Annotated in this window: 47 protein-coding genes (2 of these 47 only partly in view); 21 read left to right on the forward strand and 26 right to left on the reverse strand. The window is 66.8% G+C overall.

Features of this window, described 5'->3' with window-relative positions; genetic code table 11:
- Both AC5Y2L_RS11280 and nadA read right to left on the reverse strand, forming a co-directional pair.
- A protein-coding gene (locus AC5Y2L_RS11280) for an L-aspartate oxidase (RefSeq protein WP_499938730.1) crosses the window boundary here: on the reverse strand, positions 1–1,251 show its 5' portion. Its footprint begins 333 nt before the window's first position; 1,251 of the gene's 1,584 nt are visible here — the first part of the coding sequence; its start codon is at positions 1,249–1,251; its stop codon lies beyond the left edge, outside the window.
- The gene (nadA, locus tag AC5Y2L_RS11285) at positions 1,251–2,300 is read right to left on the reverse strand and encodes a quinolinate synthase NadA (RefSeq protein WP_499938728.1); all 1,050 of its coding nucleotides are present in this window, start codon (positions 2,298–2,300) and stop codon (positions 1,251–1,253) included. The genes AC5Y2L_RS11280 and nadA overlap by 1 nt, the downstream gene beginning before the upstream one ends.
- A gap of 48 nt (positions 2,301–2,348) precedes the next feature.
- On the opposite strand from nadA, the gene AC5Y2L_RS11290 reads away from it, so the two are divergent.
- Positions 2,349–3,071: an NUDIX hydrolase gene (locus tag AC5Y2L_RS11290; RefSeq protein ID WP_499938727.1), complete on the forward strand. Its 723-nt coding sequence runs from the start codon at positions 2,349–2,351 to the stop codon at positions 3,069–3,071.
- A gap of 140 nt (positions 3,072–3,211) precedes the next feature.
- Positions 3,212–4,552 carry a lipase family protein gene (locus AC5Y2L_RS11295; protein WP_499938725.1) on the forward strand — a complete coding sequence of 447 codons (1,341 nt, stop codon included), beginning with the start codon at positions 3,212–3,214 and terminating at the stop codon, positions 4,550–4,552.
- Here AC5Y2L_RS11295 and AC5Y2L_RS11300 read toward each other — a convergent pair.
- The 3 genes from AC5Y2L_RS11300 to bioB are packed head-to-tail and all read right to left on the reverse strand — an operon-like array spanning position 4,547 to position 6,490.
- Positions 4,547–5,215: a DUF2567 domain-containing protein gene (locus AC5Y2L_RS11300; RefSeq protein WP_499938723.1), complete on the reverse strand. Its 669-nt coding sequence runs from the start codon at positions 5,213–5,215 to the stop codon at positions 4,547–4,549. The two genes, AC5Y2L_RS11295 and AC5Y2L_RS11300, sit on opposite strands and share 6 nt — an antisense overlap.
- Entirely contained in the window at positions 5,212–5,439 is a 228-nt protein-coding gene (gene bsaP, locus AC5Y2L_RS11305; protein ID WP_499938721.1) for a biotin synthase auxiliary protein BsaP, read from the reverse strand. The genes AC5Y2L_RS11300 and bsaP overlap by 4 nt, the downstream gene beginning before the upstream one ends.
- A gap of 13 nt (positions 5,440–5,452) precedes the next feature.
- On the reverse strand, positions 5,453–6,490 hold the full coding sequence (gene bioB / locus AC5Y2L_RS11310; protein ID WP_499938720.1) for a biotin synthase BioB: 1,038 nt from the start codon (positions 6,488–6,490) through the stop codon (positions 5,453–5,455).
- Between the two features lie 140 nt (positions 6,491–6,630).
- Here bioB and AC5Y2L_RS11315 point away from each other — a divergent pair, with 140 nt between their 5' ends.
- The 6 genes from AC5Y2L_RS11315 (at position 6,631) to AC5Y2L_RS11340 (ending at position 14,170) form a co-directional block, all read left to right on the forward strand.
- Positions 6,631–6,804, forward strand: coding sequence for a hypothetical protein (locus tag AC5Y2L_RS11315; RefSeq protein ID WP_499938719.1), 174 nt, complete (start codon positions 6,631–6,633; stop codon positions 6,802–6,804).
- A gap of 94 nt (positions 6,805–6,898) precedes the next feature.
- Positions 6,899–8,737 carry a hypothetical protein gene (locus AC5Y2L_RS11320; protein ID WP_499943883.1) on the forward strand — a complete coding sequence of 613 codons (1,839 nt, stop codon included), beginning with the start codon at positions 6,899–6,901 and terminating at the stop codon, positions 8,735–8,737.
- On the forward strand, positions 8,737–9,129 hold the full coding sequence (locus tag AC5Y2L_RS11325) for a hypothetical protein (protein ID WP_499938716.1): 393 nt from the start codon (positions 8,737–8,739) through the stop codon (positions 9,127–9,129). Before AC5Y2L_RS11320 ends, AC5Y2L_RS11325 begins: the two co-directional genes overlap by 1 nt.
- Positions 9,126–10,487 (forward strand): hypothetical protein, encoded by a 1,362-nt coding sequence (locus tag AC5Y2L_RS11330; RefSeq protein ID WP_499938714.1) that lies wholly within the window; start codon positions 9,126–9,128, stop codon positions 10,485–10,487. The genes AC5Y2L_RS11325 and AC5Y2L_RS11330 overlap by 4 nt, the downstream gene beginning before the upstream one ends.
- Before the next feature lie 114 nt (positions 10,488–10,601).
- Positions 10,602–12,770, forward strand: a complete 2,169-nt coding sequence (locus AC5Y2L_RS11335; protein WP_499938712.1) for an adenylate/guanylate cyclase domain-containing protein — start codon at positions 10,602–10,604, stop codon at positions 12,768–12,770.
- A gap of 5 nt (positions 12,771–12,775) precedes the next feature.
- On the forward strand, positions 12,776–14,170 hold the full coding sequence (locus tag AC5Y2L_RS11340) for a mechanosensitive ion channel domain-containing protein (protein WP_499938773.1): 1,395 nt from the start codon (positions 12,776–12,778) through the stop codon (positions 14,168–14,170).
- A gap of 3 nt (positions 14,171–14,173) precedes the next feature.
- On the opposite strand, the gene AC5Y2L_RS11345 is transcribed toward AC5Y2L_RS11340, so the two are convergent.
- The 4 genes from AC5Y2L_RS11345 to AC5Y2L_RS11360 are packed head-to-tail and all read right to left on the reverse strand — an operon-like array spanning position 14,174 to position 17,819.
- On the reverse strand, positions 14,174–14,683 hold the full coding sequence (locus AC5Y2L_RS11345; RefSeq protein ID WP_499938710.1) for a 2'-5' RNA ligase family protein: 510 nt from the start codon (positions 14,681–14,683) through the stop codon (positions 14,174–14,176).
- Complete coding sequence (bioD, locus tag AC5Y2L_RS11350) at positions 14,683–15,363, reverse strand: dethiobiotin synthase (protein WP_499938708.1); 681 nt, start codon at positions 15,361–15,363, stop codon at positions 14,683–14,685. Before bioD ends, AC5Y2L_RS11345 begins: the two co-directional genes overlap by 1 nt.
- Positions 15,360–16,508, reverse strand: coding sequence for an 8-amino-7-oxononanoate synthase (locus AC5Y2L_RS11355; RefSeq protein ID WP_499938706.1), 1,149 nt, complete (start codon positions 16,506–16,508; stop codon positions 15,360–15,362). Before AC5Y2L_RS11355 ends, bioD begins: the two co-directional genes overlap by 4 nt.
- A 6-nt stretch (positions 16,509–16,514) precedes the next feature.
- A complete protein-coding gene (locus AC5Y2L_RS11360; protein WP_499938704.1) occupies positions 16,515–17,819 on the reverse strand; it encodes an adenosylmethionine--8-amino-7-oxononanoate transaminase in 1,305 nt (434 codons plus the stop codon).
- Between the two features lie 96 nt (positions 17,820–17,915).
- Between AC5Y2L_RS11360 and AC5Y2L_RS11365 the strand changes: the two genes are divergently transcribed.
- The 6 genes from AC5Y2L_RS11365 (at position 17,916) to treZ (ending at position 27,804) form a co-directional block, all read left to right on the forward strand.
- Positions 17,916–18,323, forward strand: a complete 408-nt coding sequence (locus AC5Y2L_RS11365; RefSeq protein ID WP_499938702.1) for a hypothetical protein — start codon at positions 17,916–17,918, stop codon at positions 18,321–18,323.
- A 198-nt stretch (positions 18,324–18,521) separates the two neighbouring features.
- Entirely contained in the window at positions 18,522–19,298 is a 777-nt protein-coding gene (gene ripD, locus AC5Y2L_RS11370; protein WP_499938772.1) for an NlpC/P60 family peptidoglycan-binding protein RipD, read from the forward strand.
- Positions 19,299–19,395: 97 nt separating this feature from the next.
- Positions 19,396–21,576, forward strand: coding sequence for an acetyltransferase SucT (gene sucT / locus AC5Y2L_RS11375; protein ID WP_499938701.1), 2,181 nt, complete (start codon positions 19,396–19,398; stop codon positions 21,574–21,576).
- 35 nt (positions 21,577–21,611) lie between these two features.
- Entirely contained in the window at positions 21,612–23,789 is a 2,178-nt protein-coding gene (gene glgX, locus AC5Y2L_RS11380) for a glycogen debranching protein GlgX (RefSeq protein WP_499938699.1), read from the forward strand.
- A gap of 3 nt (positions 23,790–23,792) precedes the next feature.
- Positions 23,793–26,090, forward strand: coding sequence for a malto-oligosyltrehalose synthase (gene treY, locus AC5Y2L_RS11385; protein WP_499938697.1), 2,298 nt, complete (start codon positions 23,793–23,795; stop codon positions 26,088–26,090).
- Positions 26,083–27,804: a malto-oligosyltrehalose trehalohydrolase gene (gene treZ / locus AC5Y2L_RS11390; protein WP_499938695.1), complete on the forward strand. Its 1,722-nt coding sequence runs from the start codon at positions 26,083–26,085 to the stop codon at positions 27,802–27,804. The genes treY and treZ overlap by 8 nt, the downstream gene beginning before the upstream one ends.
- A gap of 86 nt (positions 27,805–27,890) precedes the next feature.
- On the opposite strand, the gene AC5Y2L_RS11395 is transcribed toward treZ, so the two are convergent.
- On the reverse strand, positions 27,891–29,219 hold the full coding sequence (locus AC5Y2L_RS11395) for an aminotransferase class I/II-fold pyridoxal phosphate-dependent enzyme (RefSeq protein ID WP_499938693.1): 1,329 nt from the start codon (positions 29,217–29,219) through the stop codon (positions 27,891–27,893).
- Between the two features lie 39 nt (positions 29,220–29,258).
- On the opposite strand from AC5Y2L_RS11395, the gene AC5Y2L_RS11400 reads away from it, so the two are divergent.
- The gene (locus AC5Y2L_RS11400; protein ID WP_499938692.1) at positions 29,259–29,918 is read left to right on the forward strand and encodes a pyridoxamine 5'-phosphate oxidase family protein; all 660 of its coding nucleotides are present in this window, start codon (positions 29,259–29,261) and stop codon (positions 29,916–29,918) included.
- Positions 29,919–29,997: 79 nt separating this feature from the next.
- On the opposite strand, the gene ilvA is transcribed toward AC5Y2L_RS11400, so the two are convergent.
- Both ilvA and AC5Y2L_RS11410 read right to left on the reverse strand, forming a co-directional pair.
- The gene (ilvA, locus tag AC5Y2L_RS11405; RefSeq protein ID WP_499938690.1) at positions 29,998–31,290 is read right to left on the reverse strand and encodes a threonine ammonia-lyase; all 1,293 of its coding nucleotides are present in this window, start codon (positions 31,288–31,290) and stop codon (positions 29,998–30,000) included.
- A gap of 33 nt (positions 31,291–31,323) precedes the next feature.
- Positions 31,324–31,761 (reverse strand): nitroreductase family deazaflavin-dependent oxidoreductase, encoded by a 438-nt coding sequence (locus tag AC5Y2L_RS11410; protein ID WP_499938688.1) that lies wholly within the window; start codon positions 31,759–31,761, stop codon positions 31,324–31,326.
- 61 nt (positions 31,762–31,822) lie between these two features.
- Here AC5Y2L_RS11410 and AC5Y2L_RS11415 point away from each other — a divergent pair, with 61 nt between their 5' ends.
- Entirely contained in the window at positions 31,823–33,178 is a 1,356-nt protein-coding gene (locus AC5Y2L_RS11415; RefSeq protein ID WP_499938686.1) for an adenylate/guanylate cyclase domain-containing protein, read from the forward strand.
- Between the two features lie 22 nt (positions 33,179–33,200).
- Here AC5Y2L_RS11415 and AC5Y2L_RS11420 read toward each other — a convergent pair whose 3' ends face one another.
- Both AC5Y2L_RS11420 and fadD11 read right to left on the reverse strand, forming a co-directional pair.
- A complete protein-coding gene (locus tag AC5Y2L_RS11420) occupies positions 33,201–35,138 on the reverse strand; it encodes a lysophospholipid acyltransferase (RefSeq protein WP_499938684.1) in 1,938 nt (645 codons plus the stop codon).
- Complete coding sequence (gene fadD11 / locus AC5Y2L_RS11425) at positions 35,135–36,958, reverse strand: fatty acid--CoA ligase FadD11 (RefSeq protein WP_499938683.1); 1,824 nt, start codon at positions 36,956–36,958, stop codon at positions 35,135–35,137. The genes AC5Y2L_RS11420 and fadD11 overlap by 4 nt, the downstream gene beginning before the upstream one ends.
- A 66-nt stretch (positions 36,959–37,024) precedes the next feature.
- On the opposite strand from fadD11, the gene AC5Y2L_RS11430 reads away from it, so the two are divergent.
- On the forward strand, positions 37,025–37,906 hold the full coding sequence (locus AC5Y2L_RS11430; RefSeq protein WP_499938681.1) for a class I SAM-dependent methyltransferase: 882 nt from the start codon (positions 37,025–37,027) through the stop codon (positions 37,904–37,906).
- A gap of 133 nt (positions 37,907–38,039) precedes the next feature.
- Here the strand turns inward: AC5Y2L_RS11430 and dnaE are convergent, their stop codons facing one another.
- The 5 genes from dnaE to AC5Y2L_RS11455 form a co-directional block, all read right to left on the reverse strand.
- Complete coding sequence (gene dnaE, locus AC5Y2L_RS11435) at positions 38,040–41,594, reverse strand: DNA polymerase III subunit alpha (RefSeq protein ID WP_499938679.1); 3,555 nt, start codon at positions 41,592–41,594, stop codon at positions 38,040–38,042.
- Positions 41,595–41,682: 88 nt separating this feature from the next.
- Complete coding sequence (locus AC5Y2L_RS11440) at positions 41,683–42,114, reverse strand: type II toxin-antitoxin system Rv0910 family toxin (RefSeq protein ID WP_499938677.1); 432 nt, start codon at positions 42,112–42,114, stop codon at positions 41,683–41,685.
- 63 nt (positions 42,115–42,177) lie between these two features.
- Positions 42,178–44,424 (reverse strand): MMPL family transporter, encoded by a 2,247-nt coding sequence (locus AC5Y2L_RS11445; protein WP_499938675.1) that lies wholly within the window; start codon positions 44,422–44,424, stop codon positions 42,178–42,180.
- Between the two features lie 64 nt (positions 44,425–44,488).
- On the reverse strand, positions 44,489–45,292 hold the full coding sequence (locus AC5Y2L_RS11450) for an SDR family NAD(P)-dependent oxidoreductase (RefSeq protein ID WP_499938673.1): 804 nt from the start codon (positions 45,290–45,292) through the stop codon (positions 44,489–44,491).
- A 4-nt stretch (positions 45,293–45,296) separates the two neighbouring features.
- Entirely contained in the window at positions 45,297–46,313 is a 1,017-nt protein-coding gene (locus AC5Y2L_RS11455) for an SDR family NAD(P)-dependent oxidoreductase (RefSeq protein ID WP_499938672.1), read from the reverse strand.
- A 237-nt stretch (positions 46,314–46,550) separates the two neighbouring features.
- Here AC5Y2L_RS11455 and AC5Y2L_RS11460 point away from each other — a divergent pair, with 237 nt between their 5' ends.
- From AC5Y2L_RS11460 to AC5Y2L_RS11470, 3 genes are all read left to right on the forward strand, one after another.
- Positions 46,551–46,955, forward strand: a complete 405-nt coding sequence (locus tag AC5Y2L_RS11460; RefSeq protein WP_499938670.1) for a group I truncated hemoglobin — start codon at positions 46,551–46,553, stop codon at positions 46,953–46,955.
- A gap of 118 nt (positions 46,956–47,073) precedes the next feature.
- Positions 47,074–48,012: an Ldh family oxidoreductase gene (locus AC5Y2L_RS11465; protein ID WP_499938669.1), complete on the forward strand. Its 939-nt coding sequence runs from the start codon at positions 47,074–47,076 to the stop codon at positions 48,010–48,012.
- A gap of 37 nt (positions 48,013–48,049) precedes the next feature.
- Positions 48,050–48,808: a class I SAM-dependent methyltransferase gene (locus tag AC5Y2L_RS11470; RefSeq protein ID WP_499938667.1), complete on the forward strand. Its 759-nt coding sequence runs from the start codon at positions 48,050–48,052 to the stop codon at positions 48,806–48,808.
- Between the two features lie 7 nt (positions 48,809–48,815).
- On the opposite strand, the gene AC5Y2L_RS11475 is transcribed toward AC5Y2L_RS11470, so the two are convergent.
- From AC5Y2L_RS11475 to AC5Y2L_RS11490, 4 genes are all read right to left on the reverse strand, one after another.
- A complete protein-coding gene (locus AC5Y2L_RS11475; RefSeq protein ID WP_499938666.1) occupies positions 48,816–49,742 on the reverse strand; it encodes an RluA family pseudouridine synthase in 927 nt (308 codons plus the stop codon).
- Positions 49,739–50,317: a signal peptidase II gene (lspA, locus tag AC5Y2L_RS11480; RefSeq protein WP_499938665.1), complete on the reverse strand. Its 579-nt coding sequence runs from the start codon at positions 50,315–50,317 to the stop codon at positions 49,739–49,741. The genes AC5Y2L_RS11475 and lspA overlap by 4 nt, the downstream gene beginning before the upstream one ends.
- Before the next feature lie 274 nt (positions 50,318–50,591).
- Entirely contained in the window at positions 50,592–50,927 is a 336-nt protein-coding gene (locus tag AC5Y2L_RS11485) for a hypothetical protein (protein ID WP_499938663.1), read from the reverse strand.
- A 221-nt stretch (positions 50,928–51,148) separates the two neighbouring features.
- Positions 51,149–52,561, reverse strand: a complete 1,413-nt coding sequence (locus AC5Y2L_RS11490; protein WP_499938662.1) for a DNA polymerase IV — start codon at positions 52,559–52,561, stop codon at positions 51,149–51,151.
- A 34-nt stretch (positions 52,562–52,595) separates the two neighbouring features.
- On the opposite strand from AC5Y2L_RS11490, the gene AC5Y2L_RS11495 reads away from it, so the two are divergent.
- Positions 52,596–53,162: a class I SAM-dependent methyltransferase gene (locus tag AC5Y2L_RS11495; RefSeq protein WP_499938660.1), complete on the forward strand. Its 567-nt coding sequence runs from the start codon at positions 52,596–52,598 to the stop codon at positions 53,160–53,162.
- On the opposite strand, the gene AC5Y2L_RS11500 is transcribed toward AC5Y2L_RS11495, so the two are convergent.
- The 3 genes from AC5Y2L_RS11500 to AC5Y2L_RS11510 all read right to left on the reverse strand — a co-directional run.
- Positions 53,159–54,091 carry a type IV toxin-antitoxin system AbiEi family antitoxin gene (locus AC5Y2L_RS11500; protein WP_499938659.1) on the reverse strand — a complete coding sequence of 311 codons (933 nt, stop codon included), beginning with the start codon at positions 54,089–54,091 and terminating at the stop codon, positions 53,159–53,161. The genes AC5Y2L_RS11495 and AC5Y2L_RS11500 overlap by 4 nt on opposite strands.
- 103 nt (positions 54,092–54,194) lie before the next feature.
- Positions 54,195–57,326 carry an isoleucine--tRNA ligase gene (gene ileS, locus AC5Y2L_RS11505; protein ID WP_499938658.1) on the reverse strand — a complete coding sequence of 1,044 codons (3,132 nt, stop codon included), beginning with the start codon at positions 57,324–57,326 and terminating at the stop codon, positions 54,195–54,197.
- Between the two features lie 308 nt (positions 57,327–57,634).
- On the reverse strand, positions 57,635–57,671 hold the end of the coding sequence (locus AC5Y2L_RS11510) for an Rv1535 family protein (protein WP_499938656.1). 194 nt of this gene lie beyond the right edge of the window; only the last 37 of its 231 coding nucleotides appear in the window; its start codon lies beyond the right edge, outside the window — the gene reads right to left on this strand; it ends in the stop codon at positions 57,635–57,637.

Raw genomic sequence — 57,671 nt, forward strand, 5'->3', positions numbered from 1 at the left:
GACCGGCTCCGGCAGGCTCGCGAGCGGACCTCCGGTTGCCAGCGCATGCGCGGCAGCGGCCTTGCCCGCCCGGTTACCGACCACCAGGCCCTCGAGCAAGCTGTTGGACGCCAACCGGTTTGCGCCGTGCATCCCGGTCCGGGCCACCTCGCCCGCGGCGAACAGCCCGGGCAGCTCGGTCCGGCCGCATACGTCGGTCACCACGCCGCCACAGCTGTAATGAGCGCCGGGAACCACCGGAATCGGTTGCCGCGCAGGGTCGATGCCGGCCGACCGGCACACAGCGGTAACCGTCGGGAACCTCGACTCGAAGCCGTCGATGCCGCGCGCGTCGAGGTAGGCACACGGATCACCGGTGGCCCGCAGGCGTGCGTCGATGGCACCCGCGACGACGTCACGGGGCGCCAGGTCACCCATCGGATGGACCCCGGCCATGATCGAATCACCTTGCCTGTCAACCAGAGTCGCGCCCTCCCCGCGGACGGCTTCGGTGATCAGTGGCCGTCGGCCCCCGGCGTGGTCGTGGTAAAGCATCGTCGGATGGAACTGGATGAATTCGAGATCGCTGACCGCGACCCCGGCCCACAATCCCAGGGCGACGCCGTCGCCGGTGGAACCGTTGGGATTCGTGGTTGCGCTGTAGAGGTGTCCGAGTCCACCGCTGGCCAGGATGACCGACGGCGCACTGATGATGCCGCAGCCGTGGCGATTGAGCACTAATACGCCGGTCACCACGCCGTCGTCCTGCAGTACTCGCAGCGCGACATGGCCGGTGCGGATATCCAGGGCGGCCGCAGCGTGGTCGAGGGCGCGCTGGACCTCGGCGCCGGTGGCGTCCCCGCCGGCATGCACGATACGGCGCCGAGAGTGCCCGCCTTCCCGGGTGAGCGCCCAGCGGCCCGGCTCGGATTCGTCGAATCGCGCTCCGTCGCAAACCAATTCGGTTACCGCACGATAACCGTCGGCAACAATCGAATACACCGCGTCGGGATCGCACATGCCCGCGCCCGCAGCCAATGTGTCGGCGACGTGGGCTTCGATCGAGTCAGCGTTATCTGGATTGTCGGGCAGCACCACCGCGATGCCGCCCTGCGCGTAGTGCGTCGCGGTGACCCCGCGTGTCTGGTCGGCTTTGCTCAACACGACGACGCTGCGACCGGAGCGGTGCGCCGCCAGGGCAGCGGCCAACCCCGCCACCCCGGTGCCGATGACGACGACGTCAGCGGTGTCCCGCCACGCGGGTCCGGCCATCATTCGCCGCCGCCCGGCTGCCCGATTTCGATCATGCGCTGCACACTGCGCCGGGCCGCCGCGGCGGTTTGCGGGTCGACCTGCACCTCGTCGACTCCCTCGACCAGGCAGCGCAACAGGGCAGCCGGGGTGATCATCTTCATGTATTTGCACGAGGCCCGGTCATTGACCGCGCGGAAGTCGACCTGCGGCGCGGCCCGGCGCAATTGATGCAGCATGCCGACCTCGGTGGCGACCAGCACCTGGCGGGCACGCGTCTGATGCGCGGCGTCGAGCATGCCCCCGGTGGACAGGATCCGCACCCGGTCGGACGGAAAAGCGCCCTCGCCGGCCAGGTACAAAGCCGAAGTGGCACACCCACATTCGGGGTGCACGTACAGTTCGGCCTCCGGGTTGGAGCGGGCCTGCTCGGCGAGCTCGTCGCCGTTGATCCCGGCATGCACATGACATTCGCCGGCCCATATGTGCAAATTCTTGCGGCCGGTCACCCGGCGGACGTGAGCGCCCAGGAACTGATCCGGGCAGAACAGCACCTCGCGGTCGGGGTCGATGGAGGCCACCACGTCGACCGCGTTCGAAGAGGTGCAGCAGATGTCGGTGAGCGCCTTGACCGCCGCAGTGGTGTTGACGTACGAGACGACGACCGCGTCGGGGTGCTCGTCCTTCCAGGCACGCAGCTCGTCGGGGCTGATCGAATCGGCCAGTGAGCAGCCGGCGCGCTGATCGGGAATCAGCACCGTCTTGCCGGGGCTCAGAATCTTGGCCGTCTCGGCCATGAAGTGCACGCCACAGAACACGATGGTGTCCTCGGCGGCTTCGGCGGCGATCCGCGACAGGGCCAGCGAATCCCCCACGTGGTCGGCGACGTCCTGGATCGCCGGCAGCTGGTAGTTGTGCGCCAGCACGGTGGCGTTGCGCGCCTGCGCGAGCCGACGGATTTCGGCGGCCCACCGCGCGTCGCCGTCGACCCCGGCATACCCGGTTGGGGAGTCGCTGATGCCGGTCGGCAGGTCATCCGCGAGCGGCTCCGTTGGGTTCAGGACCGTCATTGGTCCGCTCCTTTCGCGACAGGAGGTTTTCGACTTACAATCGAAAACATGCCCAATGGTAGCACCTCGCACGAAGTGCTGGCGGTCGTGTTCCAGGTTCGTCATGTCCCGGGCGCGAAAAGCACCGAGAAACCGCAGCTGAACGTGCTGTTATGGCAACGCGCCCGGGATCCGCAACGCGGCGCTTGGTCGCTGCCCGGCGGGCGGCTGCGCAACGACGAGGACATGACCACTTCTGTCCGCCGCCAATTGGCTGAAAAGGTCGACCTGCGAGAGGTGGCTCACCTCGAGCAGCTCGCGGTGTTCTCGGATCCGAAACGGGTGCCGGGCACCCGGATGATCGCGTCGACCTTCCTGGGTCTGGTGCCCTCCCCCGCCACCCCGGAGCTGCCCCCGGACACCCGATGGCATCCGGTCAGCGCGCTGCCGCCGATGGCCTTCGACCACGGCCCGATGGTCACTCACGCGCGGGCCAGGCTGGTCGCCAAGCTGTCCTACACCAACATCGGATTCGCTTTGGCGCCAAAGGAATTCGCCCTCTCGACGCTTCGCGACATCTATTGCGCCGCACTGGACTATCAGGTCGACGCGACCAATCTGCAACGGGTGCTGGCCCGTCGCGGGGTCATCACCGCCACCGGGACTGTGGCCGCGTCCGGCCGCAGCGGCGGACGCCCGGCCGCCCTCTATCAGTTCACCGACTCCCAGCTGCGCGTCACCGACGAGTTTGCCGCGCTGCGGCCGCCGGGGCTTTCCGGGCTCACCGGTTAGCGGCGGCCTCCCGTACGGTGCTGTGACGGGCCACACGGCGATTCGTGCGTTTAAGTTTGCGTCAGCACCGGTACATTTAGTAAGAAATTGCTAAGAGACGGGCGCCGAGGACCTGCGGCTGGCCCACGAAGGGAGCCTTGATGGTCGAGTTCGGCAACCTGGCAAGTGCAACGGGCGCGGAGTGGATAGGCCGCCCGCCACATGAAGAGTTGCAGCGCAAGGTACGCCCGCTCCTCCCGTCCGACGACCCGTTCTACCTGCCCCCACCGGGCTTTCAGCACGCCGAACCGGGGACGGTGCTGCGTTCGCGTGACGTGGAACTGGCCTTTCTGGGGCTGATCCCACAGCGCGTCACCGCCACGCAGCTGCTGTACCGGACGATGGACCTGAACGGCCGCCCGGAGGCCACGGTGACCACGGTGGTCGTGCCGGCCGAACGTGCTCCCGGTCAGGTCTGCCCGCTGCTGTCCTACCAATGCGCGATCGACGCGGTTTCCTCACGCTGCTTCCCGTCGTATGCACTGCGGCGCAGGGCCAAGGCCCTCGGCTCGATCAGCCAGTTGGAGCTCTTGCTCATCACCGCCGCCGTCGCCGAGGGGTGGGCGGTGTCGGTGCCCGACCACGAGGGTGTGCACGGCATGTGGGGTGTGCCGTACGAACCGGGCTACCGGGTGCTCGACGGCATCCGCGCCGCGCTGAGTTCCGAACGCCTCACGCTGTCCCCCGAGGCGCCGGTCGGGCTCTGGGGTTACTCGGGCGGCGGCCTGGCCAGCGCATGGGCTGCCGAAGTCTGCGGCGAATACGCACCGGACTTGGACGTCGTCGGCGCGGTGCTGGGATCGCCGGTCGGCGACCTGGGCAATACCTTCCGCCGGCTCAACGGCACTTTCCTGGCCGGTCTGCCCGCGCTGGTAGTCGCCGCGCTGCAGCACGCCTACCCCGACCTGGACCGGGTGATCAACGAGCACACCAACGACGAGGGTCGCGAGCTGCTCGAGCAGCTGAAGAAGATGACGACGGCGGAAGCGGTCATCCGGATGGCCGGCAAGAACATGGGCGACTACCTCGACGAGCCGCTGGAAGACACCCTGTCCCGACCGGAGATTGCGCACGTTTTCGAGGCCATCAGGCTGGGCAGCACGGTGCCCACACCGCCGGTGCTGATCGTGCAGGCCGTGCACGACTACCTCATCGACGTCGACGACATCGACGCGCTGGCCGACGCCTATTCCGGCGGCGGCGCCGACGTCACCTACCACCGCGACGCGTTCAACGAACACATGATGCTGCACCCGTTGTCGGCGCCGATGACGCTGCGCTGGCTCACCGACCGGTTTGCGCGCCGACCGCTGACCGACCACCTCGTCAGGACCACCTGGCCCACGGCGTTCAACCCGATGACCTACGCCGGCATGGCCCGGCTGGCCATGATCGCGGCCAAGGTCATCACCGGCAGGAAGGTGCCGCGCCGTCCGTTATGAGACGGCCCCTTCCGGTGCCTCAGGCCGCATCGGCGCCACCGGTACCACGGCCGGCGGCCGATTCCCAACCGGACCGCCCCCGAGGTCATCATGTGCGCTTGCCGCCGCAAACACGGCGTACGCCAGGCAGGCGGTAGCCGCCGGCCACATGAGCGTGGCCGCCACCTGCAGCGGCTTTCGCGCGTAGAACACCGGCGGCGCCTGGATCACATAGGCAATCCGGTGCTCACCGCCGAGCGGGACCGCGTCGAAATTCAAGTCGCCGTAGCGCAGCCGGACCAGTACGGCTCCCACCGCCGCCCCGATCGCAGCCGCCGCCACCAGGCCGACGAAGAGCGCCAGCACCATGGCGGGACCTCGTCGGTCCCGCCACTGCCACAGCGCTACCGGTGCCACCACCGCCACCACGGTGAACAGACCGATCAGCAACGTCGGCGCGACGAAGAAATGCTGGGATTCGGTGCCAAGGTAGTCGTGCACCCGCTCACCCGTGCGGGTGATCGCCACCACCGCGTGAATGGGTGGGGCAATCCAGGCCCACAGGCCGCCGACCAAGAGCCCGGTCGCCGCCAAGGCCAACGCCACGATGGTGGCCGCGCGGGCCGGTGATGTGGCGGGGCGGCCAGCAGCCGGTGTGCGATCGTCAGCGGGATGGCCGGTCACCGCTGCGCCTCCAGGTCAGCGGAGTCGACTTGGCCGTGCCGCGAGCACTGCGCCCGCCAGCCGTCGGGACGGACCTGCACGATCATTCGGCGTCCGCACTGTGCGCAGAACCGGGGCGGCTCAAGTCCCATCTGGGCGGCCGGAGGGCTGGCCGTGCCCGCCAGTTCGCCGGTGTAAACGTTGTAGACACCGGCAGTGACCGGAGCGCCCAGATCGTGCACCACGCTGCCCAGTCTCTTACAGGCTGGCGTTGAGCGCCTTGATCGGCATGTGCAGGTCGTCGAGCAGTTCCAGATCGGCCTCGGCCGGACGGCCCAGTGTGGTCAGGTAGTTGCCGACGATCACGGCGTTGATGCCGCCCAGGATGCCCTGCTTGGCCCCGAGGTCGCCGAGGGTGATCTCCCGGCCCCCGGCGAAGCGCAGCATGGTGCGCGGCAACGCCAGCCGGAAAGCGGCCACCGACTTGAGGGCTTCGGTGGCCGGCATCACCTCGAGGTCGCCGAACGGGGTACCGGGTCGCGGATTGAGGAAGTTCAACGGCACCTCGTCGGGACCCAGCTCGGCGAGCTCGGCGGCGAATTCGGCGCGCTGCTCGAGCGTCTCCCCCATGCCGAGGATGCCGCCGCAGCACACCTCCATCCCCGCGTCACGCACCATCGACAAGGTCTGCCAACGCTCTTCCCAGGTGTGCGTGGTCACGACGGTGGTGAAAAACGACCGCGCGGTCTCGAGGTTGTGGTTGTAGCGGTGCACGCCCATCTCCGAGAGCCGGTCCACCTGCTCGGGAGTGAGCATTCCCAGCGAGCACGCGATGTTGATCTCCACCTCGTCGCGAATGGCCTCGATGCCGGCCGCGACCTGCGCCATCAACCGCTCGTCGGGCCCGCGCACGGCGGCCACGATGCAGAACTCAGTGGCCCCGGACTTGGCGGTCTGCTTGGCCGCCTCGACCAGGCTGGGGATGTCGAGCCAGGCGCTGCGCACCGGCGAAGCGAACAGCCCGGACTGGGAGCAGAAATGGCAATCCTCCGGGCACCCGCCGGTTTTCAGGCTGATGATGCCCTCGACCTCGACCTCGGGCCCGCACCAGCGCATCCGCACCTCGTGGGCCAGCGCCAGGAGTTCCTCGAGCCGATCGTCGGGCAGCTGCAGCACTTGCAGCACCTGGTCCTTGGTCAGTCCGTGGCCGCGCTCCAGGACCTGCTCACGGGCCGTGACCAAAATGTCGGCGTCGTGGTCGGCTTCGGCCGTCGGTCGAGTTGCCGCTTGCGTCACCAAGTACTCCCTGCATGTGTGTTGGCATGGCCGCGCACGCGCCCATATCTGCCACGTGGTCGTGGCAGCGCCGAAGAATAAGGTGTTCAAAGTAGGGTAGCGGCCACAGATAACCGCGACCGCCCGGGTATACGACCACCATGATCACCGCGACTACCGCCCTAGTGGAGGCCCACGTGGAGTACGTGGCACACCACATGCTGCTGCTCGCGGTGCCTGCCTTCTTGCCAGCCGTCGTCGTCGTCGGCGTCATCTTGTACGTCGCGATGAAGGATCGGCGCCGCAGCCCTCCTTCCGGCAAAAAACAGGATTGATCGGCGACCGAAGCGGGCATTCTGCGCAAGTCGCTTCTTACTTTGCAGTAAGTTCAGCGGCGCGGATCAACTTTCCCGGCGAGCGTGAGAGGCAATGACCGTGGAGTTAGGAATTGTGGCCGAGGCGCCTGCCCGAGGCGCCGGATTGGACCAGGTGATCGGGCTTTCCATCGCCGCGGTGGTGATCGCGGCGGTCATGCTGTGGGTGGGCCATGCGCATCGGACCAGGCGGATCACCTGGCTGGGCCGGTTCGCCGACTGGATGGGCGTCAAGTTCAAGCGCCCGTCCTGGGTGGCGCTGCCGGTCCTGGTGTACACCACATCGATCATTTGCGCCCTGTTCGGGTTCATCTGGGACGTCAGCTGGCATATCGGTAACGGCCGCGACCCCGGCCCGCTGGCCAACCCGGCGCACTATTTCATCATCATCGGCTTATTCGGGATCTTCGTCGGCGGAATGCTGGCGATCGCGCTGCCGTTCGACAAGCCGGGTCCGGCCGCGGTGCGCATCACCAACAATTGGTACGCACCCGTCGGCGGCATCCTGATGGCCGGATGCGGCATGTACGCGCTGATCGGGTTTCCGCTCGACGACATCTGGCACCGGATCTTCGGGCAAGACGTCACCCTGTGGGGCCCAACGCATTTGATGATGATCGGCGGCGCCGGATTCTCCCTTTTCGCGGTGTTGATGCTGGAGCGCGAGGGCGAGGCGGTAGAGGGTGAACAGGTTGCATTCGGCCCGTTCATCTCGTTTCTGCGCTACCTCTCGTTCGGCGGAATGTTCATCGGCCTGTCGGTCTATCAGATCGAGTTCGACTTCGGCGTGCCGCAATTCCGGCTGGTGTTTCAGCCGATGCTGATCGCCGCGGCCGCCGCGATAGCGGCTGTCGCTGCCCGGATCACCATGGGCCGGGGCGGGGCGATAATCGCGGCCTTGTTCGCGATCGCCTTGCGGGGCGCGGTGGCAGTGCTCGTCGGCCCCATCTTGGGGGCTCCGATCAACTGGTTCCCGCTCTATCTGGGACCGGCGCTGGTGGTCGAGTTGGTGGCACTGACGCCACTATTGTGGCGCCCGATCGCCTTCGGCGCGGTCTCGGGTCTCGGCGTGGCCACCGTTGGGCTCTGGCTGGAATCGCTGTGGATTGGCGCGGTCTATCACTACCCGTGGCCGGTCAGTATGTGGGGCCAGGCCCTGGCAATGGCTGTGCCCGTGGGGGTGTTGGCAGGCACGTGCGGCGGGCTGTTCGGCATGGTGCTCACCGGCCAGCGCCTGCCCAGCCGCGGGATCGGCATTGCGGTGGTGGCGGCCACCGTGCTGGTCATCGGCGGCGCGGTGGCCAACGGGCTACACATCGTTGTTCCTCGAGACGACAACGCCAGGATCACGTTGACCGATCTTCCCGGCAGTCCACCCGACCAGCGCATGGTGTCGGTCGATCTGCAGCTCACGCCGGACAGCATGGTCAGCGACAATCCGGAATGGGTCACTGTTCTGTCCTGGCAGGGGCGCATGGAGAACAACCGGGGTCTGATGATCGACAAGCTCCGGAAAGTCGGTCCAGGGCACTACGTTTCCACCCAGCCGGTCCCCGTATGGGGTTCCTGGAAGACCCTGATGAGGATTCAAGACGGCTACACGATGACGGCAGTGCCGATCTATGAGCCACAAGATTCGGCCCTTCCCGCGCCGCAGGGCAACGAGGTGCCCGCCGTGTCAACCACCCGGCCGTTCGTTCAGGAAACAACGATCCTGCAGCGCGAGCGTGACCCGGGTGCCCCGGCTTGGTTATTCACCGCCGGCTCAATCGTGGTGCTGATCTTCACCCTGATGGTCATCGCCGGGTTGACCTGGGGCGCGGGCCGGATCAACAACGCGGTTGGCGAGCCCGAGCCGGTCGAGGAGAAGCAAGCTCCGCCCCGGGCGGCCTGATGGGGGTCGCGAAGCGCGCCGTCTGCATTCTTGCGACGGCAATGCTGATGTGCGGGTTGGCCGGCTGCGGCGGTGCCCATGACGCAGGCAGTCCGAGTGCGTCGAACACGGCCGGCGGCGCGGGCGGCCCGGTGGTCGACGTCGTCATCGCCAACGGGCAGGTCACGCCCACCAACGCCACGCTGCAGGCCAAGGTCAACCAGCAGATCACGTTGAAAGTCAGCAGCGATGCCGCCGACGAGCTGCACGTGCACTCGACTCCCGATCACAAGTTCCAGGTCGCGGCCGCACCCAACCAGACGTTTCAGTTCAGCGTCGACGTGCCCGGCACCGTCGAGGTCGAACTGCATCATCTGAAGCGCACCATCGCCACCATTCAAGTGCGCCCGTGAACCACGCCGCGGCGGTGCTGGCGCACGGCCTTGGCGGCTCGGGCGACCTCCCGGTTCCGTATGCCTATGCGATGGTCGGCGCGGCGTGGGCGTTGACGTTCACCTTCGCGCTGGTGGCCTTCGCGTGGCGGCGGCCGCGGTTCGACCCGCTCAAGCCAGGGCGTCCGTTGCCGGCGGCCGTGACCACGCTGGTCGATGCGCGCGCGACTCGCTGGGCGGTCGCGGGCGTGGCGCTGGTTTTCGCGGCATGGGCAGTGGCGGCCGGCGTCTGGGGTCCGGAAACGCAGTCGAACGCGTTGCTCGGGGCGTTCTACGTGCTGCTGTGGGTCGGCCTGGTGGCGGTTTCGTTGTGCTTCGGACCGGTATGGCGAGTGCTCTCCCCGATGCGCACGGTGTACCTGCTGCTGCGGCGAGTCGCGCCGGAGCGGGTTGGCCGGCCGCGGCTGTCTTATCCGGAACCCTGGGGATATCGGCCCGCCGCGGCGGGCCTGTTCGCCTTCGTCTGGATGGAGCTGGCCAGCCCGGACTCGGCATCTCTGCCGTGGGTACGGACGTGGCTGCTGACCTATGCCGTGGTGCTGCTGATCGGAGCGTGGCTGTGCGGGCAACGCTGGCTGGCCCGCGCCGACCCGTTCGGCGTCTACAGCGTCGCCGTCTCGCGCCTGTGCCCGTTTCGGCGCAACCCGGCCACCGGGAAAATCGTCGTGGGAAACCCGCTCGACCACCTGCCGTCGCTGCCGGTCCGCCCGGGGGTGGTGGTGCTGTTGGCGGTGCTGCTGGGGTCGACGGCGTTCGACAGCTTCTCGTCGTCACCGACGTGGCGGAACTTCGCCGATGGGCTAGCGCGCGCGGCCCACGGTGTGCCGGCCACGGTTTCCTCGTCCGTGTTGCGCAGTATCGGGCTGGTGGTCTTCATTTCGGTTGTGGCCGTGACGTTTTCGCTGGCCGCCCGGGCCACGGGCGGGCTTGACCGTGAGCAGCGTCGCGGCCTGCCGGGCCAGATGGCGCATTCGCTGATCCCGATCGTGGTGGGCTACATCTTCGCGCACTACCTCACCTACCTGGTGGAGCGCGGACAGCAGGCCGTGTTCGCCTTGGCCGACCCATTCGGCCAGGGCTGGAATCCGCTGGGTTTGGCGCATCTGCACGTCGCCTACGTGTTGTCCGCTCATCCCCCGGTGCTCGCCGGGATCAAGGTGGCATGCGTGGTAACCGGGCACATCGTGGCGGTGATCGCGGCTCACGACAAAGCACTGCGGCTGCTGCCGGCCGGCCATCAGCTGACCGGCCAGCTGACCATGATGCTGGTCATGGTGGGCTACACATTCACCGGCCTGTACCTGCTGTTCGGGGGGTAGACGCTCCGGCACTTGTCTGAGCCTGGCGGATCCGTTTCGATCGTTGCGGACTGCGTGGTGATCACGTCGTGATTATGTGGTGGTCACGCCAGACCCCCAGCGAGAGGAAGTCAGTTGACACCGCAACGCTCGAGCGAGGTACGCGCGGATGAGGAAGCTCCGGGCCGCAAGGGAAAACGTCGTCCACGCGCGCTCTCGCGGATCAGCATCCAGTCGAAGGTGATGATCATGCTGCTGGTGTCCAGCCTGATGTCGTTGGGTGTGATCGGGGTGGTCGGATACGTCGCCGCCCGGCAGGCGCTGCTGCCCGCGGTGTCCGAACGGATGACGCAATTGCGGGAGGCGCAGAAGCGTGCAATCGAGACGCTGTTCGCGGACCTGACCAATTCGCTGGTGATCTATAGCCGCGGAACTACCGTGGTGGAGGCGGTTCAGGCCTTTACCGCCGGCTTCGACCAACTGGCGAACGCGCCCGTCGATGCCGGGCAACAGCAGGCGCTGGTGAACTACTACACCGATAAACTGATCAAACCCATCGAACGGGACACCGGCACCAAGCTGGATCTCGATGCCGTACTGCCCAGCAACAATTCGCAGAGATACCTGCAGGCCCACTACACCGCCGCGGGGGCTTCGCCCGCAACCGACGACGCCGGCGACGGCAGCGCGTGGTCAGCCGCGAATGCCCGTTTCAACAACTACTTTCGCGAGATTGCAACTCGCTTCGAATACCGCGATGCGCTGCTGCTCGATACCCGCGGCAACGTCATTTACAGCGTGAACAAGAGTGCCGCACTCGGCACCAACGTCCTCACCGGTCCTTATCGGCAATCCAACCTCCGTGGTGCCTACGAGAAGGCCATGGCCGCAACCTCAGTCGACTTCGTGTGGATCACCGACTTCCAGCCCTATCAGCCCGCTCTCGGCATGCCCATCGCATGGTTGGTGTCACCAATCGGCGCACCCGGCAGAGCTTCGGGTGTGCTGGCGCTGCCGTTGCCGATCGCGAAAGTGAACCGCATCATGACCGCCGACAAGCAGTGGGAGGCAGTCGGCATGGGCACGACCGGCGAGACTTATCTCGCCGGCCCCGACAACTTGATGCGTTCTGATTCGCGGTTATTCGTCGAAGATCCACGGCGATTCAGGAACGAGGTGGTAGCGGCGGGCACACGAGCCGATATCGTTGACAAAGCTATCAAGTGGGGTGGCACGACTCTGGTCCAGCCTGTCGCGACCACTGCGGTCCGCGCTGCCGAACGCGGAGAGACCGGCACCGTGATCGACACCGACTATCTGGGTCGCCGCGAGCTGGCGGCCTACGCGCCGCTGATTGTGCCGAATTCCGACCTGCACTGGTCGATTGTGGCGACCCGTGAAACCGCTGAAGCCAACGCCCGGGTGGCATCGGTCACCCATACACTCGTGTTGGCCACGGCGGCAATGGTTTTCGTCATCTGCATAGCTGCCTTGCTGGTCGCCCAGATATTCGTGCGCCCCATTCGGCGGTTGCAGGCCGGCGCAGAAGAGATCAGCGCCGGCAACTACGATGTCGCGATTCCGGTCACCTCTCGCGATGAAATCGGAGAACTCACAGAGACTTTCAACGATATGAGCCGCAGTCTGCAGATGAAGGAAGTTCTGCTGACCGAACAGCGAAAAGAAAACGACCGTCTGCTCGGGTCGTTGATGCCTGAGCCGGTTGCGCGGCGTTACCGCGAGGGCGAGCAAACTATCGCTTCGGAGCACCAGGACGTCGCGGTGATCTTCGCCGACATCGTCGGCCTCGACGACATCTCGAATGATCTGACGGGGCAGGAACTGGTTGGCATCGTCGACGAACTGATCCGGGAAATCGATTCCGCCGCCGAAGCACTTGGCGTCGAGCCGATTCGCACCCTGCACAACGGCTACCTCGCCAGCTGCGGGCTGAACTTTCCCCGATTGGACAGCGTGCACCGCACCGTCGAGTTCGCCGTCGAGATGCGAGACATCATCGAGCGGTTCAACAGCAAAACGGGCCATCATCTGGCACTGCGAGCCGGAATCAACACGGGCCATGTCATCAGTGGACTGGTCGGACGCTCCAGCATCGTGTACGACATGTGGGGCGCCGCGGTCAATCTGGCCCACCAGATGCGCAGCAGCACAACGCAATCGGGCATCTATGTCACCGCTCCGGTGTATGAGGCCGTGCACGATGTCCGGCGGTTCACCCCCGCGGGAACCATTACCGTCGGCGGCACTGAACAGCAGATCTGGCAATTATCGGAGGACCAGTGAACACCATGGATGCGTCATCGCTTTACTGGGCCGCCGGTGTGGTTTTTGGCTTGCCCCTGCTGCTGATCGGCCTGACCGAGTGGCACCAAGCCCTGGTGCGCAAGAGGAGTCATCTCGCCCGGCCCGTTCTGCTGCTGCGCAGTTACCTGGTCCCGTTGGCTGCGCTCCTGGTGCTGCTGGTGAACGTGGCGGACATACCGGCACAGATCACCTCGGTTCGCGTTCTGACGACGGTGTTCGGCTTCGTGGTGCTGGTGCTGTTGCTGTCCGGGCTGAACGCGACGGTGTTCGAGGGTGCGCCGCAGGGCTCCTGGCGCCAACGGATCCCGGGCATTTTCCTCGATGTCACCCGGTTCTTGCTGATCGGTGTGGGTCTGGCGGTCATTCTCTCCTATGTCTGGGGCGTGCGGGTCGGCGGACTTTTCACCGCGCTGGGTGTGACGTCCGTGGTCATCGGTCTGATGCTGCAGAACTCCGTCGGGCAGATTGTGTCCGGCCTGTTCATGTTGTTCGAGCAGCCGTTCCGAATCGGCGACTGGTTGGATACTCCGGGCGCCCAAGGCCAGATCGTGGAGGCGAACTGGCGTTCCGTCCATATCCGAACCGGCCGCGGCCTACAGATCACCCCCAACTCGGTGCTGGCCACCACGTCGTTCACGAATCTCAGCCGCCCGCCCGGCGCGCATCAACTCATGATGACGACGACTTTTTCCGAGGGCGACCCTCCCGACCGGGTGTGCGCGTTGCTGTCGGAGATCGCCGATGCGCTGCCACAGCGCAGGGCGGACGTCGCGGCCACCTCGGTGCCTGCCGGCGGTGGCGAGTATCACGTCACCATTGGGCTGAGGTCGCCCGCCGACGACGCCGCCGCGCAAGCCACCTTTCTGCGTTGGCTTTGGTATGCCGCACGGCGCGCGGGCCTTCATCTTGATAGCGCTGAAGACGACTTTTCGACGCCTGAGCGCGTCGAGACAGCGCTGCGGACGCTGGTGGCACCGGCCTTGCGGCTGAGTCCGGCAGACCAGCAGTCGCTGGGGTCGCACGCGAGAATGGTTCGCTACGGGGCCGATGAGATTGTCGAGCATGCCGGTCGGGTGCCCGGCAAGATGACCTTTCTGATCGCGGGGAGCGTGCGGTTGACCGGGGTCGCTCAGAGCGGGGCGAGCCTCGCCCTGGGCACCCTCGATGAAGGCTCGTTCCTCGGGGTGACTGCGCTGACCCGTCAGCCCAACCTGGCCGACGCACGGGCCATCGAGGAAGTGACAGCGCTGGAAATCGATCGCGATCACCTCGTCGAGTTCGTCATGAGTAAGCCATTGCTACTGCAAGACTTGGGTCGGACCATCGACGAGCGACGCACCAGAGTTCAGCAGGCAATGATGGCCGAGCGGGCCGGGTGATGCTCAGCCGATGGGGAATTCGGCGCGCTTGTTGCCCTCCCAGCGGCGCAACCCGGCGAAGCGGCCGTCGATCTGGGCGGGCCGCCCCGCAATGCGCAGCGCCCGGCCGAGTTGCGGTCCGCCGACGCGTCGGGCCAACGTGACGTGAGCGGTCCATTGACCCGGAAGGCTGTTGGACATCGGCGCGGGCGAAAGGTGCGAACGGCTTATCCGGTGCACCTCGTCGTGCAGGCCCAGCAGGTCTGCGGTAGGCACGATGAGCCGGGCAAAGACGACGTTCGCGCGGCCGAACAGCACCGGTGCGCCGACCGCGCAGTGCAGCGGGAGTCGCGCGGCGACCGGGGCGAGCAGCTCGTCGACCACTGGATCGACGCTCTCGGCGACGGCCAGCGTCACATGCGGTCGGCTGGCCGGGGCCTGGCTGGGTATGCCGGCGTCGGCCAGCTGCTCCCAAATGCGCCGGATCGCGGCCTCGGTGTCGCGGTCGAAGACCAGCTCGATTGAATGCACCATCAGCGGACCAGCGCCCTCACCCAGTCGGGGTCGAACGCGGCGGCGCTCATAGCGGCGAAGTCGGTGGGGTCCATCGACCCGGCGCCCGCGGGCAGCGCCGCCCGCAGCGGCGCCAGGCGGGCCAAGGCGATACGGTTCGACGTTTCCGCCAAGCCGGGCCGCGCCGGCCAGCTGCCGATGACCAGGCCTGCGCACGAAACGCCTTGCGTGCCAAGCGCTTCCAATGTGAGCGCGGTGTGGTTGAGAGTGCCCAGTTCCGCACTGACGGCAACCAGCGCCGCGGCACCGAGGTCGACGGCCAGGTCACGCAATGTCACGCCGGACTCGGCGAGCTCGACCAGCAATCCACCGGCGCCTTCGACCAAAGTCAGCCGTCCGGGGCGGTCCAGTCCGCGTACCAGACGCAGCAGCTCGTCACGGGTGGGCAACGCCATGCCGGCCTGCTCGGCCGCGGCCGCTGGCGCCAACGGCTGCGGGTACCGCGACAAGCCGGCGAGCTCGGTCACTCCGGACAACCGGGCCACGTCGGCCAGGTCGTCGTCGCCGCAGGCGGTGCCGGTCTGCACGGGTTTGCACACCGCCACGTCGATGCCGGCCTGGCGCGCGTGGGATGACAGCGCCGCGGTGACGACGGTCTTGCCGACACCGGTTCCTGTCCCGGTGACGACCAGCACCGTCAACGGCGCGCCCCGGAGAGAACCTCGGTCAGCACCCGCTGGGCCAGTTCGAGGTCGGCGGCGTCCAGCGAAGCACGCGCCGAGAGCCTCAGCCGTGAGGTGCCGGCCGGAACCGTAGGAGGCCGGAAGCAACCGACCCGCACGCCGGCGTCCCAGCAGGCGGTGGCGGCGGCCAACGCCACCTCGGGGTCACCGAGAATCACCGACACCACAGCTGACTCGGGCATCGGCGTTACATCGCAGACCCCGGCCAGGATGCGGGCATGGCGCAGTACCGCTTCCGGACGCCACGGCTCGGCCGTCAGTACGCGCAGCGCGGCCTGGGCGGCACCGACCGCCGCCGGGGCCAGCCCGGTGTCGAAGATGAATGGGCGGGCGGCGTCGATCAGGTGATCGCGAACCGGCTGCGGCCCGAGGACAACTCCGCCCTGACTGCCCAGCGCTTTCGACAACGTCGTCGTCACCACCAGGTCAGGAGCACCCGCCAAACCCAGCTCTTGTACCAGCCCGCGGCCGCTGCCGCGCACACCCAGGCCGTGCGCCTCGTCGACGATCAGCAGCGCACCGTGCCGACGGCAGACGTCGTGCAGTTCACGGACCGGCGCCAGCGCACCGTCGGCACTGAACACCGAGTCGGTGACGACGACGGCGCGCTCCTCCCGGCGCGACTGCAGGGCCGCGTTCACCGCGTCGACGTCGCGGTGCGGCGTCACCACTACCCGGGCCCGTGATAGCCGGCAGGCATCTACCAGCGACGCGTGCGAGTAGGCGTCGGACACCAGCAGCGAACCCGGTCCCGAAAGGCCGACCACCGCGCCCAGATTGGCCGTGTAGCCCGAGGAGAACAGCAGCCCCGCCGACGCGCCGACGTAGTCGGCGAGTTCTGCTTCGAACTCCTGGTGCAGTTCGGTGTCGCCGGTGACCAGGCGCGAACCGGTGGCTCCGGCGCCCCAGGTGCGCAGTGCCTGGACGCCACCGTCGATGACGTCGGGATGCTGCGACAGGCCGAGGTAGTCGTTGGAGGCCAGGTCCAGCTCGGTGGCGACCGGCGGACGCGGCCGCAACGAGCGCCGCAAGCCGGCCTCGCGGCGCTGCTGTTCCACCTCGCCCAGCCAGGCCAGCGGCGACGTCTCGATCGGTGCCTTCATCGCCGTTCAGCCTACGAGTCGGGCGACCTCGACCATCGCCGAGGTGATCTGAGCGATCTCGTCGGGCGAACAGATGTAAGGCGGCATCGCGTAGATGAGGTTCCGGAACGGACGCAGCCATACCCCGTGGTCGAGCGCGGCCGGGGTAGCGACGGCCAGATCGACCGGCCGGTCGCATTCGATGACGCCGATGGCACCGCGCACCCGGACGTCGGTCACGGCCGGCAACGCCCGCGCGGGCTGCAGACCGGCCGTCAACCCGGCGGCGATCTCCCCCACCCGCGACCGCCAGTCCTGGCCGAGCAGCACCTCGACACTTGCCACCGACACCGCACAGGCCAGCGGATTGGCCATGAACGTGGGTCCGTGCATCAGCGCGCCGGCCTCCCCGGCGCTGATGGTGTGCGCGATATCGGTGGTGCACAAGGTCGCGGCCAGACTGAGGTATCCGCCGGTCAGCGCCTTGCCGACGCACATGATGTCCGGGCTCACCCCGGCGTGGTCGGCGGCGAACAGCTCGCCGGTGCGGCCGAAGCCGGTGGCGATCTCGTCGAAGATCAGCAACACGTCGTGTCGCCGGCAGATATCGCGCAGGTCGCGCAGATAGCGCGGGTCGTGAAAGCGCATGCCGCCGGCGCCCTGCACCACCGGCTCGACGACGACCGCCGCGAGCTCGCCGGCGTGGCGGGCCAGCAATGCCTCGAAGGCCGCGCTGTAGTCGTCGTCGTAGTCACCCGGCACCTGCGGAGCGAAAACTTGGTCGGCCAGAATGTCCGTCCACAACGAGTGCATGCCGCCGTCGGGGTCGCAAATGCTCATCGGTGTGAACGTGTCGCCGTGGTAGCCGCCGCGCCAGGTCATCAGCCGATGCTTGGCGGGCCGGCCCCGGCTGCGCCAGTACTGCAGCGCCATCTTCACCGCCACCTCGACCGACACCGAGCCGGAATCGCTGAAGAACACGGTCTGCAACCCCGCCGGGGTGATGTCGACCAGCAGCTGCGCCAGCCGGGCGGCCGGCTCGTGGGTGAGCCCGCCGAACATGACGTGGTTCATGAGGCCGAGCTGCCGGGTCAGCGCCGCGTCCAGCACCGGGTGACCGTGTCCGTGGATCGCCGTCCACCAGGAGCTCATCGCGTCGAGCACGTCGACCGCTTTGCCGTCGCGGATCAGGGTCAGCCACGCCCCGCGGGCGGCCACCGCCACGATGGGCGGTATGACTTCAGCGCCGATGGTGCTGTAGGGATGCCACAGATGGGCGGCGTCGATCGCGCTGACCTGCTCGGGTGTCAGCCCGGGAGGCATCGCAGACATAGAGAACGAGGGTATGCGGGTCGCCGGGCCGGTGGTCAGCGACCCGTCTTGCGACATCGGTCGCAGAAATCGCCGACATCGGGAAGCATCTGACTGATGGCGTCGCCGCATCAGCCCGACGAGGACATCGAGGACTACGACGCCCATGAGGCCATTCGGCTGCGGATCGCCGTCTGGGACGTGGTTTGCACCTGCGGTTTGCTGACCCTGCTGGTGGTTCTGGCCACCACGACGAGCTTGCCCGCGCGGATGTTCGGCTTCGCCGCCGACGCGTGCCCGGACGGCAGTTGCGGACCGGTGCCGTTCGGCCTGGATCAGTACATCTACCCCGTTATGTGGGGTGGGATCGGGGCGGCGGTTGCCGCGGCGGCGATCGGCCCGGTCGTTTCCCTGCTGCGGGGGTGGTACATGTTCTTCTGGCCAATCGTGGCGGCGGGCGTGCTGATGGTCAGCTCGCTGGCCGGCTACGCGTTGACAACTTTCAGCGAACGATTTTGGCACTAACGCCGGTGCGCAGGGACCCGGAATCGGCCCGGGCAGTCACCGTGCGATCTCATTCCGACAAATAATCCTCCGCGCACCTGGCGGCGCCCACTTTCTGTTGCGAAAGTGTCTGAAGTGACTGATGTGAAAACTGTGCGCAGCGGCCATAGCGCGATTCGCGCGCAGTCATCGCGCTACGGCAACGGTCCCCAAGAGAGGGTGAAATTCAGCATGAAACGCATCTACGCCTTCGCTGTCGGGCTGATGGTGTCGGTGGCTCCGGTGGTGGCTGTCGCTGACCTGGCGACCGGCCTCGCCGCAGCGGATCCGGGCGCCAGGCCGATGGACTACCAGCAGGCCACCGACGTGGTGGTCGCGCGCGGCCTTTCACAACGCGGCGTGCCGTTTTCCTGGGCGGGCGGCGGCGTCAACGGTCCCAGCCGCGGTACCGGCAAAGGCGCCATGACCGTCGGGTTCGACGCGTCCGGCCTGATGCAGTATGCGTATGCCGGTGCGGGGATCAAGCTGCCCCGCTCGTCCGGCCAGATGTACCGCGTAGGGCAAAAAGTGCTGCCGCAGCAGGCCCGCAAGGGCGACCTGATCTTCTATGGTCCCGAGGGCACGCAGAGCGTCGCGATGTACCTCGGCAACGGCCAGATGCTCGAGGTCGGTGACGTGGTCCAGGTTTCACCCGTCCGCAGCAGCGGCATGGCGCCGTATTTGGTGCGCGTTCTGGGAACTCAGCAGGCGCCGGTGCAACAGGCACCGGTGCAACAGTCGCCAGTGCAACAGTCGCCAGTGCAGCAGGTGCCGGGCCAGCAGGCGCCGGTGCAGCAAGTTCCTGGCCAGCAGGTGCCGGGTCAACAGCTGCCGACGCAGCAGTCGCCGTTGCAACCGGCACCCACTCCGCAGGCGCCGTTGCAACTGGCACCTACGCAGCCGGCCGCGCCAGGGCAACCGGCACAGCAACCGGCGATCGTCCCCGCCACGCGGTAACCGCCGAAAGCCGCCGATTTCCCGCCAGCTGATTCCACACGACTCGCTGCTCAGCGAGAGAGCGAACGGCGGGTTTTGGGTAAATTGGCTTTTTATCATGCTGAGCCTGTCCCCACCCCGTCCCCCGGCCGCGGCTGCGCAGCCGGTCGGGAAGTCATCCGGGGCGGGTCCGTCAAGCACTGGGACGTCCGGGTTCTATCGCTATGACTTGGACGGATTGCGCGGCGTCGCCATCGCATTGGTCGCCATGTTCCACGTCTGGTTCGGCCGGGTGTCCGGTGGCGTGGATGTGTTCCTGGCGCTGTCTGGGTTCTTCTTCGGCGGCAAGATGCTTCGCGCTGCTCTCAACCCGGCCGCCTCGCTGTCACCGCCGGCCGAGCTGGCCCGGCTGATCCGTCGGCTGCTGCCCGCGTTGGTCGTGGTCCTGGCCGGATGTGCGCTGCTCACCATCCTGGTGCAACCCCAAACCCGTTGGGAGACGTTCGCCGACCAGAGCCTGGCCAGCCTCGGTTACTACCAGAACTGGGAACTGGCCAACTCGGCGTCGGATTACCTGCGTGCCGGTGAGGCCGTCAGCCCCCTGCAGCACATCTGGTCCATGTCGGTGCAAGGGCAGTTCTACGTCGCCTTCCTGCTCGTCGTCGCCGGCTGCGCCTACCTGTTCCGGCGGCTGTTCCGCAGCCTCGAGGGTCTGCGGAGTGTCTTCTTGGTGCTGCTGAGCGCACTGACCGTGGCCTCATTCGTCTTCGCGATCTTTGCGCACCAGGCCAACCAGGCGCAGGCCTACTACAACAGCTTCGCCCGGGCGTGGGAGCTGCTGCTCGGAGCGCTGGTTGGGGCCCTGGTGCCGTACATCCGCTGGCCGATGTGGCTGCGCACATCGCTCGCCACCATCGCGCTGGCGGCGATCCTGTCCTGCGGCGCCCTGATCAATGGCGTCAAGGAATTCCCCGGCCCGTGGGCGTTGGTACCGGTCGGCGCCACCATGCTGATGATTCTCGCCGGGGCCAACCTGAGCGGCCACGACGGCGGCCGGCTGCCGTTACCCAACCGCCTGCTGGCGGCCGGGCCGCTGGTGACCTTGGGCGCGATGGCGTACTCGCTGTACCTCTGGCACTGGCCGCTGTTGATCTTCTGGCTGTCCTATTCCGGCCGCGCACACGCCGGCTTTTTGGACGGCACGGCGGTGCTGCTGGTCTCCGGCGTGCTCGCTTACCTGACCACCCGGCTCGTCGAGGACCCGCTGCGGCAGCGGACTTCCACAACTGCCCCGGCGCATATCCCGACCGTTCCTTGGGCGATGCGGCTTCGGCGGCCGACGATGGTGCTGGGCTCCATCGTGGTACTGCTGGGCGTCACCCTGACCGCAACGTCGTTCACCTGGCGCGAGCATGTCAGCGACCAACGCGCCGCCGGCAAGGAGCTGAAAGGCCTCAACCCCCACGACTATCCCGGGGCGATGGCGCTGACCGCCCACGTGCGGGTGCCCACGCTGCGGATGCGGCCCACCGTGCTGGAGATCAAGGAGGACCTCCCGGCCACCACCAGGGACGGCTGCATCAGCGACTTCGTCAACCCGGCGGTGGTCAACTGCACTTACGGCGACATGGACGCCACCCGAACCATCGCGCTGGCCGGCGGATCGCACGCCGAACACTGGCTGCCCGCCCTGGACCTGCTCGGCCGGGTGCACCACTTCAAGGTGGTGACCTACCTCAAGATGGGCTGCCCGCTGTCCACCGAGGAAGTCCCGCTGATCATGGGCAACAACGCCGCCTACCCGCAGTGCCGCGAGTGGGTGCACACGGTGATGAACAAGTTGGTCACCGACCATCCCGACTACGTGTTCACCACCTCGACGCGACCGTGGAACATCAAACCCGGCGACGTGATGCCGGCCACGTATATCGGGATCTGGCAGACGTTCTCCGACAACAACATTCCCGTGCTGGCCATGCGGGACACACCGTGGCTGGTCAAAGACGGTAAACCGTTCGACCCCGCGGACTGCCTGGCCAAGAAGGGCAATGCGGATTCGTGCGCGATCAAGCGCTCTGACCTGCTGGTCGATCACAATCCAACCCTCGACTTCGTCGAGCGGTTCCCGCTGCTCAAGCCGCTGGACATGTCGGACGCGATCTGTCGCCCTGACACCTGCCGTCCGGTCGAGGGCAACGTGCTGATCTACCACGGGGCCCACCACCTGTCCCCCACCTACGTGCGCACCCTGGCCCCCGAGCTGGGGCGGCAGATCGCGGCCAACACCGGTTGGTGGTGACTGCCGGGTCACGGCGACCCGGATAAGGTCGAGTGATGTCGAACAGCGCCGAGGACGCAGGAGGTACCGAACCGACGCTGCCCACCGTGTGGCCGGGCACCGCCTATCCGCTGGGTGCCACGTATGACGGTGCCGGCACGAATTTTTCGCTGTTCTCCGAGATCGCCGAGAAGGTCGAGTTATGCCTGATCGGCGAGGACGGCAGCGAGTCCCGGATCCCGCTCGACGAGGTGGACGGCTATGTCTGGCACGCCTACTTGCCGAACATCGTCCCGGGACAGCGCTACGGATTTCGTGTGCACGGTCCCTTCGACCCTGCCGCCGGTCACCGCTGCGACCCGAGCAAGCTACTGCTCGACCCCTACGGCAAGGCGTTCGACGGCGACTTCACCTTCGGGCAGGCGCTGTTCTCCTATGACTTGAACGCCGTTGACCCCGAAGGCAACTCCGCGGGACCCCTGCCGATGGTCGATTCGCTCGGCCACACCATGACCAGTGTGGTGATCAATCCCTTCTTCGACTGGGCGTTCGACCGGGCACCGCTCACCCCCTACCACGAGACGGTCATCTACGAGGCCCACGTCAAGGGCATGACACAAACTCATCCCGGCGTCCCCGAAGAGCTGCGGGGCACCTACGCCGGGCTGGCCCACCCGGCGGTCATCGACCATCTCAAGTCGCTCAACGTCACCGCGCTCGAACTGATGCCGGTGCACCAATTCATGCATGACCAGCGGCTGCTTGACCTCGGCCTGCGAAACTACTGGGGCTACAACACATTCGGGTTCTTCGCACCGCACTACCAGTACGCGTCGACCCGGCAGGCCGGCAGCGCGGTGGCCGAGTTCAAGATGATGGTGCGCAGCCTGCACGAAGCCGGCATCGAAGTCATCCTCGACGTGGTCTACAACCACACCGCCGAGGGCAACCACCTGGGCCCGACGATCAACTTCCGCGGCATCGACAACAAGGCCTACTACCGGCTCGTCGACGAAGATCTGCGGTTGTACAAGGACTACACGGGCACCGGCAACAGCCTCAACGCGCGGCACCCGCACACCCTGCAGCTGATCATGGACTCGCTGCGCTACTGGGTGCTGGAAATGCATGTCGACGGCTTCCGCTTCGACCTGGCCTCCACGCTGGCCCGCGAGCTGCACGACGTCGACCGGCTGAGCGCGTTTTTCGATCTGGTGCAGCAAGATCCGGTGGTAAGCCAGGTCAAACTGATCGCCGAGCCGTGGGATGTCGGCGAGGGCGGCTACCAGGTTGGAAATTTTCCCGGTTTGTGGACCGAGTGGAACGGGAAGTATCGCGATACTGTGCGTGACTACTGGCGGGGCGAACCCGCGACCCTGGGTGAGTTCGCCTCGCGGCTGACCGGCTCGTCGGACCTCTACGAGGTGACCGGCCGGCGACCCAGCGCCAGCATCAACTTCGTCACCGCCCACGACGGGTTCACCCTCAACGACCTGGTGTCCTACAACGAGAAGCACAACGAGGCCAACGGTGAGGACAACCGCGACGGAGAAAGCCACAACCGGTCGTGGAACTGCGGCGTCGAGGGTCCCACCGACGACCCCGACATCGTGGCGCTGCGCTGCCGTCAGATGCGCAATTTCTGGGCCACGCTGATGATCAGCCAGGGCACCCCGATGATCGCGCACGGCGACGAGATCGGCCGCACCCAGCTGGGCAACAACAACGTCTACTGCCAGGACTCCGAATTGGCTTGGATGGATTGGTCATTGGTCGACAAGAATGTCGATCTGCTGACGTTCGCGCGCAAGGCGACCGATCTGCGCAAGCACCATCCGGTGTTTCGGCGGCGCCGATTCTTCGAGGGCGAGCCGATTCGCAGCGGCGACGAGGTCCGCGATATCGCCTGGCTGACCCCCAGCGGCCGGGAGATGACCCACGAGGATTGGGACAAGAGCTTTCATCACAAATGTGTGGCGGTGTTCCTCAACGGCGATGCGATCACCGCCCCCAACGCGCGCGGCGAGCGAGTGGTCGATGACTCATTCCTGTTGTGCTTCAACGCACATGACGAAGAGGTGGAGTTCGTCACCCCGCAGGACGACTATGCCCAGGAGTGGACCGCCGCGTTGGACACCAACGATCCCGTCGGCGACAACGACCTGGTGGTGGCGGCCGAGACCGCGGTGCCGGTACCGGCACGTTCCCTGCTCGTGCTGCGTAAGACCGCCTGACGCATGGCTTTTCCCGTACTCTCCACCTACCGGTTACAGCTGCGCGGTGAATCCAGCGGGTTCGCGTTCACCTTCGCCGACGCCGAGAACCTGCTGGATTACCTCGACGAGCTAGGGGTGTCACACCTGTACCTGTCCCCGATCATGACCGCGGTCCCCGGGTCGAGCCACGGCTATGACGTTGCCGACCCGACGGCGGTGTCGCCGGAACTCGGCGGACCGGAGGGCCTGGCGCGGCTGTCGGCGGCGGCCCGGGCCCGCGGCATGGGCCTGGTCGTCGACATCGTGCCCAACCACGTCGGGATAGACCAGCCCCAGCAGAACCCGTGGTGGTGGGACGTGTTGCGGAACGGCCGCTCCTCGCCTTACGCGGACTTCTTCGACATCGACTGGGACCTTCAGGACGGCCGAATTGTGTTGCCGGTACTGGGTTCTGACGAGGACGTCGCCGATTTGCGGGTCGACGGCGATCTGTTGCGGCTCGGTGACCTCGCGCTGCCGATCGCACCCGGCACTTCCGAGGGGACCGGGCCCGAGGTGCACGAGCGCCAGCACTACCGATTGGTGGGCTGGCGAAACGGAGTGTGCGGCTATCGCCGATTCTTCTCGATCACCTCGCTGGCCGGGCTGCGTCAGGAAGATCGCGCGGTGTTCGACGCCAGCCACGCCGAAGTGGCTCGCTGGTTCGCCGAGGGTCTGGTCGACGGGGTGCGCATCGACCATCCCGACGGACTGTCCGACCCCTGTGCGTACCTGGTCCGGCTGCGAGAACTGTTGGGCCCCAAGGCCTGGATCGTGATCGAGAAGATCCTTGCCGTCGACGAAGCGCTGGAGCCGACGCTTCCAGTGGCGGGCACGACCGGCTACGACGTGCTGCGGGAGGTGGGCGGCGTCTTCGTCGACCCCAGCGGGGAATCGGCGCTGACCGCGTTGGCTGACTCCGCCGGTGTCGACTATCGCAGCATGCCGGAGATGTTGGCGGACTTGAAGATCCGTGCGGTCACCAAGACTTTGGCGCCGGAACTGGCCCGGCTGCGGCGGTCTATCGTCGCCGCGGCGGGCCGCGACCATCCGCTGCTGCCCGACGCGGTGGCCGCGCTGCTGACCCACATCGGCGTCTACCGCTCCGACTACCCCGGCCTGGCTGCCATCCTGCCCACGGCGCTGGCCGAAACCCTGGCGGCCGCACCGGAATTGGGCCAACCCCTGGAGGTGCTGGCCGCGGCGCTGGCTCGCGACGGTGAACCGGCGACGCGGCTGCAACAACTGTGCGGCGCGGTGACCGCCAAGGCCGTCGAGGACTGCATGTTCTACCGGGATTCCCGGCTGGTCTCGCTCAACGAGGTGGGCGGCGAGCCGCATCGGTTCGGCCTGGGAACCGCGGAGTTTCACCACCGCGCCGCCAGCCGTGCCCGGCTGTGGCCGCACACAATGACCGCGCTGACCACGCATGACACCAAGCGCGGCGAGGACGTGCGCGCCCGCATCGGCGTGCTGTCGCAGGTGCCGTCGCTGTGGTCGGAATTCGTCGCCCGCTGGGAGATCGAGGCACCGTCGCCCGATCCGGCGACCGGACACTTCTTGTGGCAGAACATCTTCGGGGTATGGCCGGTCAGCGGAGAGGTGGATGACCAGCTGCGTGGCCGGCTGCACGCCTACGCCGAGAAGGCCATCCGGGAAGCGGCTTGGCACACCTCGTGGAACGATCCGGACACCGATTTCGAGGAGGCCGTGCACCGCTGGCTGGACACCGTGCTGGACGGACCGGTGGCCGAGGCGCTGACCGAACTTGTGGCCCAACTCAATCCGCATGCCGCCAGCGACGCCCTGGGCCAGAAGCTGCTCGCGCTGACCGTGCCGGGAATCGCCGACACCTACCAGGGCACCGAGCTGTGGGACGACAGTTTGGTCGACCCGGACAACCGCCGTCCGGTCGACTATGCGGCCAGGCGAGCCGCACTTGAGGAGTTGCGGCACCCCAAGATCCGGGTCGTCACCACCGCGCTTCGGCTACGGCGCTCCCGACCGGATACCTTCCTGCGGGGCAGATATCGTCCGGTGCTGGCCGACGGGCAGGCCAGCGATCACATTGTGGCTTTTCAGCGCGGTGACGACGTGGTGGTGGCGGTGACCCGGTGGACCGTGCGGCTGGCCGAAACCGGCTGGGGCAACACGGTGCTGCCGCTGCCCGAGGGGTCCTGGACCGATACCCTCACCGGCGCCATGGCCAGCGGGCCGACTTCGGCCGCCGAGTTGTTCGCCGAGCTGCCCGTCGTCCTGCTGGAGCGCAACGGTGACTGATTTCCGAGTGTGGGCACCGACGCCCGAGCAAGTGCGCCTCGATGTCGAGGGCACCGAGTATGAGATGCGCCGCTCGGACGACGGCTGGTGGCACACGACGGTTGACACCGCACCGGAGGCCCGCTACGGGTATCTACTCGACGACGACCCGAAGGTGCTGCCCGACCCGCGCTCTCCGCGTCAGCCCGACGGGGTACATGCGCACTCGCAGCTATGGGATCCGTCGGACGTCACCTGGACCGATGATGGCTGGTCGGGCCGGTCGGTCGAGGGTGCGGTGATCTACGAGTTGCATATCGGAACCTTCACCGCTGACGGCACTTTCGACTCCGCCGTCGACAAGCTGGAGTATTTGGCGGATCTTGGCGTCGAGTTCGTCGAGCTGATGCCGGTCAACTCCTTTGCCGGAACCCATGGTTGGGGATACGACGGTGTGTTGTGGTACAGCGTGCACGAGCCCTACGGCGGGCCCGACGGCCTGGTCCGCTTCGTCGACGCCTGCCACGCCCGGGGCCTGGGGGTGCTGATCGACGCGGTGTTCAACCATCTGGGGCCGTCGGGCAATTACCTGCCCCGGTTCGGCCCGTACCTGTCGTCGGCGAGCAATCCGTGGGGGGAAGGCATCAACATCGCCGACGCCGACTCCGACGAGGTGCGCCGCTACATCATCGGATGCGCGCTGCGCTGGATGCGTGACTTCCACGCCGACGGGCTGCGCCTGGATGCCGTGCACGCTCTGGTGGACACCACCGCGATCCATATCCTCGAGGAGCTGGCCACCGAAACCAACCGGCTGTCACGGCAATTGGGACGTCCGCTGTCGTTGGTCGCCGAGAGTGACCGCAACGATCCGCGGCTGGTCACACCGCGCGACGCCGGCGGCTACGGGGTGACCGCGCAGTGGGACGACGACATCCACCACGCCATCCACACCGCGGTCTCCGGCGAACGCCAAGGCTACTACGCCGATTTCGGTTCACTGGCGACGCTGGCGCAGACGCTACGCCAGGGCTTTTTTCACGCGGGCACCTACTCGTCGTTCCGGCGGCGGCGACACGGGCGCCCGCTGGATGTGTCAGCGATCCCAGCCTCCCGGCTGGTTGCCTACACCTGCACCCACGACCAGGTGGGCAACCGCGCCCTTGGCGACCGGCCCTCGCAAAATCTGACGGCCGGGCAGCTGGCGGTCAAAGCCGCGCTGGCGCTTGGAAGCCCTTATACGGCAATGCTTTTCATGGGCGAGGAGTGGGGAGCGTCTACGCCGTTCCAGTTCTTCAGCTCGCACCCCGAACCCGAATTGGCGCGAGCCACCGCCGAAGGACGCAAAGCTGAGTTTGCCGAGCACGGCTGGAACGCGGACGACATTCCCGACCCGCAGGATCTGCAGACTTTCATGCGCTCCAAGCTGGACTGGGATGAACCGGCCCGCGGCGACCACGCCCGGCTGCTGGGTGTGTATCGCGACCTGATCGCGTTGCGGCGCAACGAGTCTGAGCTTGCCGATCCGTGGCTGGAGCACCTCAGCGTCGACTACGACGAAGCTGAGCGGTGGATAGTGCAGCGCCGCGGACGGCTTTCGATTGCCTGCAACCTCGGCGCAGAGCCGGTCTCGGTGCCGATCAGCGGCGAGCTGGTGCTGGCGTGGAGTTCGCCGGACATTGGCGACGACGCCATCGAGTTACCCGGTCATTCCTTCGCGATCCTGCGCGCCTAGATTCGCGCGCCTAAGTGGCGCGAGACGCAAAAGCTTCCGACACGCCGAGCGTGGAGGAGCTTTTGCGTCTGCTCGCCACACTCTCGCTACACACTCGGCGGGCCGGTTCCATGTATGGCCTCGGCGACCGCGTCGGCCAGCCGGTCGATCTCGCCGTAAGCCAGGTCTGCGATGGTGATTCGCACGCCCGCGGGGGAATCCATCCGGAACCGGGTCCCCGGTGCCGCCGCCCAGCCCGCACTGAGCAACCGGGTGATCGCCGTCGTCTCGTCGGGCACCGGGACCCAGACGTTCAGCCCGGAACGCCCGTGAGCGGTGACTCCGCGCTCGGCCAACGCGGCGCGTAATCGGTTGCGAGTGTTGGCATATCGCTCCTTGGCCTCCTCGACCAGGCTCGTCGCCGCGTCGTCGGACCACAGCCGGACCGCGAGGTCCTGCAGCAGATGACTCACCCAGCCGGGTCCAAGACGCAGCCGTCCGTTGATCCGCTCCACGGTGCGGCGATCTCCGGCGAGAATGGCCAACCGCAGGTCGGGGCCGTAGGCCTTCGATGCCGACCGCACGAAAGCCCAGCGGCGCGTCGATCCGGCCAACGCATACAGCGGCACGCCGGCAATCCCGGCGCAGTGATCGTCCTCGACAACCAGCACCTCGCCGGTCTTGCCGGCCAGCAGGCTGCGCAGCGCTTTGGCTCGCTCGGCGGACAACGCGGCCCCGGTCGGGTTCTGGGCGCGGGAAGTCACCACCACCGCGCGCACGCCGCGGCGTAGCGCTCGCGCCATGCTGAGGACCACCGGCCCCTCGTCGTCAACCTGTACGGGCTCCGCGGAAAGTCCCAGCGCGGCAAGGAGATCCAGCAAGTTGGCCCAACCCGGGTCTTCGACGGCAACCCGGTCGCCCGGCCGCAAATGTGCGGTGAGCGCCCGCTCGATGCCGTCCAGGGCGCCGCTGGTCACCGCCAGGTAATCGGCCCGGACGCCATCCGCGCTCAACGTGGCGCGGGCATAATCCAGCAACTCGGCCGAGATCGCCGATTGCCCGTACAACACCGGCTCGCGTGACTCCGATGCGGCAAGTCGCGCCGCCGCGATGGGCAACAGCCGGGGGTCTGGATTCCCGGTCGACAGGTCGCGCGCTCCTTCCGGAACGCCGACGGCCAGCAACGACCGGGGCGTCGTCGCCGGCCGGTAGCGTACCCGGGTCCCCCGCCGGCCCGCGGTTTCGACCGCGCCACGCTCTCGCAGCAGCCGGTACGCGGCCGCGACGGTGTTGGGGTTGACACCGAGTTCGGCGGCGACTTCCCGGATGGGCGGTAGGGCATCGCCCGGCGCCAGGGCGCCCTCGGAGATGCCGTCTTCGACGCTGGCGGCTATCGACTCGGCACCCGACCCGGTTATGCTGTATTGTACTGGCACGCTAACAAGTATGTACTAGTACAAATATAAAGGCAAGCGATGGAAACCGCGTACCACCCCACTCCGCGAACGACGCCCAGCCGCTACCGCGAGCGCGCCCGCTACGACCGGGAAACCATCCATCGCATCCTGGACGAGGCGTTGATCTGCCATCTGGGTTACGTCAACGCCGGAACGCCAGTGGTGTTGCCGACCACGCACGCCCGTCTCGACGAAACGCTGTACCTGCACGGCTCTACCGGCAGCGCCCCGATGCTCGCGGCGAAAGCCGCTGGTCTGCAGGTCTGCGTCACCGTCACGCTGGTCGACGGGCTGGTGCTGGCCCGCTCGGCGTTGCACCATTCCCTGGTGTACCGCTCGGTGGTCGTGGTCGGTGAGGCACGCCTGGTCGAGGACCCGGCGGAGAAGCTGCGGGCGCTGCATTGCCTGCTCGACCACATCGCGACCGGTCGTGCCGCCGATTGCCGAACGCCGAACAACCGGGAGCTCGCGGCGACCGCGGTGCTGGCCCTTGACCTGGTGGAAGTCTCCGCCAAGGTGCGCACCGGCGGCGCGGCGGACGAACCGGAAGATTGCGCGCTGCCGCACTGGGCCGGCGTGCTACCGCTGCGCCTGACGGCCGGTGCACCCGTCGCCGCCGACGACCTGCACCCCACTACCCCGGTGCCGCCATACCTGACGCATTACCAGCGATCTTGAGCCCGCGAAGGTGCGCAAATGTACGGCAAAACGTCGAAATCCTGTACATTTGCGCACCCTCGCGGCAGCCGGGCTCGGCCTACAAAAGCAGGTAGCGGTACGCCGGGGAACCGGGATGCAGGGTTTCGACGTGGATCTCGGTCGCCCGCATCCGCGCCAGCAGACCGTCGAGGTCTGCGGCCGATCCCAGCTGGATGCCGACCAGCGCCTCACCGGTCTCCCGGTTGTTGCGCTTGACGTACTCGAACAGGGTGATGTCGTCGTTTGGCCCGAGCACCTCGTCGAGGAAGCGGCGCAACGCGCCGGGCTCCTGCGGGAAGTCCACCAGGAAGTAGTGCTTGAGGCCGAGGTGGATCAGCGAGCGCTCCAGCACCTCGCCGTAGCGCGAGACGTCGTTGTTGCCGCCCGAAATCAGGCACACCACCGTGGATCCCGGCTCGACGTCGGTTTCCAGCAGGCCCGCGACCGCGAGCGCACCCGCCGGCTCGGCGATGATGCCTTCGTTCTGATAGAGGTCGAGCATCGCGGTGCACACCGCACCCTCGTCGACGGTGGTAATCGACACCATGTCGCCGGCGGCGGCCAGCGCGGCATAGGTCAGGTTGCCGGCGCGGCTCACCGCGGCACCGTCGACGAACTGGTCGACGTGGTCCAAGGTCACCGGCTCCCCCGCGGCCAGCGCCGCCATCATGGCCGCGGCCCCGGCCGGCTCGATACCCAGCACCGAGGTGTTCGTGGTTCGCTCGGCGAGGTAGGTCGTGACGCCGGCGATGCAGCCGCCGCCACCCACCGGCACCACCACCAGGTCCGGCTCCTCGTCCAGCTGTGCCAGCACTTCGACGGCGATCGTGCCCTGCCCGGCGATGGTGCGCGGGTCGTCATAGGGCGGCACCAGCGTGGCGCCGGTGCGCTCGACGTCGGCCAACGCCGCTTCCGCGGCCAGATCGTAAGTGGATCCGCCGACGATCAGCTCGATGAACTCCCGGCCGTGGTAGAGGATCCGGTCACGCTTCTGCTTGGGCGTCTTGGCCGGCACATAGACGCGGCCGTGCACACCCAGCGACCGGCAGGCGTATGCGAAGCCCTGCGCGTGGTTGCCCGCCGACGAGCACACCACCCCGGCGGCCAGTTCCTCATCGGACAACTGGACCAACAGGTTGTAGGCGCCGCGCAGCTTATAGGAGCGCACGGTTTGCAGGTCTTCGCGTTTGAGGTAGACCGTCGCGCCGGTGATGTCCGACAGCCGTTCGCTCAGCTGCAGCGGGGTGGGCGCAATCACCGGAGCGATCCGCTTCGCCGCACCGTCGATGTCGGCCGCGGACAGCGGCAGACTCCCGGGGCCCTGCGGGCTCACGCTCAGTTCAGCGGACACCGATCAATGGTGCCATGCCACGCCAGCGGCAACTCAGCTCACCGGGGTCAGCACGAACACCGGAATCTGCCGGTCGGTCTTCTTCTGGTACTCCGCATAGTCCGGCCAGGCCGCGACGGCCCGCTCCCACCACACGGCCTTCTCGTCGCCGAACACTTCCCGGGCGTCGTATTCGCGGGTGTCGTTGCCGTCCTGCAGCTCGACCCGGGGGTTCTTCACGATGTTGTGGTACCAGACCGGGTTCTTCGGGGCGCCGCCGAGGGAGGCGACGACGGCGTACTGCCCGTCGTGCTCGACCCGCATCAGCGGCGTCTTGCGCAGCTTGCCGGTCTTGGCGCCGACGGTGGTCAGCACGATGATGGGCTTACCCTTCATCTCCGCGGCCTCGGCGCCGCCGGATGCGACGTACTTCTCGGCTTGTTCGCGGGACCAATCCAAGGGCGATGGTTCGTACTCTCCGGTTAGCGGCATGCCAAACAATCTAGCCCGGAATCTGAGGACCTTCTGACCGCGGTGATGTCACGATGTTGGCGTGACCGATGGCCTGCTGCGCTATGCACGCAATGGGGATGTGCGCTTGGCCTACCGCGTGTTCGGTGCTTCTGGCCCGTTCGTCGTCTGGGTACCCGGATGGATGCTGAGCAACGTCGACACCATTGACGAACCGGGAAACCTATACGCGGAATTCATCGAGTACTTTGCCCGGTCGACCCGGTTCATCGTCTGGGACAGGCGCGGGACGGGCTTGTCGGATCCGTCGACGCAGTCACTGTCAGCAGACCAGCGTCTCGACGATGTGCGGGCGATTCTGGACGCCGAGGGCGTTGACCGCGCAGCGCTCTTTGGCAGCAGCGAGGGCGGATCGGTGTGCGTGATGTTCGCCGCCGCCCACCCGCAACGGGTTCGCTCGCTCATCGTGTACGGCAGCGCGGCCCGATATTCGCAAGAGCTGCCCGACTTCCCGTGGGGGTTCACTCCTGCCGAAATCGCATCGCAGCTCGACGACATCGACAGTCACTGGGGAGAAGGCGCGCTGGCCGATCTGTTTCACGGCGCGACGGCCCACACGCCCGGCGTCAGAGAGATGTTCGGCAAGCTCCAACGCGCCATGGTCAGTCCGGCGATGGCCAAGCTGTGGTGGAGAGCGTTCATGGAGATCGACGTCCGCGGCGTGCTGGCCTCGGTACGAGCGCCGACATTGGTTCTTGCCCGCCCCGGGGATCGGCTGGTGCCCTTTGAGGCGGCCGCTGCCCTTGCGGCGGGCATTCCGGAGGCTCAGTTTCAGCCACTGCCGCCGGGACCACACGCTCCCTTTGACATCGTCGCCGAATTAGCACCGTTGATCGTGGAGTTCGTCTGCGAGAAGCCGAGCGAAAACGCCGACGAGCGGCTCCTGAAGACCGTGGTGTTCACCGACATAGTGAGCTCCACCGAACTGCTCAGCGTCCACGGCGATGCTGGGTGGCGTCACCAGCTCGACGCCCACGACAGCGTCGTGGACAGCATGTTGGCGAAATATGGCGGCCACCGGGCGAAGCACACGGGAGACGGCGTGTTCGCGCTCTTCGATGGGCCGACAAAGGCGGTTCGGTGCGCGCTGGAGCTGATCCCGGCCCTCGCCGCGCGCGGGATCCGAATCCGGGCCGGCGTCCACGTCGGTGAGTGCCAGCGGCGCGGAGATGAGTGGAGCGGTATGGCCGTGCACACCGGCGCTCGCATCGGCGCACTGGCAGCCGCGGGCGAGGTTTTGGCCAGCCGCACAGTTCGCGACCTTTCCGCCGGATCGGGCCTGACCTTCGAAAGCCTGGGCCCACAACGCCTCAAGGGCCTGCCTGAGGAGGTCGAGGTTTGCCGGGTCACCGCGCCCACAAGAGGCAGCCCTCCATAGCCCGACGCGCCCGGGAACGTATTCAATGCCCACCACTGTGTGCGTCGGTTGTGGTTGCGGTCAGACCAACGGTCCTGGCCAACTCCGCGATCACGTTGACCCGTCTGATGGCGGTGGCGATCTCGTCGGCGAACTGATGCCGCCGTTGCGCAACGTCTATGCCGTCGGTGACGTCGTCGACCAACTCGCGATGCCGGGCCAGCCGAAGGGCGGTCTTGAACAACTCCATCGACCTGGACTCCGCGCTGGCGATGCGCCGCTGCAACTCCCACTGCTTGCCCACCTGAAGGCACTCGGTCAGAAAAGCCTGCTCGTCGAATGCCTCGTCCTCGTGCGCGGCCAGCCGGTCGGCGACGATGTGGTAGGCGTCCAGGAACGGGCGCAGCACCAGATGGGCCAGCAGTAGGTCGGCCGACTCCAGGAGCCGTCGTACGTCGGCGGCCGCGACGGACTTGGTGGTGTCTTCCACCGGCCCGATCAGCCGCACCTCGTCGGCGAGGTCCTTCTCGAACTGCGCTCGGGCGGAGAACAAGAACTCGAACTTCAGCAATTCGCGAAGTTTCAGCGCCTCGTCGCGCACGGTCGCCGGCAGCACCGAGCCGCCGGCCGCTTCCTCCGTCGCGGCCAGCAACGCCATTTCGGCGATGGCGCGGTCGACCAGGATATGGATGGCCGTGTTGCGGTAGAACGCGGCGACCAAATGCTGGTCGGCGCCGATGCCCCAGACCGCCTCGGTGCCGGCGTCGTACACGCTGACCACCCCGGAGGAGACGAGCTGGTGCAGGGTCCATCGGATGGTCGAGCGGTTCGTCAGGTCGGCCGCGCCGGCCACCGCCCAGTTTCGCGCCGCGATGTAACTCGCCAACGGCTGCACCGTGGCCAGCACCTCGCTGATCGACAGCGAGCGGTCGGCGCCCAACAGCGCGAGGCTGACCACCGCGGTCGGTGTGACCGGAGTGGCGCGGTTGATCCGGTGTTCCACGTCCAGTGCGATGCGCTCGATCTCGGTGCCGGTGCCCGATTCACCGGTTTGCAAGGCGCGCAATTCCTCGAGGCGCTTGCGCAGCGGCAGCGGCTCGCCGAAGTCGAGGTAGGCCCGGCCCAGCCGCTCACCCTGCTGGCGTGCGAGCCGCACCAGGAAGCGGAAGTCTTCCGGGCGTTTCACCGCGCCGTAGGCCTCATTGGTCATTGCTTCGACCTCGTGCAGCTGGTCATACACGATGGAGGTCGGCACCAAATACACTTCGGGACCGTCGATTTCGTCGACGGCATCGCTGATGTAGCGCAGGATGCCGAACACCGGGGGCCGCAGTTTGCCGGTTCTGGTGCGGCCGCCTTCGATCGACCAGGTCAGGTTGACGTGGTTTTGCACCAGCTGCGCGGTGTAGGCGCGCAATACGAACCGGTAGACCGGAATGTCCTTGGTCTGACGGCGGATGAAGATGGTGCCGGTGCGCTTGGCGAAGCCACCCATCGGGAAGAAGTTCAGGTTGGCTCCCCCGAAGGTCAGCGCCGGGCTGAGCCGGTTGGCCTGGATGCTCTCTGGCAGCAGCATGCCGTCCAGGTATGACCGATGCGAAAACGCAAACGCCAGCGTGGCTTTGCGATCCAGCTTGCGCAGCGCAGCGATCTGGTCCTCGTCGACCAGCACGTCATAGGCCCGCATCAGCCAACGGCTGAAGCCCCGCCACGCCTCCACGGCGCGTTCGTCCCGGGATGCGGCGACCTCGCGCAGGTAAAATGCGGCTTCCACACGCACGCTCTCGGGGTCCCGCCCGAGGTTGGCCGCCAGCTTTTGCAGTCGCTCCTCGTACCAGCCGGCACCCAACAGCTGTCGTACCTCGGCCGGGTCGGTCGGCAGCGCCGTGACCGACTCGTCAAGAATCCCGGTGCGCTGCAACAGCTTTCGCACCCGAGTGCGGCCGATTTCCCGCACCGTCGCCGCCGCTCTCCCGGTCACGCCGGCTGCACCGTTGCGATGGCGGCGGGCACGTGGACGTCGGGCGGTAATTCAGCGGCGTAGAGTTCCTCGATCTCGGCGGCGTATTTCGTGACGATCGGCCGTCGCTTCAGCTTCATCGTGAGCGTTATCTCGTCGCCGCCGGGCTCCCACAACGTGGGCAACACCCGGAAGCGCTTGATCTGCTCCACTCTGGACAGCTTGGCGTTGCCTTCCGCAACTCCGGCGGCTATCCGGGCAATCACCTCGGGGTCTGATGCCAGCGCCGCGGGAGTGGGCTCGAGTCCGCGCTGGGCCGCATAGGGGCCGACCGAGTCGGCGTCGAAGACCATCAGCGCGGTGTTGTAGGGCCGGGCGTCACCGATCGCGATCATCACGCCCACCATCGGGCACGCCGCAAGGATGGTGTTCTCAATGTTGGCCGGCGACATGTTCTTTCCGGCGGCATTGATGATCAACTCCTTTTTGCGGTCAATGACGCGCAGGTAGCCATCCGCGTCGGCCTCGAGGATGTCACCGGTGTGCAGCCACCCGTCTTCGTCGATCGCCTCCGCGGTCTTGGCCGGTTCCTTGCGGTAACCCTTCATCACCAGTGGTCCGCGAACCAGATACTCGCCGTCCTCGGCGATCTTGCCTTCCAGCCCCGGAAGCAGTTTCCCGACGGTGCCAAGGCGCGCGTCGCGGGGGTGGACGAGAGTGGCGGCGCAGCTCAGCTCCGACATCCCCCACAGCTCGGCGATCGGTATGCCGATGCCGGCGAAGAAGGCGAGTGTCTCTTTGGGGATCGGCGCGGCTCCCGAGACCGCCCACCGCAGCTCACCGAAACCGAGCCGCTCGCGAAGCTTAGAGAGCACCAGGTCGTCGGCGTTGGCCCATTCGACCGCCAGGTCGTCGGGAATTTCTTCGCCGGCGAGCAGCGCCGCGGCGCGTTTGGCGGCGACTGTCATGGCCCAGTCCAATGCTTGCCGCTTGGTTTCGTCGGTTTCGTGGCTGACCATGAATTCGATTCCGGCCTTGAGCTTTTCCCACACTCGAGGCACCGCACCCCAGATGGTGGGGCGCACGTCGGGCAGTGCGGCAACGATCGCACGACCGTCAGACACGACGGTGACTTGGGTACCGAACATCTCCTGCAGGTATAGGCAACACATCCGGTCGGCGATGTGCGCCGACGGCAGGAACGACGTGATCCGGTCACCGAATCGGACTCCGAGCACGGTGTCGATGGCCCGACCCTCGAACAGCAGGTTGGTGTGCGTCATCTCCACGCCCTTTGGGTTTCCGGTGGTGCCGGAGGTGTAAATGAGGGTGATGATGTCCTCGGGCTGCGCGGCGCGCCAAGCCGACTCGAAGTCGAAATCCGCTTGTGCCGCCGCGTACAGGTCGTCCACCGACAGCGTGTTCGCCGGTGTGCCGTCGATGCACACGATGTGTTCGATGGCGGCGCCGCTGGCCCGGATGCGGTCGACATACTGCTCTTCGCAGATCACCACCTTGGTGCCCGCATTGCCGAACACGTAGGTCAGTTGTTCGGCCGGGAGGGTGTTGTACACCGAAAACGACGTGGCGCCAACGTGTTGGGCGCCGACCTCGAGCGGGTAGAACTCAATCCGGTTCGCCATCATCAGCGAGATGGTGTCGCCGCGCCGAACGCCTAAGCCCGCAAGCCCGGCAGCCACCTTGCGCACCTGATCGGCGTACTCACGCCAGGTCAGTGTCTGGGTGCCACGGGGTGTGCGCAGCGCCACGGCATCCGGATCGATTGCCGCGGTGCGCTGGAAAGCCTCGCACATGGTGGTTGGGCGCTCGCTGGTGGTCATGTCCGCTCTCCTAGGTTTGCCCGCATATCGGTGAGCGTACGTCCGCCGTAGTGCAGGGCGGAAGGCGTGGTGATCGCGAGCGCGGCGCGTACGTTGGGAAATCGTGGGGACCAATCGGGAATTGACGTCAGCGAGCTTTCGCCGATTGAGCAGACGGCGTTGCTCACCCAGTACGCCCGCGCCCTCGACAGCCGGTGGTCCCGGTCGATTCTGGGCGACACGCTGGCCGACGAGATCGTCGGCAGGATCGACTTCGACTTCGCCGGGCTCGGCGTGACCGACAGCGTGGTGTGCCAGTCGGCGCTGCGCGCCAAGATGCTCGACGACCGGGTGCGCAGTTTTGTCGCGACTCATCCCGACGCCGTCGTCGTCGACCTCGGGGCCGGACTGGACACCGGCGTATTTCGGGTCAGCCCGCCGGACACCGTGGACTGGTACAGCATCGACTTGCCGCGGGTCATCGCGTTGCGGGAAAAGGTGATGCCGGCCAGGGCGGGCGCCCATTCGGTCGCCGCGTCGGTGGCCGAGAGCAGCTGGCCGGACGCTATCCCCGCCGACCGGCCCGCCATGGTGATCGCCGACGGCCTTTTCGCGTTCTTGTCGGAGACGGTGATCGTCGCCATCTTCCGACGCGTCACTGAGCATTTCGGTTCGGGCGAGCTGGCTTTCAACGACTACGGACGCATCGGCTGGTTCAGCCGCGTCGCGGTGAAATTGGCGCCGCAGCAGATGTTCTCCCAAGTCGGCAGTGAGTGGGGGTATGCCGGGTTCAAAGATGCCCGCGTGCCCGAGTCGTGGAATCCGCGGTTGAGGCTGGTCGAGGAAGCCAGCCTGGCCCACGCCCCCGAGGTGGATCTGTTTCCGGGCTGGATTCGCTTGGCCACCAAGCTATCCGGAAAGTCCAAGGCCGCGGCTCGTAAGGCGCGTATTCTGCGCTACCGGTTCTGAACGGGCTATCGTTCCTGAGCTCGGCCGCAAGATGGGCCCATTCTGCGCCTACGGCGCCGAGCCTGCGCCTAGGGCTATCATTTCGCGGATTTTTACGCCCTGACCGCAGGCTCGATGTAAGCGGTGAAGCGCTCTACCCGCCCAGGCAGCCCGGGCCCAGCAGCTCCTTGAGGTCGCCCATCAGCGCCGGCGACGGGGTCACCCTCAGCGACTGGTCGAGCTCCAGCGTGGTGATGCGGTCACCGCTGACCAGCCGCAGATGCACCTGCGACGTGCCAGGATGGCGGGCCAGCACCTGCTTGAGGGCGCTGACCTTGTCGAAGGTGCACTGCCGCGTCGGCAGACTCACCGCCAGCGGGCGATCCGGTTGTGCGCTGGAAAAGTCCGGCACCACCAGCTCGTTGGCGATCAAGCTGATGCGGTCGTCGCGGACTGCCACCTTGGCGTTGATGAGCACCACCGCGTCGTCAGCGATCTCCGCGCCGTAGCTGGAGTAGGTGTGCGGAAAGAACATCACCTCGATGCCGCCGGTCAGATCTTCCAATTGCGCTGACGCCCAAGGCATGCCGTTTTTGTTGACCCGGCGATTGACCGACGCCAGAATGCCGCCCACTCGGACCTGGGTGTCGTTGGGCACATCGCCGTCGAGGATCGCCGGAATGGCGGTGTCGACCTGCGCGGCCAGCAGGTGGGCCACATTGTTGAGCGGGTGGCCGGATACATACAGCCCCAACATCTCTCGCTCCAGGGCCAGCTTGTGTTTGTCCTCCCACTCATCCTCGGGCACCTTGATGGTGAACACGGAATCTCCAGTGTCGCCGGCGCCTTTCCCCTCCTCGTCCCAGCCGCCGAACAGGTCGAATTGTCCCATCGCTTCGGCCTTTTTGGTGCCCAGCACCGAGTCCACCGCATCGGTGTGTACCAGGAAAAGACCTTTGCGCGGATGTCCGAGTGAATCGAAAGCGCCTGCCTTGATCAGCGATTCGGTGACTTTCTTGTTGCACGCCGCGATGTCGATCTTGTTGAGGTAGTCCGAGAAGTCGGTGAACTTGCCCTTGTCACTGCGGGTTTTGAGCAACGAGCCCACCACATTGGCACCGACGTTGCGCACCGCGCCCAGCCCGTAGCGGATGTCTTGGCCCACCGAAGCGAAGTTCAGGCCGGACTCGTTGACGTCCGGCGGCAACACCGTGATGCCGAGCTTGCGGCAGTCGGCCAGGTAGACGGCGGCCTTGTCCTTGTCGTCGCCGACCGAGGTCAGCAGACCGGCCATGTACTCGGCGGCATAGTTGGCCTTGAGGTAGGCCGTCCAGTAGGACACCAGTCCGTAGCCGGCGGCATGCGACTTGTTGAAGGCGTAGTCGGCGAACGGCAGGATGGTGTCCCACAACGCCTTGATGGCGCCCGCGGAGAATCCGTTGGCCTTCATGCCGTCCGAGAAACCCTCGAACTCCTTTTCCAGCACCTCGCGCTTCTTCTTGCCCATGGCCTTGCGCAGAATGTCGGCTCGGGCCAGCGAGTAGCCGGCCACCTTCTGCGCGATCCGCATGATCTGCTCTTGGTAGACGATGAGGCCGTAGGTCTCGGCGAGGATCTCGCGCAGCGGTTCGGCGAGCTCGGGGTGGATGGGTTTGATGGGCTGGCGGTTGTTCTTGCGGTCGGCGTAGTCGTTGTGGGCGTTCATGCCCATCGGGCCGGGCCGGTACAGCGCGAGCACGGCGACGATGTCCTCGAAGCCGGTCGGTTGCATGCGGCGCAGCAGGTCGCGCATCGGCCCGCCGTCGAGCTGGAACACGCCCAGGGTGTCGCCGCGGCCCAGCAGCTCGTAGGTGGCCCTGTCGTCCAGCGGCACCGATTCCAGGTCAAGCTCAATTCCCCTGTTGGCCTTGATGTTTTCGATCGCGTCACCGATGATCGTCAGGTTCCGCAGGCCCAGGAAGTCCATCTTCAACAGGCCGATGGCCTCGCACGACGGGTAGTCCCAGCCGGTGATGATGGCGCCGTCCTGCGGGCGCTTCCACAGCGGGATGGCCTCGGTCAGCGGCTCGCTGCTCATGATCACCGCGCAGGCATGCACGCCGGCGTTTCGGATCAGACCCTCCAGGCCACGCGCCGTCTGGTAGATGGTGCGCACGTCCGGGTCGCTCTCGATGAGGCTGCGGACCTCGGCGGCTTCCTTGTACCGCTCATGGGCCGGATCGGTGATACCGGCCAGCGGAATGTCTTTGGCCATGATCGGCGGCGGCAGCGCCTTGGTGATCCGGTCGGCGATGGCGAAGCCTGGCTGCCCGTAGTGGATCCGCGCCGAATCCTTCAGGGCCGCTTTGGTTTTGATGGTGCCGAAGGTGATGACCTGCGCGACCCGGTCATGGCCCCACTTGTCGGCCGCGTAGCGCACCATCTCGCCGCGGCGACGGTCGTCGAAGTCGATGTCGATGTCGGGCATCGACGTGCGTTCGGGGTTGAGGAACCGCTCGAACAGCAGCCCGTGCGGTATCGGGTCGATGTCGGTGATGCCGAGGGCATAGGCGACCAGTGAGCCGGCGGCCGAACCGCGGCCGGGGCCAACGCGGATGCCGACCGAGCGGGCGTAGTTGATCAGGTCGGCGACGATCAGGAAGTACGACGGAAAGCCCTTGGCGCAGATGACGTCGATCTCGTAGGCCGCGCGCTGTTGGTAACCGTCCGGCGCGCCGTCGGGAAACCGCCGGCGCAGCCCCGCCTCGACCTCATGACGCAGCCAGGACGCCTGGTCGTGGCCGTCGGGCACGGGAAAGACCGGCATCCGGTCGCGCGGTGCCCACACGTCGGCATAGGACTGCACCCGCTCGGCGATCAGCAGAGTGGAGTCGCAGGCGCCGGGCACCTGGTCGTCCCAGATCCGGCGCATTTCGTCGGCCGATTTGAGGTAGTAGCCGTCGCCGTCGAACTTGAACCGGTTGGGGTCGGACAGTGTCTTGCCGGTCTGCACGCACAGCAGCGCCTCGTGGTTGTGTGCCGCATCGCGAGTGACGTAGTGGCAGTCGTTGGTGGCCAGCGGCGGAATGTTGAGCGTGCGGCCGATTTCGAGCAACCCGTCGCGGACGCGCTGTTCGATGGACAAGCCATGATCCATCAACTCGAGGAAGTAATTTTCCGGACCGACGATCTCCCGCCACCTGGCAGCGGCCTCCAGCGCCTCGCGGCGCTGTCCGAGCCGCAGTCGGGTCTGCACCTCCCCGGATGGGCAGCCGGTGGTGATGATGATGCCGTCGGCGTGCTCGGCGATCAGCTCGGCATCCATCCGCGACCACTTGCTCAGCTGACCCTCGAAGGAGGCCAGCGAGGAGAGCTTGAAGAGGTTGCGCAGGCCGGTCGCGTTCTCGGCGATCATCGTCAGATGCGTGTAGGCGCCGCTGCCCGAGACGTCGTCGGCCTTCTGGCTGGGATCGCCCCACGAGACCCGGCGGGTGTCGAAGCGCGAGCCGGGCGCGATATACGCCTCCACGCCGATGATCGGTTTGATGCCGACTTTGGTGGCCGCGTTGTAAAACTCGCTGGCGCCGAACATGTTTCCGTGATCGGTCATGCCGACCGCGGGCATCCCCAGCCGCTCCACCTCGGCAAGCATCGGGGTGATCTTCGCCGCACCGTCCAGCATCGAGTACTCGGTGTGGTTGTGCAGATGCACGAAGCTCGACTGGTTCATAGAGAGGCCAGTCTATGACCGCGCACCGACACCTTCCCGGCGTGTCGCGGAGTGTGTCTTAAGTAATGGTGGTGACCCGCTGGGCACGTCATCCGTAGAGCTCGACGAAGTTCTTCAACGACTTCTGCACGTCCCCTTTGGCCGCCCGGGCGGCCGCCGAACCGACCGGGCCGAACAACGGCCGGCCGCCCAGCTCGAGGCGCAACCCGAGACTGGATCCCTGGTCGGTGGGCTGCACGGTGAGCCTGACGCCGTACTTCGTTCCGCCTTTGCCTTCTCCCGACATGGCCACCTCATGCGGGGGATCCCACTTGGTCACCGTCCACGTCACCCGGTTACGCAAGCCTTTGGAACGCGCCACCCCGACGATCTGGGTGCCTTCGCTGATCTCGTCGGGCAGTTCGCTGCGCCAACCCTCGTGCAGCACGAGCCAGTCGCCCAGGTCGGACAGGTCGGAGACGTGGTCCCACATCTGCTGCGGGCTCATCGGCATGTCGGCGGTCAACTCAACGGAAGCCATCGGCCGAGCCTAACGCGGCCCGGTACGGCGAGCAGACGCAAAATCCCCTGACACGCCGTGTTTTTAGGGGATTTTGCGTCTGCTCGGCACAACTGCCTCACCCTCGTCGATGCCGATGCGCTCATGCAGCCGGGCCACCGCCTTGGGGGCCCACCAATTCGCCCGGCCCATCAACCGCATGAACGCCGGGAGCAGCAGCATCCGCACCAGCGTGGCGTCCACCACCACGGCCAGGGTGAGGCCGAGACCGAACATCCTCATGAAGGACACCCGCGCGGCGATCAGCGCCGCAAACGAGATCGCCATCAGCAGCGCCGCGGCGGTCACCACCCGGCCGGAGCGGGCCAGCCCCAGCGCGACGGCCTCGTCGTTGGCCGCCGGGGTCCGGTCGGAGACCAGCCAGTGCTCGCGGATCCGGGACACCAGGAATACCTCGTAATCCATGGACAGCCCGAACGCGATGCAGAACAACAGCACCGGCATGTGGATCATCAGGGTGCCGTTGGCCGTGGTGCCCAGCGCGCCGAGGTGGCCATCCTGGAAGATCCACACCAGCGCACCGAACGCGGCCGTCAGCGACAAGACGTTGAGCACCAACGCTTTCAGCGGCAGCACCACGCTGCCGGTCAACAAGAACAGCAGCGCGAACGTGATGACCGCGATGATTGACAGCACAACGGGCACCCGCGTCGTCACCGCCTGAGCGCTGTCGCGGTTGATCTGCGCCCTGCCGGTGAATAGCACATCGCCGCCGCCGGGACCGGCGACGGCCTGCAGTCGATCAAGCTGCCTTTCCGACGCGGTGGAGAACAGCGGAGCCGCGCTGACCACGGTCAGGTACACATAGCCGTCCTTGACGTCGGTGGGCGCCGACGGTGGCCCGGCCGGCGACCCGCCCTTGAAGGTCCCGCCGGGAGTCGACACCGACACCACGTCGGGTACCTGCGAGAGCTGGACGGCGTAGCGGTCGATCTGCCCGGGCGCCAACCCGTTGGCGTCGGGGATCACGATGCTCACGTTCGTCTCCATGTCGGTCGCGAAGTCGGAGCGCAACGCGTCGCCCACTTGCCGCGCCGACGCCGACGCCGGCAACACTCGCTCGTCGGAGAAGCCCCAATTCGCCCCGAGGAAAGGCGCCCCAAGTACCAGCAGCAACGCGATCACCGCGGTGCCGATCGGAATCGGTTGTCGCATCACGGCTTTCGTCGAGCGGTACAGGAAGGTCTCTTCGATCGGGCGGGGCGCCGGCTCGGGGCGTCCGAGCACCCGACGAATCAGCCGCCGCACATTCAGCGCGTCCAGCCGGTCGCCGAGCAGCACGATCACGGCAGGAGTGATCACCACCGCGGCGACCGCCGCCAACGCGACCACCGCGATACCCGCGTAGGCGAACGATTTCAGGAAGTACATCGGGAACAACACCATGGTGGCCATCGACAGTGCCACCGTCGTCGCGGAGAACAGCACGGTTCGACCGGCCGTGCGCATGGTGCGAATCAGCGCTTCGTCGCGGTCCCGGCCGTCGGCGAGCTCGTCCCGGTATCGGCTGATGATCAACAGGGTGTAGTCGATGGCCAGTGCCAACCCCATGGCCACGGTGAGGTTGAGCGCGAAGATCGAGACGTCGGTCACCAGGGCGATCGCACGCAACATCGCCAACGTGCAAACGATCGCAAAGCCGCCGACTGCCATCGGTATCGCCGCGGCGAGGATGCCGCCGAACACCCACACCAGCACGACGAAGCTCAACGGAAACGCGATGGACTCCATCACCAGCAGATCGTTCTCGCTTTGCTTGTTGATCTGCGCGTACGTCAGCGCCTCGCCGCCGGCTTTGACGGTAACGCCGTCGCGATCGTGCACGACCTTCTTCGCCAGGGCCGAGGCGTTCTTCTGCGCGCCGGTCTCTCCGCCGCGAATGCCGGCGATGATCAACCCGGTCTTGCCGTCCTTGCTGGTCAAGCCGGCCGCCGCGGCCGGCGGAAGGGTCCAGGCCGAGCTCACGCGGGCAACGTCCGGCGACGCTTTGAGCTGCGCGACGAGATCGCTGGCCACGGTCCGGACGTTCGGGCTTTGCACTCCGACCGGTGAGGTCAGCGCGACGATGAGTTCTTGGTCTCCGTAATTGAATTTGTCCGCGAGCACGCTCTGCGCTCGCGACGACTGCGACGCCGGATCCTTGTAGCCGCCCGCCGACAAGACGTCGATGGCAGAGAACCCGAATACTCCGGCGCCGACCATGATGAGCAGAGCTGCGGCGATAATCCGGCGTGGCCCGGCAATGGCTAGTCGGGCAACTCCGCGCAGCACCTGGCGCGCTCCTTAATGTGTCAGCGGCGCAACCGATTTGGGCGCGCTCGCGTCGCGGCGACGTTTAGCGGCCCTGGCCCCCACGCAGTCGGTTGCCGATCCGGATCGCCGGCAGCAGCAGAGTGCGTGGCACATACCTGCCGCCGCTGCTAACGACCTTGGGCACCACGCCCGGCACCACGCTGCGCCGACCGCTGACCATGCCGTTGATGGCAGCCTCGGCCACGTCGTGCGGCGACACCTGGGCAAGCGGAATGCTGAACCGCTCCGCGTTGGCGATCTCGGCCCATTCCGTCGGCACCGGGCCGGGACACAGCGACGTGACCGACACACCGGTGCCGTGCAGCTCCTCATGAATGGCTTCCGAGAACGTCTGCACGAATGCCTTGGTGGCCGAATACACCGCCATGTAGGGCATCGGCTGGAATCCGGCGATCGACGCGATGTTCAGCACCGCACCGCTCCCGCGGGCGACCATGCCGCCCAGGGCAGCATGGGTCAGCTCCATCAACACCAGCGCGTTGAGCGTCACTTCCTCGCTCTCGCGCTCGACCGGCAACTCGTAGAAGACCCCGCTGGTGCCGAAACCCGCACTGTTGCACAGGCCGGCGATGGGCTCGCTACGCAGCCGGTCGGCCAACTTCCCGCGGCCTTGCGGGTCGCCGAGGTCGAGCGGCATAACCTCGACACCGACCGAGTACTTCTTGCCGACTTCGTTGGCGAGTTCGTCGAGACGCTCACGGCGGCGCGCTACCAGCAGTAGCGGAAAGCCGCGGCGGCCAAGGCCGCGAGCCAGTTCGGAACCGATACCCGAGGAGGCACCGGTGATGACGACGGTGGTGTGGCTGTTCGGTTTCGGAAGGCTCATGACGTCACCAATGTATCCCTCGGGTCGCTTGCACGAATGTTTGACTGCGTTTGTCGAAATCGGATGTGTCGGTTGCGGATTCAGCACCTTTGGCGGCGGCGGAGTCCTGGAAGAGGCTGAACGCGCGATTGCGTACCCGGTCCATCACGGCCGGGTTGACCGCGTCGACCACCGCCGCGAACTGTCCGAACGGCGGGCTGACCCGGCGCGGGCGATGCACGATCGCGTCGGCAATCACCCCGGCCGCCTGTTCCGGGGTCAACGTCGGGAAACGGTCGTACATCGTGGTGGGGCTGATCATCGGCGTGCGCACCAGCGCCATGTGCACCGTGGTGAATCGGACGTTCTCGTTGACCGTCTCGGCCTGCAGCGCGTCGCATAGCGTGTCGAGCGCCGCCTTGCTGGCGATATAGGCGCCGAAGCGCGGCGCGCGGGTCTGCACGCCGGCCGACGAAATGTTGATGATCTGGCCGAAGCCGCGTTCCCGCATGCCCGGAATGAACTTCAGGATGAGTTGGACCGCGCCCAGGTAGTTGAGCTGAATTGTCCTCTGGTAGTCGTGAATTCGGTCGTAGGACAACTCCAATGAGCGCCGGATCGACCGTCCCGCGTTGTTGATCAGGATGTCGACGCCGCCCAGGTCGGCGAGCACCTTGTCGGCCATGTCCGCGATCGCGTCCATGTCGGTCAGGTCGCACGAGTAGAAATGGGCGGTCCCGCCGTCGTCGCGGATGTCGTCGGCGACCTTCTCCAGGTTCTCCAGCGTGCGTGCAACCAGCACCACCGTGCCGCCGGCTTCCGCGATCTTCTTCGCGGCGGCCTCACCGATGCCCGACGACCCGCCCGTGATCAATATGGTCTTGCCTTCGACCGCGTCGCTGAGTTTGCGGCCCTGCACCGCGTCGAGCAAATTCCTCAGATAGAAGGGGCGATACCGCCCGGCCGAGTTCGGGGTGTTGACGATGTTGGACATCGTCGCGATCGGCTTCTCGACGAGGTTGGCTAGATCACCGAGATTCATCGGTTGTGGCTCCTGACGACATTGCTTTGCGGGGCAGCTCTAGATGGTGTGACACAGGTCATACTGCCAACCTATGGCATCGATCGGCTAATCGGTACTCATTGCCATTACCGTCCGGCACCCGTGTCGTCGCGGGCGGGTCTGTTGAACGTGCGCGCAATCCGCTTGTTACGCCGAATAATCCGGGTGTGACGGGGCACTAACCGATGCGCAACGTCGCAATGTTGCACTGGCGCAATGAAAATACTGTCGCGCTTTCGCAAGCCGCCCAGCATCTACGACAGGGTCGGCGGACACGAGGCGATCGAAGCCGTCGTCGAGGACTTCTACGCCCGGGTGCTGGGCGATGAGCAGTTGTCCGGGTTCTTCAGCGGAACCAACATGAGTCGTCTCAAGGGCAAGCAGGCGGAGTTCTTTGCCGCCGCGCTCGGCGGGCCCGAGCCGTACACCGGCGCACCGATGAAACAAGTGCATCAGGGCCGGGGAATCACCATGCACCACTTCACGCTGGTGGCCGGGCATCTGAGCGACGCGCTGTCCGCGGCCGGGGTGCCCGCCGAGACGGTCACCGAGATCCTGGATGCCATCGCGCCACTGGCCGCCGACATCGCTTCGGGTGAGACGACCACCGCTCGTGTTTGAGTCGAGTGCGGCCTGAGCGGGCCGGCCTTCCAAGAATCCGTCAAGAATCCGCTAAGAATCCGCCAAGGAGGTGGTGGCAGCCTGGGCTTCTCGAACGCGGAAGGCTGAGGTGAGGAAGGTGACGGCAGTGCAGCGCGAGGTTTTGAACCGTCCGCAACCACGCCCGTACTGCTCCAATGACCACCTCTTTTTCGGATCTTCCCTGCACGTCGAGGCGTCTCGCGCCGCAGCCCTGGTCATCGGTGCAGATGAGGCTCGCCTGCTGACGCGGGCCGCTCTCGCCGACGCCGGATTGTGCGCGGCCGATGCCGAACAGGTAGCCGACGCGCTGGTGGACACTTCGCTGCGTGGCATCGAGGTGCACGGGTTGCGGCTGCTGCCGCACTATCTTGACGAGCTCGCCGCCGGCGTCGCCGATGCGACGGCCACGATAAGAGTGGTTTCCGACCGCGGCGCCGGCCTGCTCATCGACGCCGACGGCGCGCTCGGGATTGTCGCCGGGATGGCTGCCGCGCGGTTGGCCGCCAGGCGCGCCGCAAAATTCGGGGTGGCCGCCGTCGGCGTTCGTAACTGCGACCACTTCGGTGCCGCTTCGGTCTATACCCGCCAACTCGCCCGGGACGGACTGGCCGGCATCGCGGTCACGTCAGCCGGGTGCGGTCACGGCGGCGTGGAAGACGTCCAACCGCTGTTCGGAAGCCTGGCCCAGGACGCCGAGTTCGCCCTGGACGCGGCCGACGCCCACCGAGCCCTGGCCGCGGCCGGAGCGCTGCTCGGCAGTGTCCTGACCGGGGCGTCGCTGGACGGGCACTCGTCCGGGCAGAACCGCGTCGGGCACCTGCTCATCGCACTCGATCCCGCCGCCTTCGGTGGGTACGCCGACGTCGGCGCCGGCCTGGCCGACCTGATCGGCGAGTTTCGCGCCGACGCCCCCGGCGACCCGCAGCGCGCCCACCTTCCGCAGACCATCCCGCTGGACGCGCGCACCGCCGAGGTGCTGGCCCCGCTCGCCGAATACCTGGGAGTCGCCGGTCCCCGGTCCGTGTTCGCGGCATAACCGATTCGGCGCCGCCTCGGCCCGTCACAATGCCGGTATGGCACGCACCTTCGAGGACCTGGTTGCAGAAGCCGACGCGGTATCCGTGGACGGCTGGGATTTCTCCTGGCTCGACGGCCGTGCCACCGAACAGCGACCCTCCTGGGGCTACCAACGAACTTTGCGACAGCGGTTGGCGACGGTGTCGGCGGCGCTGGACATTCACACCGGCGGCGGCGAGGTGCTGGCCGGCGCAGGACCCTTCCCACCCACCATGGCGGCCGTCGAAACCTGGCCGCCGAACGCGGCGATCGCCACCCGACGCTTGCACCCGTTGGGCGTGGTGGTCGTCGCGACTCCCAATGAGCCGCCGTTGCCGTTCGCCGACGCGGCATTCGACCTAGTGACCAGCCGTCACCCCACTGCGGTGTGGTGGTCCGAGATCGCCCGGGTGCTGCGACCGGGCGGCACCTACTTCGCGCAGCACATCGGACCCGCCACGACGTCCGAGCTGGTTGAGTACTTCGTCGGGCCGCAGCCACAGAAGTGGGCCGAGCATCACCCAGACGTCGTGCGCGCCCAAGCCCAAGCCGCAGGCCTGCAAATCGTGGACGTGCGCATGGAGCGGCTGCGCGCCGAGTTCTTCGATATCGGCGCCGTTATCTACTTCTTGCGCAAGGTCATTTGGGCGGTGCCGGACTTCACCGTGCCGCGCTACCGCACCCGGCTGCGCGAACTGCACGACCGAATCGAGGACGAGGGGCCCTTCGTCACCCATGCCACGCGGGTGCTCGTGGATGCCCGAAAGCCTCAGTGACGCATAGTCAGCCTTCAGCGCGCAGGACGTCTAGTGCGTGCTGCAGGTCCGGGGGGTAGGGACTCACTATCTCAATTCGCCGGCCATCGGCCGGATGAGCGAATGCCAGTGACCTCGCGTGCAGCCATTGCCGTTGCAGCCCAAGCTTTTTCGCTAGCTTAGGGTCGGCTCCGTAGACGAGGTCGCCACAGCACGGGTGATGCAGTGCCGCGAAATGCACCCGAATCTGGTGCGTGCGACCGGTTTCCAGATGCACGTCGAGCAGGCTGGCGGCGACGAAGGCTTCCAGGGTGTCGTAGTGGGTGATGCTGTGCCGGCCGTGCTTGGTGACCGCGAACTTCCATTCCGGGCCGCGGTGCCGACCGATGGGCGCGTCGATGGTCCCGCTGGACGGATCGGGATGTCCCTGGACCAGCGCGTGATAGCGCTTGTCCACGGTCCGTTGTTTGAACGCTCGCTTGAGCACGGTGTATGCGCGCTCGGAGAGGGCCACCACCATCACCCCCGAAGTGCCGACGTCGAGGCGATGGACGATCCCCTGCCGCTCGTGCACACCCGACGTGGTGATGCGGTAACCGGCGGCCGCCAGGCCGCCGAGGACCGTTGGACCGGTCCAGCCGACCGACGCATGCGCGGCCACCGCGGCCGGTTTGTCGACGGCGACGATGTCGTCGTCGGAGTACAGAATCGTCATGCCCTCGATGGCGACGGGCGTGTTTTGCGGTGGTGCCGCGGGCTCTGGCAGCCGCACCTGCAGTAAGGCGCCCGACGTGAGCCGGTCGGATTTCCCGGCCTGCACGCCGTCGAGTTCCACGCCACCGTCCTCGGCGATGGCCGCCGCGGCGCTGCGCGACAAGCCGAGCAGCCGCGCGAGCCCAGCGTCGACGCGCATGCCCGCCAAGCCGTCCGGGACGAGCATCGAGCGGTCCGTCATTTGGGTTGGTCGGCCTTCCGGCGGCTGACCGAATCGAAATCGAAGCCACAAACGGACAGGATCACCAGCAGGATGGCTCCGCCGACCACCGACGGGTCGGCGACGTTGAACACCGGCCACCAGCCGACCGACAAGAAGTCGACCACGTGTCCGCGCAGCGGCCCGGGCGAGCGGAAGAATCGGTCCACCAGGTTGCCCATCGCGCCGCCGAGGATCATGCCCAGGCCGATGGCCCACCAGGGCGACACCAGCCGTCGGCCCATCCAGAAGATGCCGACCACCACACCGGTCGCGATCAAGGTCAGCACCCAGGTATATCCCGTCGCCATCGAGAACGCGGCCCCCGAATTGCGCACCAAAGTCCAGGTCACCGTGTCGCCGATGATCGACACCGGCTGGCCGGGAGGAAGCAGTCGCACGGCGAGCACCTTGGTGACGATGTCCAGTGTCAGCACGACCGCCGCGACCGTCAGCAGCAGGCGCAGCCGCCGCGGCGGACTCTGCGACGTCGGAACTTCCCCGGCGGTCTCAGTTCCCGTGGCCGGCTCAGCCGATCCCGTTGGTTCGTCAGGCACTCCCCCATCATCCCCCAGTGGCGATCGCGAGCGCGGCGCAGCCGCGCGAGGCGGGTCGCCACCATCAGACACCGTGGCGATCGCGAGCGCGGCGCAGCCGCGCGAGGCGGGTCGCCACCATCAGACACCGTGGCGATCGCGAGCGCGGCGCAGCCGCGCGAGGCGGGTCGCCACCATCAGACACCGTGGCGATCGGCCCGGAGCTTGGCCGCTTGGCGCGCGGTGACGTGGCTCATCCGCCGCACCGTCAGAAGGGCAGGGATGAGTGCGCGTTTCATCGGCTGGGTTCGTACTGGTCCCCAAAGGGTTGCCAGGTACCCCCTCGGCAGGTGGCGAGATTTTCGCCGTGCCCATAGGTCACCGCGCCGGGCTTGTCGCACGAGTCACCAAGCCGCACAGAGTGTGGCACATCGGTGTTGATCCAGGTCAGGGAGTGAGGGGAACACATCAGGTTCCCGATTGTCTGACCGCCCTGGCCATTGGCGCACCGATCGCCGGGGTTGGGTTCGGCAGATGCCACCGGAGCCAGCGCGATGGCCGAGCCCATCAGAGCCGGAACAACAGCCATCCATTGCAATTTCATCGAATTGCCCTTCCTGTCGACCGTCACGTAATTCTCCAGGGGGCTGTCGTCATGGAATTCCCCAGGTGGCGGGCCTCGATGGTACGTCTTACCGCATGTGTGGCGGTGTTGTCTATCTGGCTTGTGTCCAGGTCCATGAGGATCTGGTTGGAACGGCAAACGACCTACTGCTGTCTACGCTCCCTGGCCTACATCCAGGCCGCAGGCGCCGAAGCGCAGCTGACCGTCGAGAGCGCAGCGGAGCCGGGCTACCCGTCGCCGACGTCCTCGGCCGCCGAAGTTGAGCTCTCGGCCGGCCCCTCGGCCCGCATAGCGTCGACATAGTCCGGCCAGTCCAGGGAGTCGATCGGGTTGGCGCGGGCGAGATCGCCGGTATCAGCGGGGAACGTCCGAGCCTGTCCGGGTCCCGAACCGCGGGTCTCGAACCGCACGGTCACCACACCGTGCCCGGCACCCTGCACCCAGCCGTGGCCGAACGTGGGGTGCGTGACGTCGTCGCCGACTCGCCAGGGCGATGCCTCCGGATCCGCGGCGAACATCGCCTCGGTTGCGGTCTCGACGGGCAGGTGGGAATCCGAATCGGGCTCGGACAGCTGCAGATCGGGGAACAGTGATTCCTGGTGCACGTCGCTCAGACCCGAAAACCCAACCCCGAGAAGGCGAATGGGGCCGATCTCCACCGGGTCGAGCAGCAGCCGTCGGGCTAGCGCCACCAGGGTGCCCAACTCGGTCGTCGGGTAAGGCATCGTCGCAGACCGGGTCAGGGTGCTCATGTCGGATTTCTTCAGCTTCACCGTGACGGTGCGCGCACCGCGACCGTCCCGCAGCAAGCGTTGATGTGCATGCTCGGCGATGGGATCGATGGCTTCGCGCAACTGGTCCAGCGTGGTCAGATCGACGGCAAAGGTGGACTCGGCGCTGATCTGCTTGGCCTCGGCACGCTCGGCGACCGCTCGGTCGTCGATGCCGCGCGCCAATCGATGCAGGGCGGGTCCGACGGTGGCACCCAGGATGTTGGCGGCTTCGGAGTCGGTCAGGGCCGCCAACTGCCCGATGGTCTCGATGCCCAGCCGATGCAGCTTCTCCTCGGCGACCGGCCCGATTCCCCACAACCGGCGTACCGGCAATTCCCTGAGCAGCGGCTGTTCATCGGCGCGGCGGACCACCCGGATGCCGTCCGGTTTGGCCAGGCCGGACGCAATTTTCGCGATCTGCTTACCCGACCCGGCGCCGACGCTGGCGACCAGGCCGGTCTCTTCGCGCACCCGCCGCCGCAAGTCTTCGCAGAATTCTTCGACATCCTCGGCCGATGCACCGGCGAGCTGGGGCGGCTCCCCGAAGGCCTCGTCGAAGGACAGCTGCTCGACGACGGGCACCATGGTGCGTACCGCGTCGAACACTCGTCGGCTGGCGACCCCGTAGACCACACCGCGCGGCGGCAGCACCACCGCGGTCACGCCGACCCGCCGGCGGGCCTGATGCATCGGCATGGCGGACCGCGCACCAAAGACCCGGGCTTCGTAGCTGGCGCCGGCGACCACGCCCCGCCCGCCCAAACCGCCGACCAGCACTGGCCGGCCCCGCAAGGTGGGCCGGGTGAGTTGTTCGACGGAGGCGAAGAAAGCGTCCATGTCCAAGTGCAGCACCCAACGGGATCCCACGGCGAGTAATGCTATTGGGCTACGGTTTTTCAGCATGGCAATGAACCTCTGTCACCGGCTGTGCTGCGGCTCGGACCGCTGGGCGAGGGAGGTTGAACACCACCTGTTGCCCACTGTGCTTGCCGACGTGGAATTGGGCGACAAGACTCTCGAGATCGGACCCGGATACGGCGCGTTTCTGCGGGTACTGATCGACCTGACGCCAGACCTCACCGCGGTTGAGATCGACGCGCCGATGGCTCAGCGGCTCCAGGAACTGTATGGCGACCGGGCGAGGATTATCCGCGGCGACGGCACCGATACCGGGTTGCCGGCCAACGAGTTCAGTTCGGTGTTGTCGTTCACGATGCTGCATCATGTACCGACCGCCGAACTCCAAGACCGGTTGTTCGCCGAAGCCTTCCGGGTGCTTCGCCCCAAAGGGGTATTCGCCGGCAGCGACGGGGTACCGTCGCTGCGCCTACGGATCCTGCACTTTCGCGACACCTACAACCCGATTCCGCCCAAGACGCTGCCGGATCGGTTGCGCGCGGCGGGCTTTCAGGACATCGTCGTCAATGTCGGCGCCGGCAGGCAACGCTGGCGCGCAGTGAAGCCTTAGCCGCGAAAGTGCAACTGCCGACGGGCGCTCTCGGGAAATGCGTCGGCAGTTGCATTTTCGCGGAGCTGGGCCAGCGGGTAGCCCGCATCCGATAGCGCACGGCGGGCCCGGTCCACGACGACGTCCGGCCGGTTGCGCAGCAGGTCGGCCCCCACCCGCACGAGGCGCCAGCCCCGGCGCTCCAGCTCCGCGGTGCGTTCGATGTCGTCGGCGCGGATCCGAGGATTGGTCCAATGCTGTGGGCCGTCGTATTCAACGCCGACCAGCCACTCATGCCAACCCATATCGACGCGTCTCACTACCCAGTTCCACTCGTTGCGCACCAAGATCTGAGTCTGAGGACGGGGTAAACCACCGGCGATGAGCACCAATCTGGTCCTGGTCTCCTGCGGCGATTCCGCGCCGGCGTCGACTAGCGGCAGCACCCGTCGCAGCTGCTTCATCCCACGAGCGCCGCGGTGGGTCTTCATCAGGGGGACAACATTTTCGGTCTTCAGTCCGGTGGCCCTTGCCAAGGAATCAATGGCGACCACGGCATTGACCAAACCCGGTCGCCGTCCAAGGTCGAACGCGGTGCGGGCCGGCGAAGTCACCGGCACGCCGTCGACAACCGTGGTCTCACCGGCCCACAGTGTCTCGTTGCGAGTGACGATCAGCGGCGGCGGGCGGGTGCGATCGCACACCAATTCGGCGGGCGCGTGGGCATCGATCCACTCTGCACCGAGAAGCGCCGCCGCGGAATTACCCGCCACGACAGCTTCCTTCCCAGACCACAGCCACGCGGCGATCGCGCGATCGCGGGCAGTCAACTCGCTTCCGCGCCGTTGGTACACGTTGCGGTAGATCCTCGTGCAGGATCGTCGCAGCTCGCGTTCCGTCCACGCTCCCGCGCGGACGGCTTCCGTACCGACAAATGGCTCTGCACTCACGACAGCAGGGTGGCACGGCCCACTGACACGCCGCGAGACTGCAACTACCGACAGCGCTTCTCGGGAAATGCGTAGTGGAATACAGTTTCGCGGGGGTGGCGGCTCAGGCCTTGGCGATACTCACCCGCACGCCGTCGCCGATCTCCACCGCATCGCCTGGCTCGCCGAACTCGAAGCTGGTGGCCAGCACCTCGCCGGCGATCAGGTCGCGGTGGGTGCGCGCCCAGTCCGCGCGCTCGGCAGGCACCGACATCAGCACCCGGATCCGGTCGGAGACATCCAGCCCGGTCGACTTGCGCAGCTCCTGCAGTTCCCGGATCCGGTCCTTGGCCCAGCCCTCGGCCTCCAGCTCGGGCGTCACCGTGCCGTCCAACACCACCAGCCCGGTCCCATCGGGCAGCGCCGCGGTGAACTCGGGGTCGGCCGCCACCAGCCGCGAGGTGTACTCGTCGGGCTGCAGCACCGCAGGACCCGCAGTCAGGGTGCCGTCGGGATTCACCACACCTTCGCCGGCTTTGACCGCCTTGATCGCGGCCTGCACGTCCTTGCCCAGCCGCGGCCCGGCAACCCGGGCGTTGACGGTGAGCTCGAACCGGCCGTAGGTGTCGATCGCGTCGGTCAACTCAACCTGCTTGACGTTGAGCTCGTCACCGATCAGGTCGGCGAAGGGCTCCAACTTCGACGGCTCATCCACTGCCACAGTCAATTTCGGCAACGGCAGCCGGACCCGGAGCTTCTTCGCCTTACGCAGCGACGACGCGGCCGAACAGACATCGCGGACCTGATCCATCGCCGCCACCAGGTCGGGGTCGGCGGGCAGCACGTCGGCCTCGGGCCAATCGGTCAGGTGCACCGACCGTTCGCCGGTAAGACCGCGCCAGATCACCTCGGTCGCCAGCGGAAGCAGTGGCGCGGCCAGCCGCGCCGTCACCTCCAGCACGGTGTGCAGGGTGTCGATGGCCTCGGTGTCCTCTTCCCAGAATCGCGGACGGGAACGCCGCACATACCAATTCGTCAGTGCCTCGGTGAACTGGCGCAGCTGCTCACAGGCGCCGGGAATGTCGCAGACGTCCATCGACTCGGTCAACCCGTCGCGCAGTATCGCGAGCTTGGCCAGGATGTAGCGGTCCAGCACGTGCTTCGAATCTGTGCGCCACACACCGACTTTCGGCGCATACAGGCGCAGGATCGTGTAGGCGTTCCACAGCGGCAGCAGCACCTGGCGCGCGCCTTCGCGGATGCCCTGTTCGGTGACGATCAGGTTGCCGCCGCGCAGCACCGGCGAGGCCATCAGGAACCACCGGGTCGCATCGGAGCCGTCCCGGTCGAACACCTCGTAGACGTCCGGGTAGTTGCGCAGCGACTTGCTTGCCTTCTGCCCGTCGGAGCCCAACACAATCCCATGCGCCGCACAGGTTTTGAACGCCGGACGGTCGAAAATGGCGGTGGCCAGCACATGCAGCGTGTAGAACCAGCCGCGGGTCTGCCCGATGTACTCGACGATGAAGTCGCTCGGGTAATGCGCCTCGAACCAATCCTGGTTCTCGAACGGATAGTGCACCTGCGCATACGGCATGGAGCCCGAGTCGAACCACACGTCAAGCACGTCGGGAATGCGGCGCATGGTGCTGCGGCCGGTCGGGTCGTCAGGGTTGGGCCGGGTGAGTTCGTCGATGTAGGGCCGGTGCAGGTTATCCGGGCGCACGCCGAAGTCGCGCTCCAGCTCATCGAGGCTGCCGTAGACGTCGATACGGGGATAGCCGGGATCGTCGGACTTCCACACCGGAATCGGCGTGCCCCAGTAGCGGTTTCGCGAGATCGACCAATCCCGTGCCCCCCCCAGCCACTTGCCGAACTGACCGTCCCTGACGTGTTCGGGATACCAGGTGATCTGCTGGTTCAGTTCCACCATGCGCTCGCGGAACTCGGTGACCTTGACGAACCACGACGAAACCGCCCGGTAGATCAGCGGATTGCGGCAGCGCCAGCAGTGCGGGTAGGGGTGCTCGTAGGTCTCGTGGCGGATCAGCACGGGCGCGTTCACCGCGGCCGGGCCGCTTTGGCTTTTCAGGTCGCGGATGATCTGCGGGTTGGCGTCGAAAACGTGCTGGCCCTGGTAATCCGGGACGGTGGCGTCGAAGCGGCCCTTGGCGTCGACGGGAGTGACCGGCGCGATGCCGGCCTGCTCGGCGGTGGTCATGTCGTCTTCGCCGTAGGCCGGCGCCATATGCACGATGCCGGTGCCGTCCTCGGTGGTCACAAAGTCCCCCGGCAGCACGCGAAATGCGTTGGGCGAGTCCATGAAGTACGGGAACGGCGGCAGGTAGCGCAGGCCCAGCAGATCGGCGCCGCGGTATGTCCCCAGCACCTCGGGCTCTTCACCCAGCTCACGGGCATACGCCGCCAGCCGCGCCTCGGCCAGCACCAGACGGCGATCGGCGGCGGCCACCTGCACGTAGGTCACCTCCGGATGAACGGCGACCGCGAGGTTCGACGGCAGGGTCCACGGAGTAGTCGTCCACACCAGCAGATAGGCGCCGTCCAATTGCCCACCGGCGATCTTGAATCCGACTGTGAGAGCAGGGTCTTGGCGGCTTTGGTAGACGTCGTCGTCCATCCGCAGTTCGTGGTTGGACAGCGGGGTTTCGTCACGCCAGCAGTACGGCAGCACGCGGTAACCCTCGTAGGCCAGCCCCTTGTCCCACAACTGCTTGAAGGCCCAGATCACCGACTCCATGTAGGTGGGGTCGAGGGTCTTGTAGTCGTTGTCGAAGTCGACCCAGCGGGCCTGACGGGTCACATAGGTCTGCCATTCGTCGGTGTAGCGCAGCACCGATGCCCGGCAGGCGTCGTTGAACGCGGCAATCCCCATGTCGTCGATCTGGGATTTGTCGGTGATACCCAGCTGGCGTTCGACCTCGAGCTCGGCGGGCAGCCCGTGGGTGTCCCAGCCGAAGCGGCGGTCCACCTTGTAGCCGCGCATGGTCCGGTACCGCGGCACGATGTCCTTGACGTAGCCGGTCAGCAGGTGACCGAAATGCGGCAGACCGTTGGCGAACGGCGGGCCGTCGTAGAACACGTAGGCCGGAGCCCCATCGCGGCGGGCGATGCTCGCCCGGAAGGTGTCGTCGTGAAACCAGTAGTCCAGGACCTGGGCTTCCAGCGCGGGGAAGTCCGGGGAGCCGCCGTGCTGGTCGGCGCCCAGGTTGGTGCGTGGGTAGGCGGTGTCGCTCATCCGTCTCCTGTGCCATCGGTGCAGGCACGGGGACGACGACGCGCTACGCGCGAGCGCCGCGGTACCACCCCGCTTGCCGCGCAGCCGCGCGGCCACTCGTTCAAGGCTGTGACGGGCCTGCCCGTTCGGTTCTACTGGGCTTTGAAGCTGTTCTTCCGAAGGCTCCCCGGTGATGGCCGGATCGGTGCCGATGCACAGATTCTACTGAGCGCCGCAAATCAGCGGCAGGTGTCCTGTGCCGAGCAGACGCAAAATCCCTGATTCTCGCGCGAAAATCAGGGATTTTGTGTCTGCTCGCCGTCCATGCGCTAGGCCTGGACTTGGAGCACACCGATGCGCAGCAGC

It is taken from the genome of Mycobacterium sp. NGS66 (genome assembly GCF_059812225.1).

Bases quoted from the DNA above. Each gene is read 5' to 3' on its own strand.
- nadA (WP_499938728.1), bottom strand. From the start codon at position 2,300: ATGACGGTCCTGAACCCAACGGAGCCGCTCGCGGATGACCTGCCGACC.
- AC5Y2L_RS11290 (WP_499938727.1), top strand. From the start codon at position 2,349: ATGCCCAATGGTAGCACCTCGCACGAAGTGCTGGCGGTCGTGTTCCAG.
- AC5Y2L_RS11295 (WP_499938725.1), top strand. From the start codon at position 3,212: ATGGTCGAGTTCGGCAACCTGGCAAGTGCAACGGGCGCGGAGTGGATA.
- AC5Y2L_RS11315 (WP_499938719.1), top strand. From the start codon at position 6,631: ATGATCACCGCGACTACCGCCCTAGTGGAGGCCCACGTGGAGTACGTG.
- AC5Y2L_RS11320 (WP_499943883.1), top strand. From the start codon at position 6,899: ATGACCGTGGAGTTAGGAATTGTGGCCGAGGCGCCTGCCCGAGGCGCC.
- AC5Y2L_RS11325 (WP_499938716.1), top strand. From the start codon at position 8,737: ATGGGGGTCGCGAAGCGCGCCGTCTGCATTCTTGCGACGGCAATGCTG.
- AC5Y2L_RS11340 (WP_499938773.1), top strand. From the start codon at position 12,776: ATGGATGCGTCATCGCTTTACTGGGCCGCCGGTGTGGTTTTTGGCTTG.
- AC5Y2L_RS11345 (WP_499938710.1), bottom strand. From the start codon at position 14,683: ATGGTGCATTCAATCGAGCTGGTCTTCGACCGCGACACCGAGGCCGCG.
- AC5Y2L_RS11355 (WP_499938706.1), bottom strand. From the start codon at position 16,508: ATGAAGGCACCGATCGAGACGTCGCCGCTGGCCTGGCTGGGCGAGGTG.
- AC5Y2L_RS11360 (WP_499938704.1), bottom strand. From the start codon at position 17,819: ATGTCTGCGATGCCTCCCGGGCTGACACCCGAGCAGGTCAGCGCGATC.
- AC5Y2L_RS11365 (WP_499938702.1), top strand. From the start codon at position 17,916: ATGGCGTCGCCGCATCAGCCCGACGAGGACATCGAGGACTACGACGCC.
- sucT (WP_499938701.1), top strand. From the start codon at position 19,396: ATGCTGAGCCTGTCCCCACCCCGTCCCCCGGCCGCGGCTGCGCAGCCG.
- glgX (WP_499938699.1), top strand. From the start codon at position 21,612: ATGTCGAACAGCGCCGAGGACGCAGGAGGTACCGAACCGACGCTGCCC.
- treY (WP_499938697.1), top strand. From the start codon at position 23,793: ATGGCTTTTCCCGTACTCTCCACCTACCGGTTACAGCTGCGCGGTGAA.
- AC5Y2L_RS11400 (WP_499938692.1), top strand. From the start codon at position 29,259: ATGGAAACCGCGTACCACCCCACTCCGCGAACGACGCCCAGCCGCTAC.
- AC5Y2L_RS11410 (WP_499938688.1), bottom strand. From the start codon at position 31,761: ATGCCGCTAACCGGAGAGTACGAACCATCGCCCTTGGATTGGTCCCGC.
- fadD11 (WP_499938683.1), bottom strand. From the start codon at position 36,958: ATGACCACCAGCGAGCGCCCAACCACCATGTGCGAGGCTTTCCAGCGC.
- dnaE (WP_499938679.1), bottom strand. From the start codon at position 41,594: ATGAACCAGTCGAGCTTCGTGCATCTGCACAACCACACCGAGTACTCG.
- AC5Y2L_RS11440 (WP_499938677.1), bottom strand. From the start codon at position 42,114: ATGGCTTCCGTTGAGTTGACCGCCGACATGCCGATGAGCCCGCAGCAG.
- AC5Y2L_RS11450 (WP_499938673.1), bottom strand. From the start codon at position 45,292: ATGAGCCTTCCGAAACCGAACAGCCACACCACCGTCGTCATCACCGGT.
- AC5Y2L_RS11455 (WP_499938672.1), bottom strand. From the start codon at position 46,313: ATGAATCTCGGTGATCTAGCCAACCTCGTCGAGAAGCCGATCGCGACG.
- AC5Y2L_RS11460 (WP_499938670.1), top strand. From the start codon at position 46,551: ATGAAAATACTGTCGCGCTTTCGCAAGCCGCCCAGCATCTACGACAGG.
- AC5Y2L_RS11470 (WP_499938667.1), top strand. From the start codon at position 48,050: ATGGCACGCACCTTCGAGGACCTGGTTGCAGAAGCCGACGCGGTATCC.
- AC5Y2L_RS11475 (WP_499938666.1), bottom strand. From the start codon at position 49,742: ATGACGGACCGCTCGATGCTCGTCCCGGACGGCTTGGCGGGCATGCGC.
- AC5Y2L_RS11495 (WP_499938660.1), top strand. From the start codon at position 52,596: ATGGCAATGAACCTCTGTCACCGGCTGTGCTGCGGCTCGGACCGCTGG.
- ileS (WP_499938658.1), bottom strand. From the start codon at position 57,326: ATGAGCGACACCGCCTACCCACGCACCAACCTGGGCGCCGACCAGCAC.